The 54,836-nt window shown below is 71.3% G+C and carries 59 protein-coding genes (1 of these 59 running past the window's edge); 31 read left to right on the forward strand and 28 right to left on the reverse strand.

The features are described from left to right. Nucleotides 1-140 precede the first annotated feature (140 nt). From ACWGR4_RS44625 to ACWGR4_RS44640, 4 genes are all read right to left on the reverse strand, one after another. A complete protein-coding gene (locus ACWGR4_RS44625; protein WP_452132568.1) occupies nt 141-1,835 on the reverse strand; it encodes a phospho-sugar mutase in 1,695 nt (564 codons plus the stop codon). A gap of 70 nt (nt 1,836-1,905) precedes the next feature. Further along, nucleotides 1,906-2,715 carry a purine-nucleoside phosphorylase gene (locus tag ACWGR4_RS44630; RefSeq protein WP_380005141.1) on the reverse strand — a complete coding sequence of 270 codons (810 nt, stop codon included), beginning with the start codon at nt 2,713-2,715 and terminating at the stop codon, nt 1,906-1,908. A gap of 175 nt (nt 2,716-2,890) precedes the next feature. Next, nucleotides 2,891-3,334, reverse strand: coding sequence for a PH domain-containing protein (locus ACWGR4_RS44635; RefSeq protein ID WP_452132569.1), 444 nt, complete (start codon nt 3,332-3,334; stop codon nt 2,891-2,893). Between the two features lie 65 nt (nt 3,335-3,399). Continuing rightward, nucleotides 3,400-3,840 (reverse strand): gamma-glutamylcyclotransferase, encoded by a 441-nt coding sequence (locus ACWGR4_RS44640; protein ID WP_126637468.1) that lies wholly within the window; start codon nt 3,838-3,840, stop codon nt 3,400-3,402. 36 nt (nt 3,841-3,876) lie between these two features. On the opposite strand from ACWGR4_RS44640, the gene ACWGR4_RS44645 reads away from it, so the two are divergent. Then, the gene (locus ACWGR4_RS44645; protein WP_126637467.1) at nt 3,877-5,295 is read left to right on the forward strand and encodes an NAD(P)H-quinone dehydrogenase; all 1,419 of its coding nucleotides are present in this window, start codon (nt 3,877-3,879) and stop codon (nt 5,293-5,295) included. A 544-nt stretch (nt 5,296-5,839) separates the two neighbouring features. Continuing rightward, a complete protein-coding gene (locus ACWGR4_RS44650; RefSeq protein ID WP_020552647.1) occupies nt 5,840-6,658 on the forward strand; it encodes a DeoR/GlpR family DNA-binding transcription regulator in 819 nt (272 codons plus the stop codon). A gap of 359 nt (nt 6,659-7,017) precedes the next feature. Here the strand turns inward: ACWGR4_RS44650 and ACWGR4_RS44655 are convergent, their stop codons facing one another. Together ACWGR4_RS44655 and ACWGR4_RS44660 are read right to left on the reverse strand one after the other, a co-directional pair. After that, nucleotides 7,018-8,784 (reverse strand): acetyl/propionyl/methylcrotonyl-CoA carboxylase subunit alpha, encoded by a 1,767-nt coding sequence (locus ACWGR4_RS44655; protein ID WP_452132570.1) that lies wholly within the window; start codon nt 8,782-8,784, stop codon nt 7,018-7,020. Between the two features lie 214 nt (nt 8,785-8,998). After that, on the reverse strand, nt 8,999-9,211 hold the full coding sequence (locus ACWGR4_RS44660) for a hypothetical protein (RefSeq protein ID WP_452132571.1): 213 nt from the start codon (nt 9,209-9,211) through the stop codon (nt 8,999-9,001). 223 nt (nt 9,212-9,434) lie between these two features. Here ACWGR4_RS44660 and ACWGR4_RS44665 point away from each other — a divergent pair, with 223 nt between their 5' ends. Beyond that, a complete protein-coding gene (locus tag ACWGR4_RS44665; RefSeq protein WP_380005131.1) occupies nt 9,435-9,968 on the forward strand; it encodes a GNAT family N-acetyltransferase in 534 nt (177 codons plus the stop codon). 40 nt (nt 9,969-10,008) lie between these two features. On the opposite strand, the gene ACWGR4_RS44670 is transcribed toward ACWGR4_RS44665, so the two are convergent. Both ACWGR4_RS44670 and ACWGR4_RS44675 read right to left on the reverse strand, forming a co-directional pair. After that, nucleotides 10,009-10,845, reverse strand: a complete 837-nt coding sequence (locus tag ACWGR4_RS44670) for a helix-turn-helix domain-containing protein (RefSeq protein WP_380005129.1) — start codon at nt 10,843-10,845, stop codon at nt 10,009-10,011. Nucleotides 10,846-10,922: 77 nt separating this feature from the next. Further along, nucleotides 10,923-11,372: a hypothetical protein gene (locus ACWGR4_RS44675; RefSeq protein ID WP_452132572.1), complete on the reverse strand. Its 450-nt coding sequence runs from the start codon at nt 11,370-11,372 to the stop codon at nt 10,923-10,925. A 233-nt stretch (nt 11,373-11,605) separates the two neighbouring features. On the opposite strand from ACWGR4_RS44675, the gene ACWGR4_RS44680 reads away from it, so the two are divergent. Beyond that, nucleotides 11,606-13,384 (forward strand): hypothetical protein, encoded by a 1,779-nt coding sequence (locus tag ACWGR4_RS44680; protein ID WP_452132573.1) that lies wholly within the window; start codon nt 11,606-11,608, stop codon nt 13,382-13,384. A gap of 247 nt (nt 13,385-13,631) precedes the next feature. Here the strand turns inward: ACWGR4_RS44680 and ACWGR4_RS44685 are convergent, their stop codons facing one another. The 4 genes from ACWGR4_RS44685 to hutH form a co-directional block, all read right to left on the reverse strand. Further along, nucleotides 13,632-14,240 (reverse strand): Maf family protein, encoded by a 609-nt coding sequence (locus ACWGR4_RS44685; RefSeq protein WP_452132574.1) that lies wholly within the window; start codon nt 14,238-14,240, stop codon nt 13,632-13,634. 95 nt (nt 14,241-14,335) lie between these two features. Next, on the reverse strand, nt 14,336-14,452 hold the full coding sequence (gene mmpB, locus ACWGR4_RS44690; RefSeq protein WP_380005121.1) for a morphogenic membrane protein MmpB: 117 nt from the start codon (nt 14,450-14,452) through the stop codon (nt 14,336-14,338). A 114-nt stretch (nt 14,453-14,566) separates the two neighbouring features. After that, nucleotides 14,567-15,427 (reverse strand): MurR/RpiR family transcriptional regulator, encoded by an 861-nt coding sequence (locus tag ACWGR4_RS44695; RefSeq protein ID WP_380005119.1) that lies wholly within the window; start codon nt 15,425-15,427, stop codon nt 14,567-14,569. A gap of 146 nt (nt 15,428-15,573) precedes the next feature. Next, on the reverse strand, nt 15,574-17,109 hold the full coding sequence (hutH, locus tag ACWGR4_RS44700) for a histidine ammonia-lyase (protein ID WP_380005579.1): 1,536 nt from the start codon (nt 17,107-17,109) through the stop codon (nt 15,574-15,576). A gap of 197 nt (nt 17,110-17,306) precedes the next feature. On the opposite strand from hutH, the gene fdhD reads away from it, so the two are divergent. Continuing rightward, on the forward strand, nt 17,307-18,155 hold the full coding sequence (gene fdhD / locus ACWGR4_RS44705; RefSeq protein WP_380005117.1) for a formate dehydrogenase accessory sulfurtransferase FdhD: 849 nt from the start codon (nt 17,307-17,309) through the stop codon (nt 18,153-18,155). 52 nt (nt 18,156-18,207) lie between these two features. Here the strand turns inward: fdhD and ACWGR4_RS44710 are convergent, their stop codons facing one another. Next, nucleotides 18,208-19,923, reverse strand: a complete 1,716-nt coding sequence (locus ACWGR4_RS44710) for a sensor domain-containing diguanylate cyclase (protein ID WP_452132575.1) — start codon at nt 19,921-19,923, stop codon at nt 18,208-18,210. Nucleotides 19,924-20,389: 466 nt separating this feature from the next. Between ACWGR4_RS44710 and ACWGR4_RS44715 the strand changes: the two genes are divergently transcribed. Continuing rightward, nucleotides 20,390-20,785, forward strand: coding sequence for an SRPBCC family protein (locus tag ACWGR4_RS44715; RefSeq protein WP_395787533.1), 396 nt, complete (start codon nt 20,390-20,392; stop codon nt 20,783-20,785). A 100-nt stretch (nt 20,786-20,885) separates the two neighbouring features. Here the strand turns inward: ACWGR4_RS44715 and ACWGR4_RS44720 are convergent, their stop codons facing one another. Together ACWGR4_RS44720 and ACWGR4_RS44725 are read right to left on the reverse strand one after the other, a co-directional pair. Further along, the gene (locus tag ACWGR4_RS44720) at nt 20,886-21,956 is read right to left on the reverse strand and encodes an adenylate/guanylate cyclase domain-containing protein (protein ID WP_380005111.1); all 1,071 of its coding nucleotides are present in this window, start codon (nt 21,954-21,956) and stop codon (nt 20,886-20,888) included. Nucleotides 21,957-22,014: 58 nt separating this feature from the next. Beyond that, nucleotides 22,015-22,548, reverse strand: coding sequence for a PH domain-containing protein (locus ACWGR4_RS44725; RefSeq protein ID WP_380005109.1), 534 nt, complete (start codon nt 22,546-22,548; stop codon nt 22,015-22,017). Between the two features lie 120 nt (nt 22,549-22,668). Between ACWGR4_RS44725 and ACWGR4_RS44730 the strand changes: the two genes are divergently transcribed. Continuing rightward, a complete protein-coding gene (locus tag ACWGR4_RS44730; RefSeq protein ID WP_380005107.1) occupies nt 22,669-23,409 on the forward strand; it encodes a class I SAM-dependent DNA methyltransferase in 741 nt (246 codons plus the stop codon). Between the two features lie 195 nt (nt 23,410-23,604). Here ACWGR4_RS44730 and ACWGR4_RS44735 read toward each other — a convergent pair whose 3' ends face one another. After that, nucleotides 23,605-24,420 carry a biotin--[acetyl-CoA-carboxylase] ligase gene (locus ACWGR4_RS44735; RefSeq protein WP_380005105.1) on the reverse strand — a complete coding sequence of 272 codons (816 nt, stop codon included), beginning with the start codon at nt 24,418-24,420 and terminating at the stop codon, nt 23,605-23,607. Between the two features lie 103 nt (nt 24,421-24,523). Between ACWGR4_RS44735 and ACWGR4_RS44740 the strand changes: the two genes are divergently transcribed. Further along, the gene (locus tag ACWGR4_RS44740; RefSeq protein WP_452132576.1) at nt 24,524-26,110 is read left to right on the forward strand and encodes an acyl-CoA carboxylase subunit beta; all 1,587 of its coding nucleotides are present in this window, start codon (nt 24,524-24,526) and stop codon (nt 26,108-26,110) included. 24 nt (nt 26,111-26,134) lie between these two features. Next, nucleotides 26,135-26,335, forward strand: coding sequence for an acyl-CoA carboxylase subunit epsilon (locus tag ACWGR4_RS44745; RefSeq protein WP_078975586.1), 201 nt, complete (start codon nt 26,135-26,137; stop codon nt 26,333-26,335). A 104-nt stretch (nt 26,336-26,439) separates the two neighbouring features. Here ACWGR4_RS44745 and ACWGR4_RS44750 read toward each other — a convergent pair whose 3' ends face one another. Further along, entirely contained in the window at nt 26,440-26,772 is a 333-nt protein-coding gene (locus tag ACWGR4_RS44750) for a DUF397 domain-containing protein (protein ID WP_452132138.1), read from the reverse strand. On the opposite strand from ACWGR4_RS44750, the gene hisS reads away from it, so the two are divergent. Beyond that, nucleotides 26,653-27,963, forward strand: a complete 1,311-nt coding sequence (hisS, locus tag ACWGR4_RS44755; RefSeq protein WP_452132114.1) for a histidine--tRNA ligase — start codon at nt 26,653-26,655, stop codon at nt 27,961-27,963. The genes ACWGR4_RS44750 and hisS overlap by 120 nt on opposite strands. Before the next feature lie 63 nt (nt 27,964-28,026). Here the strand turns inward: hisS and ACWGR4_RS44760 are convergent, their stop codons facing one another. The 3 genes from ACWGR4_RS44760 to ACWGR4_RS44770 all read right to left on the reverse strand — a co-directional run bounded on the left by ACWGR4_RS44760 (nt 28,027) and on the right by ACWGR4_RS44770 (nt 29,692). After that, nucleotides 28,027-28,494, reverse strand: a complete 468-nt coding sequence (locus ACWGR4_RS44760) for a hypothetical protein (protein WP_452132115.1) — start codon at nt 28,492-28,494, stop codon at nt 28,027-28,029. Nucleotides 28,495-28,622: 128 nt separating this feature from the next. After that, nucleotides 28,623-28,841 carry a DUF397 domain-containing protein gene (locus ACWGR4_RS44765; protein WP_452132116.1) on the reverse strand — a complete coding sequence of 73 codons (219 nt, stop codon included), beginning with the start codon at nt 28,839-28,841 and terminating at the stop codon, nt 28,623-28,625. Further along, nucleotides 28,838-29,692 carry a helix-turn-helix domain-containing protein gene (locus tag ACWGR4_RS44770; RefSeq protein ID WP_452134329.1) on the reverse strand — a complete coding sequence of 285 codons (855 nt, stop codon included), beginning with the start codon at nt 29,690-29,692 and terminating at the stop codon, nt 28,838-28,840. Before ACWGR4_RS44770 ends, ACWGR4_RS44765 begins: the two co-directional genes overlap by 4 nt. Nucleotides 29,693-29,967: 275 nt before the next feature. Between ACWGR4_RS44770 and ACWGR4_RS44775 the strand changes: the two genes are divergently transcribed. Beyond that, nucleotides 29,968-30,387 (forward strand): ATP-binding protein, encoded by a 420-nt coding sequence (locus ACWGR4_RS44775; protein WP_452132118.1) that lies wholly within the window; start codon nt 29,968-29,970, stop codon nt 30,385-30,387. A 471-nt stretch (nt 30,388-30,858) separates the two neighbouring features. Here ACWGR4_RS44775 and ACWGR4_RS44780 read toward each other — a convergent pair whose 3' ends face one another. After that, nucleotides 30,859-31,467, reverse strand: a complete 609-nt coding sequence (locus ACWGR4_RS44780; protein WP_452132119.1) for a TetR/AcrR family transcriptional regulator — start codon at nt 31,465-31,467, stop codon at nt 30,859-30,861. Nucleotides 31,468-31,532: 65 nt separating this feature from the next. On the opposite strand from ACWGR4_RS44780, the gene ACWGR4_RS44785 reads away from it, so the two are divergent. Together ACWGR4_RS44785 and ACWGR4_RS44790 are read left to right on the forward strand one after the other, a co-directional pair. Continuing rightward, nucleotides 31,533-32,546 carry an ATP-binding cassette domain-containing protein gene (locus ACWGR4_RS44785; protein WP_452132120.1) on the forward strand — a complete coding sequence of 338 codons (1,014 nt, stop codon included), beginning with the start codon at nt 31,533-31,535 and terminating at the stop codon, nt 32,544-32,546. Continuing rightward, nucleotides 32,543-33,376, forward strand: a complete 834-nt coding sequence (locus ACWGR4_RS44790; RefSeq protein ID WP_452132121.1) for an ABC transporter permease — start codon at nt 32,543-32,545, stop codon at nt 33,374-33,376. Before ACWGR4_RS44785 ends, ACWGR4_RS44790 begins: the two co-directional genes overlap by 4 nt. Before the next feature lie 28 nt (nt 33,377-33,404). Here the strand turns inward: ACWGR4_RS44790 and ACWGR4_RS44795 are convergent, their stop codons facing one another. Continuing rightward, a complete protein-coding gene (locus tag ACWGR4_RS44795) occupies nt 33,405-33,725 on the reverse strand; it encodes a hypothetical protein (RefSeq protein ID WP_452132122.1) in 321 nt (106 codons plus the stop codon). A gap of 244 nt (nt 33,726-33,969) precedes the next feature. Here ACWGR4_RS44795 and hutU point away from each other — a divergent pair, with 244 nt between their 5' ends. The 7 genes from hutU (at nt 33,970) to ACWGR4_RS44830 (ending at nt 42,545) form a co-directional block, all read left to right on the forward strand. Next, the gene (hutU, locus tag ACWGR4_RS44800) at nt 33,970-35,643 is read left to right on the forward strand and encodes a urocanate hydratase (protein WP_380005087.1); all 1,674 of its coding nucleotides are present in this window, start codon (nt 33,970-33,972) and stop codon (nt 35,641-35,643) included. Nucleotides 35,644-35,660: 17 nt separating this feature from the next. Then, the gene (locus tag ACWGR4_RS44805) at nt 35,661-36,848 is read left to right on the forward strand and encodes an allantoate amidohydrolase (protein WP_452132139.1); all 1,188 of its coding nucleotides are present in this window, start codon (nt 35,661-35,663) and stop codon (nt 36,846-36,848) included. Further along, nucleotides 36,845-38,182 carry a formimidoylglutamate deiminase gene (locus ACWGR4_RS44810; RefSeq protein WP_452132123.1) on the forward strand — a complete coding sequence of 446 codons (1,338 nt, stop codon included), beginning with the start codon at nt 36,845-36,847 and terminating at the stop codon, nt 38,180-38,182. The genes ACWGR4_RS44805 and ACWGR4_RS44810 overlap by 4 nt, the downstream gene beginning before the upstream one ends. 96 nt (nt 38,183-38,278) lie before the next feature. After that, entirely contained in the window at nt 38,279-39,445 is a 1,167-nt protein-coding gene (gene hutI, locus ACWGR4_RS44815; RefSeq protein WP_452132124.1) for an imidazolonepropionase, read from the forward strand. A gap of 174 nt (nt 39,446-39,619) precedes the next feature. Beyond that, nucleotides 39,620-40,816 carry an acyl-CoA dehydrogenase family protein gene (locus tag ACWGR4_RS44820; protein WP_380005081.1) on the forward strand — a complete coding sequence of 399 codons (1,197 nt, stop codon included), beginning with the start codon at nt 39,620-39,622 and terminating at the stop codon, nt 40,814-40,816. A gap of 195 nt (nt 40,817-41,011) precedes the next feature. Next, nucleotides 41,012-41,893, forward strand: a complete 882-nt coding sequence (locus ACWGR4_RS44825; RefSeq protein ID WP_452132125.1) for an alpha/beta fold hydrolase — start codon at nt 41,012-41,014, stop codon at nt 41,891-41,893. 154 nt (nt 41,894-42,047) lie between these two features. Continuing rightward, on the forward strand, nt 42,048-42,545 hold the full coding sequence (locus ACWGR4_RS44830; RefSeq protein WP_395787564.1) for a general stress protein: 498 nt from the start codon (nt 42,048-42,050) through the stop codon (nt 42,543-42,545). A gap of 48 nt (nt 42,546-42,593) precedes the next feature. Here ACWGR4_RS44830 and corA read toward each other — a convergent pair whose 3' ends face one another. Next, nucleotides 42,594-43,670 carry a magnesium/cobalt transporter CorA gene (corA, locus tag ACWGR4_RS44835; RefSeq protein WP_452132126.1) on the reverse strand — a complete coding sequence of 359 codons (1,077 nt, stop codon included), beginning with the start codon at nt 43,668-43,670 and terminating at the stop codon, nt 42,594-42,596. Nucleotides 43,671-44,159: 489 nt separating this feature from the next. Between corA and ACWGR4_RS44840 the strand changes: the two genes are divergently transcribed. Next, the gene (locus ACWGR4_RS44840) at nt 44,160-44,768 is read left to right on the forward strand and encodes a suppressor of fused domain protein (RefSeq protein ID WP_380005071.1); all 609 of its coding nucleotides are present in this window, start codon (nt 44,160-44,162) and stop codon (nt 44,766-44,768) included. 480 nt (nt 44,769-45,248) lie between these two features. Here ACWGR4_RS44840 and ACWGR4_RS44845 read toward each other — a convergent pair whose 3' ends face one another. From ACWGR4_RS44845 to ACWGR4_RS44855, 3 genes are all read right to left on the reverse strand, one after another. After that, entirely contained in the window at nt 45,249-46,040 is a 792-nt protein-coding gene (locus ACWGR4_RS44845) for a phosphotransferase family protein (RefSeq protein ID WP_452132127.1), read from the reverse strand. Beyond that, nucleotides 46,037-46,294, reverse strand: a complete 258-nt coding sequence (locus tag ACWGR4_RS44850) for a hypothetical protein (protein ID WP_452132128.1) — start codon at nt 46,292-46,294, stop codon at nt 46,037-46,039. Before ACWGR4_RS44850 ends, ACWGR4_RS44845 begins: the two co-directional genes overlap by 4 nt. A 76-nt stretch (nt 46,295-46,370) precedes the next feature. Continuing rightward, nucleotides 46,371-47,033 (reverse strand): ATP-binding protein, encoded by a 663-nt coding sequence (locus ACWGR4_RS44855; protein ID WP_452132129.1) that lies wholly within the window; start codon nt 47,031-47,033, stop codon nt 46,371-46,373. A gap of 223 nt (nt 47,034-47,256) precedes the next feature. Here ACWGR4_RS44855 and ACWGR4_RS44860 point away from each other — a divergent pair, with 223 nt between their 5' ends. The 5 genes from ACWGR4_RS44860 (at nt 47,257) to ACWGR4_RS44880 (ending at nt 49,631) form a co-directional block, all read left to right on the forward strand. Next, a complete protein-coding gene (locus ACWGR4_RS44860; protein ID WP_452132130.1) occupies nt 47,257-48,099 on the forward strand; it encodes a helix-turn-helix domain-containing protein in 843 nt (280 codons plus the stop codon). After that, complete coding sequence (locus tag ACWGR4_RS44865) at nt 48,096-48,293, forward strand: DUF397 domain-containing protein (protein ID WP_452132131.1); 198 nt, start codon at nt 48,096-48,098, stop codon at nt 48,291-48,293. The genes ACWGR4_RS44860 and ACWGR4_RS44865 overlap by 4 nt, the downstream gene beginning before the upstream one ends. A gap of 166 nt (nt 48,294-48,459) precedes the next feature. Further along, the gene (locus ACWGR4_RS44870) at nt 48,460-48,657 is read left to right on the forward strand and encodes a hypothetical protein (RefSeq protein ID WP_452132132.1); all 198 of its coding nucleotides are present in this window, start codon (nt 48,460-48,462) and stop codon (nt 48,655-48,657) included. After that, nucleotides 48,654-48,848 (forward strand): DUF397 domain-containing protein, encoded by a 195-nt coding sequence (locus tag ACWGR4_RS44875; protein WP_452132133.1) that lies wholly within the window; start codon nt 48,654-48,656, stop codon nt 48,846-48,848. The genes ACWGR4_RS44870 and ACWGR4_RS44875 overlap by 4 nt, the downstream gene beginning before the upstream one ends. Before the next feature lie 276 nt (nt 48,849-49,124). Beyond that, nucleotides 49,125-49,631, forward strand: coding sequence for a MaoC family dehydratase (locus tag ACWGR4_RS44880; protein WP_020552598.1), 507 nt, complete (start codon nt 49,125-49,127; stop codon nt 49,629-49,631). 69 nt (nt 49,632-49,700) lie between these two features. Here the strand turns inward: ACWGR4_RS44880 and ACWGR4_RS44885 are convergent, their stop codons facing one another. After that, nucleotides 49,701-50,612, reverse strand: a complete 912-nt coding sequence (locus tag ACWGR4_RS44885; protein ID WP_452132134.1) for a ribokinase — start codon at nt 50,610-50,612, stop codon at nt 49,701-49,703. Continuing rightward, nucleotides 50,609-51,010: an NUDIX hydrolase gene (locus tag ACWGR4_RS44890; RefSeq protein WP_452132135.1), complete on the reverse strand. Its 402-nt coding sequence runs from the start codon at nt 51,008-51,010 to the stop codon at nt 50,609-50,611. The genes ACWGR4_RS44885 and ACWGR4_RS44890 overlap by 4 nt, the downstream gene beginning before the upstream one ends. A gap of 196 nt (nt 51,011-51,206) precedes the next feature. On the opposite strand from ACWGR4_RS44890, the gene ACWGR4_RS44895 reads away from it, so the two are divergent. The 5 genes from ACWGR4_RS44895 to ACWGR4_RS44915 form a co-directional block, all read left to right on the forward strand. Beyond that, nucleotides 51,207-51,842, forward strand: a complete 636-nt coding sequence (locus ACWGR4_RS44895) for a DUF6758 family protein (protein WP_380005054.1) — start codon at nt 51,207-51,209, stop codon at nt 51,840-51,842. An 84-nt stretch (nt 51,843-51,926) separates the two neighbouring features. Next, entirely contained in the window at nt 51,927-52,775 is an 849-nt protein-coding gene (locus tag ACWGR4_RS44900) for a PHP domain-containing protein (RefSeq protein WP_452132136.1), read from the forward strand. After that, nucleotides 52,772-53,386, forward strand: a complete 615-nt coding sequence (locus tag ACWGR4_RS44905) for a MarC family protein (RefSeq protein WP_452132137.1) — start codon at nt 52,772-52,774, stop codon at nt 53,384-53,386. The genes ACWGR4_RS44900 and ACWGR4_RS44905 overlap by 4 nt, the downstream gene beginning before the upstream one ends. A gap of 43 nt (nt 53,387-53,429) precedes the next feature. Further along, nucleotides 53,430-54,515: an S-(hydroxymethyl)mycothiol dehydrogenase gene (locus ACWGR4_RS44910; RefSeq protein ID WP_380005048.1), complete on the forward strand. Its 1,086-nt coding sequence runs from the start codon at nt 53,430-53,432 to the stop codon at nt 54,513-54,515. Beyond that, nucleotides 54,512-54,836, forward strand: partial view of an MBL fold metallo-hydrolase gene (locus ACWGR4_RS44915; RefSeq protein ID WP_452132140.1) — the 5' portion only. Its footprint extends 305 nt past the window's final position; the window shows 325 of its 630 coding nt (coding positions 1-325); the start codon lies at nt 54,512-54,514; its stop codon lies beyond the right edge, outside the window. The genes ACWGR4_RS44910 and ACWGR4_RS44915 overlap by 4 nt, the downstream gene beginning before the upstream one ends.

Genomic DNA, 54,836 nt, shown 5'->3' on the forward strand with positions numbered 1-54,836 from the left:
TTTCCCTCAAACCTATTTTTTTTTTTTTTTGTGGGGCTGTTTTTTTTTATTATTCGCCGGGGGGGGGCCCCCGGTGGGGCGCCCCCGCCCCACGCATGTCCACCGGCCCGTTCGCCGGTGGTTCGATCAAACGTCCGTGCTCAGATGCCCAGCGTCGTGGCCAAGTCCCGCTTCAGGGCCGCCAACGCCGCGTCCGCCGCCGCACGGGCGGCCGCCACGCCGATCGTGGCGATCCGCTTCGGGTCGACCACGACTTCGAGATACGCCTTGAGCTTGGGCTCGGTTCCGGACGGGCGGACCACCACCCGACCCGCGAGCAGGTCCGCACCGTCCCCGGCCAGCGTGTAGCGCAGGCCGTCGGTCGGCGGCAGGTCGGCTGCCGGCGGGTTCAGCAGGTCGTCGACGCCGACCACGGCGAGGCCGCCGAGCGTGTGCGGCGGCTCGGTACGCAGGCGTCGCATCGCGTCGGCGATCAGGTCGAGGCGATCCACCCGCACCGAATACTGGTCGGTCGCGTACAGGCCGTATCGGGTGGCGATCTCGTCCAGCACCGCGGGAAGCGTGCGGCCGTCCCGCTTGGCGCCGGCCGCGAGTTCGGCCAGCATCAGCGCGGCTGTGACGCCGTCCTTGTCGCACACCCCGGCCGGGTCGACGCAGTAGCCCAGCGCCTCCTCGTACGCGAACGCCAGGTTCGGCACCCGTGCCAGCCACTTGAAGCCGGTCAGCGTCTCGGTGTACCCGATGCCGTTGTCCCGGGCGATCGCGCCGAGCAGCGAGGAGGACACGATGGTCGTGGCCAGCACGCCGTCGGTTCCCCGGCGGGCCACCTCGGCGCCGAGCAGCGCGCCGACCTCGTCGCCGCGCAACATCCGCCAGCCGCCCGCCGCGGCCGGGTCCGGGACCGCCACCGCGCACCGGTCGGCGTCCGGGTCGTTGGCGATCACCAGGTCGGCGTCCTCGGCGAGCGCGGTGCGAAACGCCAGGTCCATCGCCCCGGGCTCCTCCGGGTTGGGGAACGCCACGGTCGGGAAGTCCGGGTCCGGGTCCGCCTGTTCGGGCACCGTTCGGACGTCGGCGAAGCCCGCGCGGTCGAACGCGCCGAGCATCACGGTGGTGCCCACGCCGTGCATCGCGGTGTGCACGATCCGCACGTCGCGCGGTCCGGCCGGGTCGACCACGGACACCGCGCGGTCGAGGTAGGAGTCGATCACCGCCTCGCTCAGCGTCTCCCACCCGTCCTCGGCGAGCGGTACATCGGCCAGGGAGCGCACGGCGGCGATGTGCGCGGCGATCTCCGCGTCGGCGGGCGGCACGATCTGCGACCCGTCGCCGAGGTAGACCTTGTAGCCGTTGTCGCGCGGCGGGTTGTGGCTCGCGGTGACCATCACCCCGGCGACGCAGCCCAGATGCCGGATCGCGTAGGCGAGCACCGGGGTGGGCAGCGGCCGGGGCAACAGCAGCGCGTGCAGCCCGGCGGCCTCCATGACGGCGGCGGTGTCCCGGGCGAACACGTCGGACTTGTGCCGCGCGTCGAACCCGATCACCACCGCGTTGCGGGTCGCGGCGGGCGCGGCGGTGTCGGTGACGTACACGCTCTTGAGGTAGCCGGCCAGGCCGGCCGCCGCGCGGATGACCACGGCACGGTTCATCCGGTTGGGCCCGGCGCCCAATTCGCCGCGCAGCCCGGCGGTGCCGAACTGGAGCAGGCCGGCGAAACGGTCGGCGAGAGCCTCCCGGTCGTCCGAATCGAGCAACGCTTCGAGTTCGGCCCGGGTGTCCGGGTCCGGGTCCTCGGCCAGCCAGGCGCGCGCGATCTCGATGACGTCGCTCAACACGGACTCCTCGGTGCGGAAGGGATCGGGAGGGGATCGGGAAGGGTCCGCACGGGCCGGCGGACCCACACGCTCAGATGCGCGGCAGGACCTGGGTGAGCAGGCGGCCCATACGCTCGGCGGACGCGCGTCCGGCGGCCAGGACCTCTTCGTGGTTGAGCGGTTCGCCGGTCATGCCGGCGGCCAGATTGGTGACCAGGGAGATGCCCAGGACCTCGGCGCCGGCCTCGCGCGCGGCGATCGCCTCGATCGTGGTGGACATGCCGACGAGGTGCCCGCCGATCGCCCGGACCATGCCGATCTCGGCCGGGGTCTCGTAGTGCGGGCCGGGGAACTGCACGTACACGCCCTCTTCGAGGTCGGGCTCGACCTCGCGACACAACGCGCGTAGCCGCGGCGAGTAGAGGTCCGTCAGATCGACGAAGTTGGCGCCGACGATGGGTGACGCGGCGGTGAGGTTGATGTGGTCGCTGATCAGTACGGGCTGACCGGGCACGAACGACGGGCGCAGGCCGCCGCAGCCGTTGGTCAGCACGACGGCCTTGCAGCCGGCGGCGACCGCGGTGCGCACGCCGTGGGCGACCGAGGCGACGCCCCGGCCCTCGTAGAGGTGGGTGCGGCCGAGGAACACCAGCGCGCGGCGGTCGCCGATGACCAGCGAGCGGACTGTGCCGGCGTGGCCCTCGACGGCGGGCGGCGGGAAGCCGGGCAGCGCGGTGACCGGGAACTCGTGTTCCGGGTCACCGAGCATGTCGGCGGCGGGCACCCAGCCAGAGCCCATGACGAGCGCGATGTCGTGCGTCGCGGCACCGGTGATCCGCTGCAGGCTTTCGGCGGCCTCGGCGGCGGCCGTGTACGGGTCGTGGCTATCCAATACGTTCACATCGATGAGCGTAAATGCTGCACCTGTGAACGGCGCGGCCGGGGTCTATGCGCGTAGAAGACTGTGATACGACCGCAATGACAGCGGGGGAGGAATCGCGCGGATACGAGCCGATACGTCCGTTCAGGTGGCGCGGCACGCGGTGGGCACGGTGACCCGGATCTTGCGCGGTGTTTCAGCCCCGATCGGCGACCGGACGCGGCTCGGCCGGGGGTAGCCCCAGTGCGGCGGTCCAAGCCGCCTTGATCGACGCCGCCTTCGCGTCGAAGTCCGGATCGTGCAGGATGCGACCGGTCCGGGGGGCGGGCAGGCGCACGGCACGCCCGTCGATCAGGAGCAGTCGCACCTCGCGCGAACCGCGGCAGCGCTCTTCGCGCACGGCCGTGATCTCGCGCCACGCGTATTGCGCGACGCCGACGCGGCGCACGTCCACGCCGTACGCGTCCACGGTGACCCGGCCCAGACCGCGCAGCAGCAGCCGGACACAGTAGTAGAGCGCGACCACGATCGTGATGCCCCACGCGGGCCGGAGGGCGAAGGCTATGGCGACGACCGCCAGGGCGCCGGCACCGAGCAACACGGAGGTGACCCGCTGCCGAGGACTCGGACCGATGCGCACGCTCGGGCTCCTTCGGGGCGGGCGGGTGACGGTCGGGCAAAGACGCGACAGCGCCCCGCCGCGGGCTACGAGCAGGGGCGGTTGCGGAGTTCCTTGACGTAGTCGTCGGGGGCGCCGGCCGACTCCGCGGACTCGGCGACCATGCCGAGGTAGCGCGCCGAGGGCAGGCCGCCCTCGTAGTCGTTGAGCACGTACAGCCAGGCGAGTTGTTCGCCGAACAGCGACTCCACCCGGACCCGGACCTTGCGGTACAGGCCGAGTGGCATGCCCTCCCAGCGGTCGAGGTCGGGCTCGTCCATCTCGGCCAGGTCGTAGAGCGCGACGAACACCTGGGACATCTCGTCCTCGACGACCGTGGCCAGCGATCCGTCCCACCCCAACTGCTCGCCGCCGAAGGTCAGCCGCCAGCCGGGCAGCCAACCGGTGTGGCGCAGAGGTGAGTGCGGGGCACGCCGGGCCATCTGCCGCGCGTCGAGGTTGCTTGCGTACGCGGCGTAGAGGGGCATGGCCGCAGCCTACGCGACGCGCGGTCATGGGAGAGAATGACACCCGTGACTCGGATTGTGATCGTAGGCGGAGGACCCGGCGGATACGAGGCGGCTTTGGTCGCGGCACAGCTCGGAGCCGAGGTGACGGTGGTAGAGCGGGAAGGCGTGGGTGGTGCGGCGGTACTGACGGACTGTGTCCCGTCCAAGACTCTGATCGCCACGGCCGAGGTCATGACGAACTTCGCCGACTCGCATCACGAGCTCGGCATCTATGTCGACGACGGCACCCCCGGCACGCTGGACCGCCCGATCGTGGGCGTGGATCTGGGCGTGGTCAACCGGCGGGTGTTGCAGCTGGCCAAGGCGCAGTCGAACGACATCGCGCAGGGCGTCACGCGCGCCGGAGTGCGGGTGCTGCGCGGCACCGCCCGCCTCGACGGGCCGCGCCGCGTGGTGGCCGACCTGGCCGACGGCGGCGAGCGCACGCTGGAGGCGGACGCGATCCTGATCGCCACCGGCGCCCACCCGCGCGAGATCCCGGGCGCCGAGCCGGACGGCGAGCGGATCCTGAACTGGAAGCAGATGTACGGCCTGTCGGAGCTGCCGCGCGAGCTGATCGTGGTCGGCTCCGGCGTCACCGGCGCCGAGTTCGCCGGCGCGTACCAGGCGCTGGGCTCCAAGGTGACCCTCGTCTCCAGCCGCGACCGGGTGCTCCCGGGCGAGGACCCGGACGCGGCCGAGGTGCTGGAGGGCGTGTTCCGCCGGCGCGGCATGCGGGTGATGTCCCGCTCGCGCGCGGAGAGCGTCAAGCGGGACGGGGACAGCGTCATCGTCACCCTGACCGACGGGCAGATCATCGAGGGCAGCCACTGCCTGGTCGCGGTCGGCGCGATCCCGAACACCGCGGGCATCGGTCTGGAGGAGGCCGGCGTCTTCCTCAAGGACACCGGACACGTGCGGGTCGACCGGGTCTCGCGGACCACGGCCAACGGGGTCTACTCGGCGGGCGACTGCACCGGTGTGTTCGCGCTCGCCTCGGTGGCCGCGATGCAGGGTCGGATCGCGATGTACCACATGCTGGGCGACGCGGTGGCCCCGCTGAACCTCAAGGCCGTGTCCTCGAACGTGTTCACCGACCCCGAGATCGCCACGGTCGGATACACCCAGGCCGCGATCGACGCGGGCGAGATGGACGCGCGCGGGGTGAAGCTGCCGCTGTCGCGCAACCCGCGCGCGAAGATGCAGGGCATCCACGACGGTTTCGTGAAGCTGTTCTGCCGCCCCGGTACCGGCATCGTGGTCGGCGGCGTGATCGTGGCGCCGCGCGCGAGCGAGTTGATCCACACCGTCGCGCTCGCGGTGGATCTGCACCTGACCGTCGACCAGATCGCCAGCGCATTCACCGTCTACCCGTCGCTTTCGGGTTCGATCGCCGAGGCCGCCCGGCAATTGCACCGGCGCGAGCGCTCCTGACCCGGTCTGCGCCGAATCCGCGAAACCCGCAAAATCTGTCGAACCGCCCCGAGAGGTCGGGCCGATCACTATCGGCGCCGTACTCGTCGGGTGGCCCCCGAGTTCAAGATCGGTAACTCGGGGGCGCGGCCTCCGGCGCACGGGGGGCGCGCGGAATTCGGATTCCACGCTCCCGTGTACTCCACTTACGGGTGGCTTTTCTCGAACATCCGATGTGCGCCGTGGTCGCCGCGCATACTCGAATCGGACCGGGTGTGATCGCCGCCTCGCGGTGTGTTCGCCATGCGTCGAGTCCGGCTGACGCACCGTCAAAATCTGTATGGAGCAGCAAAATCTCTGTACATCAGCGCTATCCGACACCCGGTGAACAGCGTTATGGTTGGCCCTCCCGAACGCTGTGGCTTCGCTGCGCCCGGAAACCGAAGCACTCTTATCACTTCGATGAACAAGTTCGGGTAAGAGTCGCAACCGGCTGATAAGAGCCGGTCGTTCGCGTTACCTTCGTCACGTGTTCGCAGCAGAGCGTCGTCAACTGATTCTTGAAATGGTGCGGGCCAACGGAGCGGTGTCCCTACGGGAACTCGCCCGGGTGGTCCAGACGTCCGAGGTGACGGTTCGGCGGGACGTGCGGGCCCTGGAAGCCGAAGGGCTCCTCGACCGTCGGCACGGTGGAGCGGTACTGCCCGGTGGGCTGTCCCGTGAGCCGAGCTATTCGCAAAAGACCCACCTCGCGGCGGCGGAGAAGGCGGCCATGGCCGACCTCGCGGTCTCCCTCGTCGACGAGGGGGACGCGATCGTCGTGGGCGCCGGCACCACCACGCAGGAGCTCGCCCGCAGGCTGGCCCGGATCCCCGGGCTGACCGTGGTCACCAACTCCCTCCTGGTCGCGCAGGTACTCGCCCACGCCAATCGGGTCGAGGTCGTGATGACCGGCGGCACGCTGCGCGGGTCGTCCTACGCGCTGGTCGGCAGCGGTGCCGAGCAGGCCCTCGCGGGTCTGCGCGTGCGTCGCGCGTTCGTGTCCGGCAACGGGCTCACCGCCGAGCGTGGCCTGTCCACCCCCAACATGTTGTCCGCGAGCGTGGACCGGGCCCTGATCCAGGCCGCGCACGAGGTCGTCGTCATGGTCGACCACACCAAGATCGGTGTGGACACCATGTTCCAGACGGTGGCCCCGGAGCGGATCACGCACCTCGTCACCGACGAGGACGCCCCCGGCCCGGAGAGCGAGGCGCTCGCCGAGCTGGGCGCGCAGGTGCACATCGCCCCCCTTCCGCAACGGGCCGTTCCCGGCGCCCGCGCGGAGTTCAACGGGGAGCGGATGCGCGACATGCGCGTCCCGGGGGTGATGCCCGACCAGTGAGCGAGCGATCCAAGACCACGTGCCGCCTCGCCCGGCGCCCCCCGGGCAGCACACCGCGGGTCGAGCCCGCGGCACCGACGGCACGGCGCGCAGCACGCGGGCCGACGGCCCGATCACCCCACGGACGCGATCGCCCCCGCGCCGAGGGTTTCGACACGGGGGCGATCGCGATGCGTGGGATCGGATGGGATCCCGACGGGTGTTCGATGGTGCTCGGTGTTCGGTCCCGCTCGACCCGGGCTCGGGCGCGATGCGGCTCGGGTCCGACCGGGGTCGGTGCTCGATCCGGCTCACTCGCCGATCCGGTTCGGTTCCCGATCCGGCTCGGTCCGTGACCCGGCTCGGGTCCCTGATTCGGTTCAGTCCTTGATCTCGCAGAGCACCGCGCCGGAGGTGACCGTCGCGCCGACCTCCGCGACCAGGCCCTTGACCGTGCCCGCGCGGTGCGCGTTGAGCGGCTGTTCCATCTTCATGGCCTCCAGGACGACGATCAGCTCGCCCTCGGCGACCTGCTGACCCTCCTCCACCGCGACCTTGACGATGGTGCCCTGCATCGGGCTGGCCAGCGCGTCGCCGCTCGCCGCGGCGCCGGCCTTCTTGGCGCCGCCGCGCTTGGGTGCCTTCTTCGCCGCGGCCGGGGCCGCGCCGGACGCGCCCAGACCCGCCGGGAGGGTGACCTCGAACCGTCGACCGTTGACCTCGACCACCACGGTCTCGCGCTCGGCGGCCTCCTCGGCCGCGCCCGCGCCGCCGCCGAACGGGGCGATGGTGTTCTCGAAGCCGGTCTCGATCCACCGGGTGTGTACGGTGAACGGCTCGGTCGAGCCGCCCAGCTCGGGCGCGAACGCCGGGTCCACCACCACCTCGCGGTGGAAGGTGAGCGCGGTCGCCATGCCGTCGACGACGAACTCGTCCAACGCGCGCTTGGCCCGCTGGAGCGCCTGCTTGCGATCGCGACCGGTGACGATCAGCTTGGCCAGGAGCGAGTCCCACGCGGGGCCGATCACCGAACCCTGCTCGACGCCCGAGTCCAGCCGCACGCCGGGACCGGACGGCGGCAGCCACGTGGTGACCTCGCCGGGGGCGGGCAGGAAGCCGCGACCCGGGTCCTCGCCGTTGATCCGGAACTCGAACGAGTGCCCGCGCAGCGGCGGGTCGTCGTAGCTCAGCTCCTCGCCGTCGGCGATCCGGAACATCTCGCGGACCAGGTCGATGCCGGTGACCTCCTCGGTGACCGGGTGCTCGACCTGGAGCCGGGTGTTGACCTCCAGGAAGGAGATCGTGCCGTCCTTGCCGACCAGGAACTCGCAGGTCCCGGCGCCGACGTAGCCGGCCTCCTTGAGGATGGCCTTGGACGCGCGGTACAGCTCGGCGTTCTGCTCGTCGGTCAGGAACGGCGCGGGCGCCTCCTCGACCAGCTTCTGGTGCCGGCGCTGGAGCGAGCAGTCGCGGGTGGACACGACCACGACGTTGCCGTGGGTGTCGGCCAGACACTGCGTCTCGACGTGCCGCGGCTGGTCCAGGTAGCGCTCGACGAAGCACTCGCCGCGGCCGAACGCGGCCACCGCCTCGCGCACCGCCGAGTCGTACAGCTCCGGGACCTCTTCGAGGGTGCGGGCCACCTTCAGCCCGCGCCCGCCACCGCCGAACGCGGCCTTGATGGCGATCGGCAGGCCGTTGGCCTTCGCGAACTCGACGACCTCGGCGGAGCCGGAGACCGGGTCCGGGGTGCCGGCGACCAGGGGCGCGCCGGCCCGCTGGGCGATGTGCCGGGCGGCCACCTTGTCGCCGAGATCGCGGATCGCCTGCGGCGGCGGCCCGATCCAGGTCAGGCCCGCGTCCAGCACGGCCTGGGCGAATTCCGCGTTCTCCGACAGGAATCCGTACCCGGGGTGGATGGCGTCCGCGCCGGAGTCCCGGGCGGCCCCCAACACCTTGGCCACGTCCAGGTAGCTCTCGGCCGGAGTGTTCCCGCCGAGCGCGTGGGCCTCGTCGGCCACCCGCACGTGCAGAGCATCCCGGTCCGGCTCGGCATAGACGGCCACACTGGCGATACCGGCATCCCGGCATGCTCGGGCGACGCGGACCGCGATTTCCCCACGGTTGGCGATGAGTACCTTGCGCACGATCTGGCTCCCTCCTCAACTGCGGAGAGTCTAGGGATTCGGGGGCGGGCACGATCCGCCGCCCCACGTCCTCATGGGTACGGCAACCCGCCGGCTGCATGGCCTGCGATGGAGCTGCCGGCCACGTTGCCGGTGGGGTCAACGTACTCCGGACCAGGCCGGTGCTCGTGCCCGGGTGTATCTGGAACGTGTTTCAGTTTAGGGGGCGGGTGGGTCAGCCGCCCAGACAGTCGCCGCCCGTGGATCGCCCGATGAGTCCGCTTTCGGGTACGTTTGCCCCCGCCATTTTTCCGCAGTGCTTGCACGCCTTGGCCCACGGATTGCCGGCCGGCCCGTCCGGGCCGTACTGGTACACCCATTCGTGGTCGTCGTGACCCTCGGCACACATGTCCCACGCGTTGCCCGGTTCCCGTACGTCTCGGCTCATCCGCCCTCTCCTCGCCGTCCCTCGTGCGCAGGCTACGAGTCCGGCCGGCTCGGGGCGGGCGAAACGGTGGAACCGGGGAAAAGGGGCGGACCGCCCGGCCGCGGACCGCAGGTGTGCGAACGACCCGGACGAGCGGGTTTTGCCGCACGGTGTTTCCCCCGAGCGGGGCAGGCTGCCACGATGTGAAGGTCCGAGGCATCCGATGCCTGGACGGGAGGTTGTGGTGGCAGAGGTGTTCTTGCGCCGGCTGACCCGTTGGCAGGCCGATCAGCAACGGGAAAGCGTCGCGGATACATACGTCAAGACCTACGGCGGGGATCCGTCGGGCCGCCCCGAATTCCTGCGGCGTTTCGCCGACCACATCCAACAACCCGGCTTCGAGATGGTCGTTGCGAACGGCGGGGGCGACGCGGCCGGTTGCACCTACGGGTTCCCGCCGCGCGCGGCGAGCGGCTGGTGGACCGGGTTGCACGGCGAACTGCCCGTGGACGTCGCGGAATCGGCCGCGGCCGGGAAGGTGTTCGTGATCGTCGACCTGATGGTCGTCCCGCAGCACCGCCGACAGGGCCTGGCCGGGCGCATGCGGGAGAGGTTGCTCGCCGGCACCGACGCCGGCTTCGCCGCGGTGCGGGTGCCGCGGGACAATTACGCCGCCCTGGCCGCGTTCCGCTCCTGGGACTGGTCGATGCTCGGCGAGTGGCGACCGGATCCGCAGACTCCCCCCGCCGACGTCTGGGGTTGCCGGCTCCGCCCGTGAGGCGCGCCGCGCGGACCCGGCCGAGTCCGGCGGGCCCGCGTCAGTCGCCGAACCACTCGCGCAGGAGCCGGCCGGTGTGCTTGTCCGCCGGATAGAACGACTCGATCGACAACTCGGCGACGGTGATGTCCACCGCGGTGCCGAACGTGGCCACCGTGCTGACGAAGGACAACACCTCCCCGCCGTGCCGGATGCCCATCGTGATGGCCGGCGCGCCCGGACCGGCCCCGGGCGGCGGCTCGTCGCCCTGGCCGCCGGGATAGCCGCTCACCTCGTCGTACAGCTCCCGGGTCAGCGGATCGCCGGTGATCGCGACCTGGCGTCGCAGTCGGTGCAGCAGGTGCGCGCGCCACTGGGGGAGGTTGACGATCCGCGGTGCCAGCCCCCGCGGGTGCAGGCTGATCCGGTAGGCGTTCAGCGGCTCGGTGAGCAGTTCGGGGGCGACGCCCTCGACGAACATCGCGATACTCGGCGTCGCGTCGACGATGTTCCACGCCCGGTCCACGATCACCGCCGGGTACGGGCCGTGCCCGACCAGGATCTGCCGCAGCACCGCCGGCATCGGGTCCAGCTCCGGCGCATCCAGGCGGCTCTCGTGGTACTCCGGCGCGTGCCCCGCGGCCAGCAGCATGCGGTTGCGTTCGCGCAGCGGCACGTCCAGATACTCGGCCAGTCGCAGCACCATGTCCCGGCTGGGCACCGCGCGACCGGTCTCGATGAAGCTCAGGTGGCGGGTGGACACCGCGACCTCCACGGACAGTTCCAACTGACTCAGACGCCGGTGCCGGCGCCAGTGCCGGATCAGCTCGCCGCCGGTACGCCGGGCGGCGGGGCCGGCGGAGCGATCGCCGGCGACGGTCGTGGATCCCGAACTCATGGGACCCGACCGTACGCGGTGGGCCGCGAGTTCGGCGCGACGTGTCCGGTTCGGCCCGCCGGCCCCGCGCACTTCCCTCACCGGAGCGACGTGCGGGCCTTGCGCAGGCCCAGGATCTGCAGGTCGGCGAAGCCCAGGACGGCGACGGCCTGGAGCACGATCAGCGTGGTGCCGAGGGTGGTCGGGTCCAACCAGCCGGCGATCGCCATCGCCACGCTGTCCGCGAACCACACCAGGTTGAGGCCGATCACCGCACGTACGGCGGTGCGGTGCGGCGTGTCGGAGCCGCCGATCAGCCAGACGCCCACCGCGTACAGGACCAGGAAGGCGCCGAGGCCGGCCAGGAACGCGGTGGGCAGACCGAGGGCGCCGTCGAGGAAGGCGCAGCCGGCCAGCGCGGCGAGTCCGACCGCGCCGGTGGCGATCGCGTCGAGCCGCAGCGCGAGCCGCAACAGGTTGGTGTCACCGCGGACACGGTCGCCGGGCCCGCCGGTCGCGAACGTGGGGTTCAGGGACTGCGTGCTCATCGGGTCCTCCAGGGTCGTGTGCCGACACCGACGACTGTGCCGGGCGCGGAGAGGGCGGTCGATTCCCTCGGAGGTAATGGCCGAGGGTCCACGGGCGCGGCGCGGGTCGTGGGGGCGGGTGGTCCGAGGGATTTCCGGCGGATTCGAAAAGCGGGGTTCGGGGTGTCCGCTTCGGGAGCGGGCGGGGTCGCTTCTTCCCTAAGCTGCACCCACACGACCAGGGGGAGACGGCCATGGCCGGCGGGGTGGTACGCAAGGCCTACGAGGCCGGCGCCGGATTCGCGGAGGGCCGCGCGCGGCGCCCGGAACCGGTGGGTCGACTGTCGCTGGAGTGGGTGCCGGGCGCGCTGCTCGTGGTGCTCGCCACCACCGGTGCGCTGGTGCTGCTCCGGGCGGGGTTGGATCCGGCGACGCCCGCCGCGCCCGCCGCGGATCCGGCCGCCTACGGCGCGGCGCCGACGCCGATGGACGCCGGCGGCGGGTCGTGGTCGGTATGGGACCTGGTCGCGGTGTTGTTGCCGTGGGCCGTACCGCTGGTGATCGGCGGGATCGGGCTCACCGACAGTGTGTTCACCCACCGCCGGGGCGCGGTCGGCGGCGTGTTGACGATCGGCCTGGCCGGCGCCGCGCTGACCACCGCGCTCGACCCGATCGCGGCCCACTACGACGGTTCGCACGCGCGCTGGCTGGGCTTCGTGTATCTGCTGCGGTTCGGCTTCGCGGTCCAGGTGCTGGTCGGGGTGGTGTTGTGGATCCACCTCGCGGTCCCGCGCCATCAGGCGCCGCTGAACGCCGCGTTCGCGGGGACCCTCGCGGCGGCGGTGCCGCTGCTGTTCGTGCTCGGCGGGCGCGACGTGCTGGAGCCGATGTGGGAGTCGGGGGCCGGCCTGCAGACCTGGTTGCCGCTCGCCGCGTTCGCCTGGTTGCTGATCCTGTTGCCCACCGGCCGGGTCCTGGTGCCGCCCGGGCGGGGCTGGCAGGAGTCCGAGGGCGGGGCCCAGGGCGGGGTGTTCCTGCTCGGCCTGGCCGGGGTCGGGGTGGCCGCGGCGACCGTGGTGATGGGTGACGACAAGCCCAGGGTGCTCGGCCTGTGGCCGGTGGTCGCGCTGGCCGGCTGCCTGGTCGCGGCGGTGCTGACCTATCGGGTGGACGGCGTGCGCTCGGTGGCGGGCGCGCTGCTCGCGATGGCGGTCGGTCTTGCCGCCTTCCCGGCCGCGCTGTTCGCGTGGGACCGCACGCAGGCCAATCCGGGCCTGGGCCTGGACGGACCGGGCGAATACGTGCCGTGGCTGCTCGGCCTCGTGGTCGCCGGTGTCGTGGGGGCGGTGGCGGCGCGGTTGTTCGGGGCGTACGCGATCGGCCTCGCGGCGCTTGCCCTCGTCCTCGCCGAGTTCATCGGCCCGGCGGCCGGGTCCGGACACCAGCTCGCGGTGCGCTGTGCGGGTGCGGCGGCGATCGGCGTGGTGATCGGCGGTCTGCGGCCGGAGGCGGCGATCGCGGCGTTCGGGCTCGGCGCCGCGTGCGGGCCGGTGTGGCCGGATCTCCAGGCCGCGTCGGCGGACTACGGCTGGGTGGAGTGGCTGACGAAGAAGCCCGGCGGGGTACCGCTGCCGCTCCTGGTGCTCGCCGCGATCGCGCTGCCGCTCGCGATGTTCGCCGGGATGCGCGGCACCCCCGCGCCGCCTCCGCCGCGCCGTCCCGGTCCCGGTCCCGGCCCGGTGGGCGCGCCGGTGGGCGGCGGCGGCCCGTGGGCGCCGAACGCCTATGCCGAATCGGCCCCGCAGCCGTATCTGCCGCAACAGCCGGGCGGCTACGGCCAACCGCACGCGTTGCACCAGCCGGGCGGCTATGACCAACCGGCCGGGCCGACCCCGCAGTCGGGCGCCGACGGGTATCTCCCGCAGCAGCCCGGCGCCGGCACCCCGCACCACCCGCAGTCGCCCGGCCTGCCGAACCTGGGCCCGGGCCCGGTCCGCCGCGACCTGAACCGAACCGACGGGCCGGACACCTGACGAAGGCGGGGCCGGGGATCGGCGGGTCGGCCCGGGCGGTCACGCACGAGCGGGTGCCCGGAAGTGGGCCGGTTCCGGCGGTCGGGCACATGCGGCGCTTGTCGGGCGGGCCGGCTCCGGCGGTCGTCCCGGTGCGGTGGCCGGCTTGGCGGATGGTTCCCGATGCGGTGCCCGCGGTCGGGTCGGCCCGGGCGGCCGTCCGCGTGCGGAGGCCGTCGGGTGGGTCGTCCCGGGGCGCCGTCGAGGGTCAGCTCCAGAGGTCGACGATTCGTACGCCCACGTCGTTCAGGAGGCGGCGCAGCAGTGGCAGCGAGAGGCCGATCACGTTGCCCGGGTCGCCGTCGATGCCGTCCACGAACGGCGACGCGTAGCCGTCGAGGGTGAACGCGCCGGCGACATGCAGCGGCTCGCCGGTCGCGATGTAGGCGGCCACCTCCGCGTCGGAGGGGGTGCCGAAGCGCACCGTGGTGGCCGCCACCTCGGACACCCGCAGGCCGGTGCGGCGGTCGATCACGCAGTGCCCGGTGAGCAGTACACCCGCGCGTCCGCGCATGGACCGCCAGCGCACCAGCGCCTCGGCCGCGTCGGCGGGCTTGCCCAGCGCCTTGCCGTCGAGTTCGAGCACCGAGTCGCAGCCGACGACCAGTTCGTCGCCGGTCAGCGCGGCGGTGACCGCGTCGGCCTTGGCCTCGGCGAGCAGCAGCGCGAGTTCGCGCGGGGAATCGGCGGTGAGGGCGTCCTCGTCGACGCCGCTGACCACGACCTTGGGGTCGAGCCCGGCGTCGCGCAGCAGCTTCAGGCGCGCGGGGGAGGCCGAGGCGAGCACGAGGGAGCGGGAGGGGGAGCGGTCGGTCATGGCGCCAACGTACCGGGCGCCGAAGCGGCGGATGGCAGGTATCGGGCGGCAGGTGTCCGGCGGCTGTGATCGGGCGGTGCCTGCCGCCGCCCGACTCACAGCGCGAGCAGGGCCAGGCCGAGGATCAGCACCAGGGGCAGGACCCACAAGGCGCGCCGCAGCTGGGCCACGGCGCGCCGGGTTTCCTCGGAGAACTCGTCACGGTTACGCATTTGTCCATCGTGGGGCGCCGCCCCGGTTCGATCCTGAGTACGAGTACTCAAGTCGGGTCGTGCGATTGTCCGCCTGCACGTCGCGAATGGAACAACGCGTATGCGTTGCGCCGCTCACGTCGCGAACAGGCCCCGTTCGCCGGCTTGGCGTTCGAAGTCTTCGAGTCTGGCCTGGGTTCGGGTGGGTTCGATGTCGCACATGGCCTGCAGGAGGATCTGGCCCATCAGGATCGGGGCGCCGTACGAGTCGAAGACCAGTTGCGAGCCGACACCCGCGATCAGGACCGCGTCGGACAGCGCCGCCGCCGGGGCGAACGGGCTGTCGGTGACCGTCACGATGCTCAGGCCGAGGTCGCGCGCGACCCGCAGGCCCTCGCCCAACTCCCTCGGGTAGCGCGGCAGCGCGAAGCACAGCAGGCCCGTGGCGCCCGCCGCGCGGGCCTGGTCGAGCCGGTCCACGAGCAGCGAGCCGCCCTCGTCCAGGACCCGGACCTCGGGCAGCACCTTGGCGGCGAAGTAGCCGAAGCCGCGCGCGGGCGCCATCCCGGTACGCAGCCCGAGCACCACCAACGGACGCGAGGGCGCGAGCAGTTCGGCCGCGCGCGCGATCGGGCCCGGGTCGGCGAGTTGATCCGCGAGCCGGGCCAGGTTGGCGATCTCGGCGTGCACGGCGCCGACGTACTCGTTGCGGTCCACCTCGGTGGCCGACTCGGGCGTGGTCGGCAGGCCCAACTCGCGCAGGTGCCGGCGCAGCGCCGGGTATCCGTCGAAGCCGAGCGCGACCGCGAACCGGGTCACCGAGGGCTGGCTGACCCCGGCGAGTTGGGCCACCTCGACGCTGGAGAGGAACACCGCCTCGCCCGCGTGCCGGACCAGGCAGTGCGCGATCCGGCGCTGGGTGGGGGTGAGCCGGTGGCGCTCGAACAGGGCGAGCAGGCGGGCGGAAGGGCTCGCGTCGTCGTCGGCCACCGGCATGTCTCCTCGCTGTTCGGACGTCGCCCGGGTACCGCCGCGGACCCGGGCCGGCGCGGGCCGATCGCGGTCCGCGCCGATGCCGCGGCCGGGGACCTGCGTCGGTCCCGGCCGCGGTATCAGGTCATCCTGCCTGATCTGACAGGGAATCAGTTCAGCTCGCCGGCCACCGAGCGGGCGGCCTCGATCACACCGCCGGCGCGGACGAAAGCGTCGGCGGCCTCCAGATCCGGTGCCAGGAAGCGGTCCGGGCCCACTCCCTCGCCGCCGCTCGCCCGCAGCGCGGCCACCACCGCGGCGGTCGCGGGCGCGGGCGCACCGGCCCCGGCGGCCACCCGCATGTCCAGCGCCCGGGCGGCGGTGGTCAGCTCGATCGCCAGAACGCGATTCAGGTTGTCGATCGCGCGGCGCAGCTTGCGGGCCGCGCTCCAGCCCATCGAGACGTGGTCCTCCTGCATCGCCGAGCTGGGGATGGAGTCGGCGGAGGCGGGCACCGCCAGGCGCTTGCACTCGGAGACCAGCGCGGCCTGGGTGTACTGCGCGATCATCAGGCCGGAGTCGACGCCCGGGTCGTCGGCGAGGAACGCGGGCAGACCGTGCGAGCGGGACGGGTCGAGCAGCCGGTCGGTGCGGCGCTCGGCGATCGAGCCGAGGTCGGCGACCGCGACGGCGAGGAAGTCGAGCACGTAGCCGACCGGGGCGCCGTGGAAGTTGCCGTTGGACTCGATCCGGCCGTCCGCCAGGATCACCGGGTTGTCCACGGCGGCGGCCAGTTCGCGGTCGGCGACGAGCAGCGCGTGGGCCAGGGTGTCCCGGCCGGCGCCGGCCACCTGCGGGGCACAGCGCACCGAGTAGGCGTCCTGCACGCGCGGCGCGGCGTCCTGGTGGTGCCCGGTCAGCGCCGAGCCCTGGAGCACCCGCAGCATGTTGGCCGCGCTGGCCGCTTGGCCCGGGTGCGGGCGGATGGCGTGCAGCGCCGGGTCGAGCACGCGCGAGGTGCCGAGCAGCGCCTCCATCGTCATCGCGGCGGTGATGTCGGCGGTGGTGAACAGTCGGGCGAGGTCGGCGCCGGCCATCAACAACATGCCGAGCATGCCGTCGGTGCCGTTGATCAGCGCCAGACCCTCCTTCTCCTTGAGCTCGATCGGCTCGATCCCGGCGGCGGCGAGCAGCTCGGCGGCGGGACGCACCTCGCCGTCGGGGCCGGCCGCCTCGCCCTCGCCGGTGAGCACGAGGGCGCAGTGCGCGAGCGGAGCCAGGTCCCCGCTGCACCCGAGCGAGCCGAATTCGCGCACCACCGGCGTGATGCCGGCGTTCAGCAGCGCGGCCATGGTGCGCGCGACGACCGGCCGCACGCCCGTACGACCCGAGCACAGCGTCTTCAGCCGGAGCAGCATCAGCGCGCGGACCACCTCGTCCTCGACGCGCGGGCCCATCCCGGCGGCGTGCGAGCGGACCAGCGAGTGCTGCAGGCGCGTACGCAGTTCGGGGCTGATGTGCCGGACGGCGAGCGCGCCGAAGCCGGTGGACACCCCGTAGACGGGTTCGGTGCGCGCGGCGAGTCCTTCGACGACGGCCCGGGAGCCGGTCATCGCCTTGATCGCGCTTTCGGCGAGTTCGACGCGTGCGCCGGCGCGGGCGACCGCGAGGACGTCCCTCGGGGACATCCCGGCCTCGCCGATCAGGACGGTGGCGGGAGCTGCTTCGGGGGCGCTGTGCAGATCGTTATTCACTCGAACATTATGTGCATGGATCGCGACAACACCAGGGCGGCTACCGTGCCTGAAGGAGTTCGTACGTTCGCGCGGGGCATCCGATCCGGATCGAAGCGCGCGAGCGTCGGGGAAACACCGTCGGGAACGCACCAGGGAAAGGCAGTGTCGTGGGTCGGGTCACCTCTCGCCACAAGGTCGTACGGCTGGGCGGCGACGCGCCCCCCGTACCGCGGATCGACACGCTCGTCGCCGAGGAGCCGCTCGACATCCGGCTCGGCGGGCGCACCGTCACGGTGACGATGCGCACCCCCGGCGACGACTTCGACCTGGTCGCCGGGTTCCTGGCGGCCGAGGGGGTGGTCGGCGCGGCCGAGGACCTGGCCGCGATGCGCTACTGCGCGGGCACCGACGACGAGGGCCGCAACACGTACAACGTGGTGGACGCGGTGCTCGCGCCGCACGTGCCGGCCCCGGATCCGGGCCTGATGCGCGGGGTGTGGACGTCGAGCGCGTGCGGGATCTGCGGCAGCACCGGCATCGAGGGGCTGCGCCGGATGTCGCGCTTCGACGTGCGCGCGGACGAGGTGCGGGTGGACGCGGAGGTGCTGTACACGCTGCCCGACCGGCTGCGCGCGGCGCAGAAGGTGTTCGCCAGTACCGGCGGCCTGCACGCGGCGGGGCTGTTCACCGCCGCCGGCGAGATGGTGTGCGTGCGCGAGGACGTGGGTCGGCACAACGCGGTGGACAAGGTGGTGGGGTGGGCGCTGCGCGAGGGGCGGCTGCCGCTGGCCGGGCATGTGTTGATGGTCAGCGGGCGGGCTTCGTTCGAGCTGACCCAAAAGGCCGCGATGGCGGGGGTGCCGGTGATGGCCGCGGTGTCCGCGCCGTCCGGTCTGGCGGTGGACCTGGCCGCGGACGCGGGTGTGACCCTGGTCGGCTTCCTGCGCGGCCGCTCGGCGAATGTGTACAGCCTCCCGGATCGGATCACGGTGTCCGAGCCCGCCACGACCGCCTGAGCACTCCCGAACCACTCCCGAGCGCTCGCGCGCACCCCGGTCCGCCCCGGCGTCAGTCCGGCAGCGACGCGCCGCCGGTCAGCGCCACCGCGACCAGCGCGCGCAGCACCGGGGCGAGCCCGGTCACGCTCAGGCTCAGGTCGTCGGCGTAGATCTCCACCAGCCAGCCGCCCGCCGCATTGCTCCCGCCGGCTGCGACCATCGCCTTGTAGCCGCCGACCAGGAGCAGGTCCTCCTCGGCCGGGTCGGTGCCCGGATCGCCGAGTTCGGCGACGAAGCCGCCGCCCTGGACCGCGTCGGCGGTGGCCGGATAGTGCGCCAGGTCGTATTCGGCGGTCACCGCGTCGTAGCGCGACCCGGACTCGCTCTGCACACCGGTCAGCCGGTGGATCGAATAGCGCACCGTGCGCAACACCCGGCCGCCGGGCGGCAGGTACGACACCCACCACGCCACCCCGTCCAGCATCCGGGCGAAGGTGTCCGCGACGATCTCCAGGCGGCCCAGCGTGTCCGCCCGGTGCACGCTCTTGGGTTCGCGCTCGTCCAGGACCGCGAGTACCGCGGCCAGCAGCCGGCCCGGCTCGGCGTTGTGCAGCGCGCCGCGGAACCGGCGGCGGTCACGGTGCGGGCCGGGGCCCTCGGCCTCCGCCTCGTCCTGCGCCTCGCGGGCCAGGGACAGGGTCAGGTCGGGCTGTTGGCCGCGCCCGGCGACCACCGGGCGGGTCGAGCGCGAGCCCTTGGCCCGGTACTGCGCCGCGTCGGCGAGTCGGAAGAGCCGGTCCGCGCTGGTCACCGGGCCCACCGGGTCGCCGGTGGAGGCGACGCCGCAGGCCACGCCCTCGCCGTTGTGCATGCGCAGCGCCCGGCGGCACAGTTCCTCGGCGACCGCGACCACGTCGTCGGGCGGGTAGCCCTCGACCAGTACGCAGAACTCGTCGCCGCCGAGCCGGGCGGCGGTCGCCCCCGGCAACATCGCGCCGCACGCGGAGAGTTGGTCGGCGAAACGCTCCAGGAGGCGGTCGCCGACATCGTGCCCGCGTTCGTCGTTGAGCCGCTTGAGGCCGTTGACGTCGCAGACGATCAGGCTGACCACGACGCCGTCCCGGTAGTGCCGGGCCATCGCCTCGTCCAGCCGGGCGTCGATTGCGCGACGGTTGGCCAGACCGGTCAGCGGGTCGGTGAAGGCCAGCTTCTCGATCCGCTCGAAGTGTTCCGCCTGGGCCAGGCCGGCCGAGATCTGCGCGGCCAGCACACCCGCGAACTCGGCGTCCACCGGCTCGAAGCGCGGCTGGTCGGCCCGCCGGGCCAGATACAGCTCGCCCCACACCCGGCCCTCGACCATGATCGGCGCGACCATGCAGTCGTGCCGCCCCCGGCGCAACATCGCCGCGACCCGCTCGGGGTCGCGTGTGTGCTCCGGGTCGTCCACGCACCGCGACCACGTGGTGGGCCAGCCCTCCGACTCGATGATGTCGGGGAAGTCGGTGACCGGATACGTCTCCGCGGCCGGCAGCGGCTCCTCGCCCTCGGCCAGCTCGCCGTCGTTGACCAGCACCCGCAGTTGGCCGCTGTCCCGCTCCCAGACCGAGATGGAGGCGTGCGCGGCGCCCATCGCCAGGCGTGCCTGGGCCGCCGAGACGCGGACCACCTCGGAGAAGTGGTGGGTCGTGGCGAGCGTCTTGGCCAGGTGGATGATCGCGTGCAGTCGACGGGCGGCGTCGGGTCCCTCGACCAGGGCGGCGGGTTCCGGACACGTGTCGCCGGGCATACCGGGCAGGTCGTCGGCAGGGCCGCCCGAACCGTCGGTTCCGGGAGTGCTCGAATCGGGTCGCGAAGCTACGGTTCTCACCCCCAATCCGCCGGTACCGAGACCAGAGGATATGTCATATATTGCCCGATTAACGGCAATGTGCACCCGCGTCATGCCGTCACCTCGACGGGTCGCTGTTCGCGTGCGTTCCTGATTGGGCCCCAGACAGCTCCCGTGCGTCCGCCGAGCGCCCGCGCGCGAGCCGGGCTCGCGCCGGTCCGAGCGAAGCGCTTGTATACCCCGGCTTCGCGTCCTGCGCACATTACTCCTGTGGCCCGGCTCCGCAACGCCCCGTGTCCGGCCCGTGTCCGGGCTGTGGCCAACCGCGGTGCGCGAGGGCGCCAGGTTGTGAAGAGAACGTGGAAGGCTCCCGCGATCTCGACCGAAAGGGTACGGTCGCGGGCACAGTCCGAAGGAGCCACGCGTGCCCACGCTTTCCGTCATCGCCGCGATCGACGTACCGGCCGCCCGGATCTGGGAGGCGGTAGGAGACTTCGAGGACCCGTCCGCATGGCATCCGTGGCCGGTCGAGGAACACTCCGGGGACGAGCGGCGGCTGCGTACGCCCGACGGTACGACCGTCCGCGAACGGCTGGTCGAGCACGACGCGGCGGGGCACTCCTACCGCTATCGCACTCTCGACGGCCTGCCGCTGTCCGGCCGGCTCGCGCTCGAATCGATCGCCGGCGGCACGATGTGCCTGGTCGTCTGGTCGGTCCGGTTCGAGAGCACACCCGCCGAACAACTTCCGCTGCTGCGCGAACTCGAACACGCGGTGCTGCGCCCCGGGCTGCGATCGTTGCGCGAGGCGTTCGGCTGACCCGCCGAGCCGCCGGCGCGCACGCCGGGCGGGTCGAGCGGGTCCGGGGTCCCTGCGGTACGGGAATCACTGCGGTACCGGAGTCACTGCGGTACGCGAGTCACTGCGGTATCGGCGCCCCCGGGCGGCACACCGTCCAGGGTTCGACCAGCCCCAGACCGCGGACCGGACGCCGCCACATCGGATGCAGCTCGTAGCGGGTGTCCCCTTCGAGGGCTGCGGCCAGCTCCCGGTCGACCACCACCGCGTCCTTGGGACTGAGCGCGGTCAGCCGGCTGGCCAGGTTCACCGTGGTCCCGAACACGTCGCCCATCCGGGACAACACGTGGCCGTACGCGATGCCCACCCGCAGCGCGGGCAGGATCTCCTCCTCGGCCATCGCCTCGACCAGCCGCAGCCCGAGCTCCACCGCCGAGTCCGGCGAGAAGGTCACGAACAACACCTCGTCGCCCAGCGTCTTGACCAGGCGCCCGCCCTGCTCGGCGATCACGTCGACGGCGGTGTCCTCGAAGGTCTGGACGAGGCGGCCCAGCTCGGCCTCCTCCAGGTTGCGCGACAACCGGGTGAAGCCGACCAGGTCGGCGAACCCGACGGCGAGCGACTGGCCGACCGTCTGCTGGTCGGTGAGCCCCTGCATGGCCCGCGAACTGGCCGCGGCCAGGTGCCGGCGCCAGGCGTAGATGACCAGCGGTTCGAGTTCGAGCATCACGTCGCCGGCGGTGGTGACCACCTGCTCGGAACGGCTGCCGGTCAGCTCGTTGCCGATGTATTCCACCCACGCCTCGGTCTGCCATTCGGCGAACCGGGCCATGGTCTGGCCCACGGAGCGGACGAACTGCGCCGCGACGGTGGCCGGCAGCAGCCCCGACTCGGTCAGCTCGCGCAGGTGCTTGAGGGCCGCGACGTCGGCGTCGGTGAACGCGCGGGCCGGGCCGAAGTCGGCGAAGCCCAGGCCGCGCCACAAGCGGCGGGCCTCGTCGAGGGGCACGCCGACCAGGTCGGCGACCTGACCGGAGGTGTAGCGCCTGGGCGCGCCCAGGACGACCTGTTCGACGTCGGCGATCGTGTTGTTGACCGCCTCGATGTCGGACAGGTCGGGCAGGGCGGGTTGATCGACCGCGTCGGCCCCGGCGCCCGCGCCGGGCTCCACGCGGGTCCGTTCCTCGGGCATGTGGCTCCACCGGGTGTGCGAAGGATGGTCTCGTCGGAGCCACACTACGTGTCGGGGGTCACAAAGGTTCGGGGTCGGGCGGTCCCACGTGCTTCTTCCGCCCGGCGGCGGCCCGCTCGACGAGGACGAGCAGCTCGCTCTGCAGGCGCACCACGTGCGGCAGAGCGGGCAGTTCCAGGCGTTCCCGGTCGTCGTCGACGGGCACCAGGGCGATGGTGCCGGCGCCGAGCATCCGGTCCACGAACGACTCGTGCTCGATCAGCACGTCGGCCACCCGCGCGAACGGCACCACCCGGATCTCCCGGGTCAGCGCGCCGGTGCGCACGGTCAGTCGGTCGGCGGCGACCGAGTACATGGTGCCCAGCCAGGCCAGCCACGGCGCGACGCTCCAGCGCACCAGGACCGCCAGGCCGGCCAGGAGCACGGCGGGCTGGATCCAGCCGCCCGCCGAGGTCGGGGGCGTGAGCGCGGCGAGGAAGCCGGTGACGGCGACCGTGCCGAACAGGGCCAGGGCGGGACGGACGAGGTGCATCCAGTGCGGGCGCACGACGAAGAGGATGTCGTCGTCGACCTCGGCTGTGGTTGTGAACACCGGGCCTCCTGGGGGTCACCCACGATTGTGCGGTTCTCCCGGGCGAGAGGGGCGGAGGCATGCCGTTCATCGCCATAAATGCGTCGACAGCCCGCTCGGCGCCGCCCAGAGTGGCCGTCCATGACGAGCAGTGAGCTGTGGAGCCGGGCGACCGCCGAGCGCTACGACGCCGAGGAGGCCGAGATGGCGTCGGCCGCCGTTCTCGAACCGACCCTCGCCTTCCTCGCCGAACTCGCCGGAGCCGGCCCGGCCCTGGAGTTCGCCATCGGAACCGGGCGCGTGGGCGTCCCGCTGCAAGAACGCGGCGTCCCGGTGGTGGGCATCGAACTGTCCGAGCACATGGCGGCGGTCCTGCGGCGCAAGATCGACGAGGACACGCTCCCGGTGGTCATCGGGGACATGGCCGGCACCGTCGTCCCCGGCGAGTTCACCCTGGTCTACCTCGTCTACAACACCATCACGAACCTGCTCACCCAGGACGAGCAGGTCGAGTGTTTCCGCAACGCCGCGCGCCACCTGCGGCCCGGCGGCCGATTCGTCATCGAGCTGGGCATACCGCCGCTGCGCTTCCTGCCGCCCGGCCAGGTCGCGGTGCCGTTCGACGTCTCCGAGCGGCACCTCGGCTTCGACACCTTCGACCTGGTCGAGCAGATCCTCGTCTCACACCACTTCACCCGCGACGGCGACGACGGCCGCTACCGCCGAGGCCACTCCCGGCACCGATACGCCTGGCCGGCGGAACTCGACCTGATGGCCCGCATCGCCGGCCTCACCCTGGAGCGCCGCGTCGCCGACTGGCACGGAGCTCCTTTCACCCAGGACTCCACCAAACACGTCTCCGTATGGCGCAAACCGACCTGAGCCCGCTCCCCGGCCGCCGCAAGCCGTGCCAGTCGTGCGCCTTTCTTGGGAAGTCCCGACACCGCCGGAAACCGAGACCAGAGCCGCGCGGCAGCCGGAGCACTCGGCCGCGAGGCCACGCGGGGCTCGCCCCCGGCAGTAAATCCGCAGCCTTTCCCGCATGACGCAACGGGTGGGCGGGTGGGAGCAAAACCCTCACGCCGCAGGCCGAACGTGCACCACGTCCCCCGCGCCCACCGCCACCTGCCCCTCCGGCCCGGTGACCAAAAGCCGACCTTCGTCGTCGATCCCCGTCGCCGGCCCCTCCAGTGTCGGCTTCGCCGGCAACTCGACCCGGACCCGCCGCCCGATGGTGGCGCACGCGTCGGTGTACGCGGCCGCCAACCCACACGCCCGCGCATCGCCCTCCGCGAGCCGCCACCGCGTGTACCACTCCTCCACCTCGCGCAGCAGCGCCCGCAGGATCGGGTCCCGGTCGGTGCTCTCGGCGCCGGCGAGAAGCAGCGAGGTCGCGGTCGGTACCGGCAGTTCGTCCTCGTGCAGCGAAACGTTCAGCCCGATGCCCAGGACCACGCTCGACCCGGCCCGCTCGGCCAGGATCCCGGCCAGCTTGCGCTCGCCCACCAGCAGGTCGTTCGGCCACTTCAGCCGCACGTCGACCCCGGCCACCCGGGACACCGCCGACGCCGCGGCCACTCCGGCGAGCAGCGGGAGCCAGCCCCAGCGCGCGACCGGGACCTCGTTCGGCGCCAGCGTCATCGACACCGCCAGGCCCGAGCGCGGCGGCGCGGTCCACCGCCGATCCAGCCGACCCCGGCCCGCCACCTGCGATTCGGCGACCAGTACCAGCCCCTCGGCCTCGTCGGCCCGGTTGGCCAGGTCGGCGTTGGTCGAGCCGGTCTCGGGCAGCACGTCCAGCTCGCGCCACAGGCCGCCCGGCACCAACAGGGCCCGACGCAGGGCCGCCTCACGCAGCGGAGGGCGGTCGAGATCCTTGTAAGGAGAGTCCATTCGATCACCCTAGAAGGCACTGCGGGGCAGGGCGGTGATGGTCGCCGGCGTGGCGCGGCTACGCTACCGATCGCCGCCGTTCGACGTGACAGGAGTCAGCACGATGGACCCAGTACAGGGCGATCCCGACATCCACACCACCGCCGGAAAGCTGGCCGATCTCGAGCGCCGGATCGACGAGGCGGTGCACGCGGGAAGCGCCCGAGCGGTCGAGAAGCAGCACGCCAAGGGCAAGATGACCGCCCGCGAGCGGATCGAATACCTGCTCGACGAGGGCTCCTTCGTCGAGCTCGACGAGTTCGCGCGGCACCGCTCCACCAACTTCGGCCTGGAGGCCAACCGCCCCTACGGCGACGGCGTGGTGACCGGCTCCGGCACCGTCGACGGCCGCCAGGTGTGCGTGTTCTCCCAGGACGTCACCGTCTTCGGCGGCAGCCTCGGCGAGGTGTACGGCGAGAAGATCGTCAAGGTCCAGGACCTCGCGATCAAGACCGGCGTCCCGCTGGTGGGCATCAACGAGGGCGGCGGCGCGCGCATCCAGGAGGGTGTGGTCTCGCTCGGCCTGTACGGCGAGATCTTCCGGCGCAACGTGATCGCCTCCGGGGTGATCCCGCAGATCTCGCTGATCATGGGCGCCGCCGCGGGCGGCCACGTGTACTCCCCCGCGCTCACCGACTTCGTGGTGATGGTCGACCAGACCTCGCAGATGTTCATCACCGGCCCCGACGTGATCAAGACGGTCACCGGCGAGGACGTCACGATGGAGGATTTGGGCGGCGCGCGCACGCACAACAGCAAGTCGGGCAACGCGCACTACATGGGCGCCGACGAGAAGGACGCGCTCGACTACGTCAAGGGCCTGCTGTCCTACCTGCCGAGCAACAACCTGGAGCCGGCCCCGTCCTTCGACGAGGAGGCCGACCTCGAGACCACGGACTACGACCGTGACCTCGACACGCTGATCCCGGACTCGGCGAACCAGCCGTACGACATCCACACGGTGATCGAGCACGTCCTGGACGACGCGGACTTCCTGGAGATCCAGCCGCTGTTCGCGCCCAACATCGTGGTCGGCTTCGGCCGGGTCGAGGGCCGCTCCGTGGGCATCGTGGCCAACCAGCCGATGCAGTTCGCCGGCACGCTCGACATCGACGCGTCGGAGAAGGCCGCCCGGTTCGTGCGCACCTGCGACGCGTTCAACATCCCGGTGCTCACCTTCGTCGACGTCCCGGGCTTCCTGCCGGGCACCGACCAGGAGTGGAACGGCATCATCCGCCGCGGCGCGAAGCTGATCTACGCCTACGCCGAGGCCACCGTGCCGCTGGTCACGATCATCACCCGCAAGGCGTACGGCGGCGCGTACGACGTGATGGGCTCCAAGCACCTGGGCGCCGACGTCAACCTGGCCTGGCCGACCGCGCAGATCGCGGTGATGGGCGCGCAGGGCGCGGCCAACATCCTGCACCGGCGCACGATCGCCGCCGCGGACGACCCCGAGGCGACCCGCGCGCGGCTGATCCAGGAGTACGAGGACACGCTGTGCAACCCGTACGTGGCCGCCGAGCGCGGCTACGTGGACGCGGTCATCCGCCCGTCGTCCACCCGGGCCCACGTGGTCAAGGCGCTGCGGGCACTGCGCGGCAAGCGCGAGACGCTGCCGCCGAAGAAGCACGGCAACATCCCGCTCTAGCCCGGCCAGGACCCGGAGGTCCCCATGATCAAGGTGGTGCGGGGTGAACCCACCCCGGAGGAGTTGGCGGTGATCGTCACCGTCGTGGCGGCCAAGGCGAGCGGCGGCGGCGCACCCGCGCCGGCGCCGGCGGCCCCGTCGCAGTGGAACGACCCGGCGCGCCTGGTACGCCGACCATTGCGGCCGGGCCCGGGCGCCTGGCAGGCGAGCGCCTGGCCGTCCTGACCGACCGAGCGCCCGGACCGCGCGCCGCCGAGGACGCACCGGCGATCGGCCGTCGGCAAAAAGCGAAAGCCCCTCCACGAGAGGGGCTTTCGCCGTCCCGAAGGTCAGCGAACCGCGGAGACGAACGACATCCAGGAGGCGGACCGAACGGCGAACGCCGGTCCCGTCGGCTTCTTGCTGTCCCGAACAGCGGTCTGGGCGTTCGTAGCGCACTCGTTGCCGGTGCCGTCGTCCCCGTCGCCACCTTCGGCTGCGACCGCTCGGACGGCGGCCCGAGAGCGACGGACGCCTGCTCGACATGCGGAATCATTCGTCCCATGGCAACCGAAAGCTTCCTTCCCCCGTCCGGCACCAGGGATTTTCTCGCGGCCGAATCCGAAGCCCGCGAACGGGCGTTCGCCACGGTTCGAGACGTCTTTGCGCGGTATGGCTTCCAGCCCCTGCAGACTCCCGCGTTCGAACGGCTCGAAGTTCTGACGGGCAAGTACGGCGACGAAGGCGACAAGCTTGTTTTCAAGATTCTTCGGCGTGGGGAGCACGAAGCGACCGGGGAAGCGGATCTGGCGCTGCGCTATGACCACACGGTCCCTCTCGCGCGGGTCGTGGCAGCGTACGGGAGCCGGCTTCCGACGCCGTACAAGCGGTACGCACTGGCGCCTGTATGGCGCGCCGACCGCCCGGGCAAGGGTCGGTTTCGGGAGTTTGTGCAATGTGACCTGGACGTTGTGGGTACCGCGTCCCCACTGGCCGACGCCGAGGTCGTGTCCGCTCTGTATGAAGCGCTGGACGCACTCGGCGTTCCCGAGTTCCGATTCATGGTCAACAGTCGCAAGGTCCTCATGGGGCTGTTGGAGGTGTACGGGGTGCCGGCCAACGCTGGCGGAGGCGTGCTGATCACGCTGGACAAACTCGACAAGCTCCGCCCGGAAGCGGTCGTACGGGAACTGGTCGAAGGCCGCGGCCAGTTCGAAGCAACCGCGAGCAGCCTGGTTGCCGACCTCACGGCGACGGACTCGATTACACGCATTCGCAAGGAGTTGACGAACAGCCCCATCGGACAAGAAGGGTTGGCCGAGATCGATCGGCTGCTGGATCTGCTGTCCGCCACCGTCCCGCGCGAGCGCATCGCCTTTGTGCCGAGCCTGGTTCGGGGCCTCGACTACTACACGGGTGTCATCTACGAGGTGACGGCGCCGGGCATGCCCGGGTCGATCGCCTCCGGCGGACGATACGACGGCCTCATCGGGCGCATGTCCGGCGGTGCCGAAACCCCCGCTTGTGGTGGGTCGTTGGGAATCGAACGCATCCTTCCGCTGCTGACATCGGCCGGCGAGAAGCCTGCTTCTGTGCTGGACGTCGCGGTAACCGTGCTCGGAGACGACCACGCCGACGAAGCGTTTCGGATGGCTGCCGCAGTCCGTCGTGCCGGGCTGCGTACGGGCGTCTACATGGGTTCGAGTAGCAAGCTCGCCCGGCAGTTGAAGTGGGCGGCGGCCGAAGGCGCGCGGTTCTGTCTGATTTACGGCGACCGCGAACGAGCGGCCGGTGAGGTGATCGTTCGCGACATGACGTCCGGCGAGCAAACCGCGCACCCGGTCGACCAGGTCGCCGAGTCTTTCGCCGAATAGTCGAACACGGCACAGCCGCGCCCGCGTTCTCCGAGGGCGCGGCTGCCGACTGTTGAGCGCCTGTCAGTCGTCCAGGTACAGAACTGCGGTGATGGTCTTCTTGCAGGCGTCGCAGTGCATTGGCGCTTCGATCGATGCCAAGTCACATTCGATTGTCGTCAGGCGGTTTACCGTGCCGGTTGTGCGCTCAGCGAGCCAGGCTGCTTCCCACCGTTCGCTGTTGGCGATCAGCGCCGCGACGTAGCCCGAGGTCATCTCGTAGAAGCCTCGAACACCGTGCTTCTTCATGTAGCGCCAGTTGAATCGCAACGATTCGACCACGATCGGGAAGGGGTGCAGGCCGACAGCGGCTTGCCAATTCTCGGTGATGTCCTCGATGTCCAGCCGGCCGGCCTTCTCGTCCAGGCGCGCCCACTCGCCCGATTTGTCGTAGTCCGTCGGCTCGCAACTGGTCTTCGGCTCGTACGGCGCCCCGATCTTGGCCCGATTGGAAGACTTCGAACGCCAAGCCGGCGACCGCGGCCTGTTCACCACCTGAGCCGCGGGCGCCCGTAGCTTCCGTGCAACACCATTCGAGGTTGTAAGGAAGGCTTCGGTTGGAAGACGGATCGACCGAAACGCAAAGAGCCCCTCCGGGGAGGGGCTCTCGTCGCCGTCGACTATCCCAGATCGAGGTCCGAGAGGAATGCCGCCCAGGCCGTGTGAGGCACGGCGAACGCGGGCCCGTCCGGACGCTTGCTGTCCCGGACCGCAGTGCGCGTGTCGGTGTGGGCGATGGATACGCAACCGTTCTGGTTTCCGCTGCGACGGCTCTTGAACCAGTGCAGAGTGCCGTATTCGGATGCGCGCGCGACGACAGGGGGAAGCTGGTGGGTCACTTGAGTTCTTCCAGTCGCTTCGTGATGGTCTCTCGGGTGGCTGCCGTGTCGAGTGCTACGGCCCGCAGATGCTCGAAGAACCTGATGTACCGTCGCAACTCCCTTGCATTATCCCGCATCTGGCTCAGCGTCACAGTGTCCAGCAGCGCCACGGAAGGGTCTTGCTTCTCAGCGAAGTGCAGCAGGGTCAATCCGCCGGTGTATCCACCGCTGCTCACGTGGTACGGGATGATGTGCAAGGTGATGTGCGGCAGTTCGGTCAGCTTGAGCAGGTGCGCGAGCTGAGCTCGGAGAACTGCTCGACCGCCATGCTCGTACATGAGCGCGGCCATGGTGATCACACCGGCATATTCCAGCGGATCGTCCTGCGTCAGGATCCGCTGCCTGCGTGAACGAACGTCCACAAGCGTTTCGATGTCGTCGGGATCCTGGACGAACGGACCCGAACTGATCACCGCGCGGGCGTAGTCGGCTGTCTGGAGCATGCCCGGGATCAGCAGCGGCTGGTACTCCCACTCGGTCGCGGCTTCGGCCTCCAAGCCGATTTGCTCCTGGTAATCGCTGGTCAGCACATCCGAGTAGGGAGCCACGGCCCACCACGAGCGTTCCCGCCCGTCCGCGACCAGCGCCTCGCACTTTTCCCGGCCGTCCGAGTCGACCTCATATAGCTCCATCAGTTTGTACAGGTCGCGTCGCGTGATGCCCGACTGTGCGTTCTCGATCCGCGACACCTTGGACTTGTGCCACCCGAGTTGCGCCCCCACCTCCTCGACCGTGAGTCGTCGCAGGTCTCGCAACGTGCGGAGTTCGTTGCCGAGCCTCCGCCGAGCCAACATCGGTGTTGTGGGCATCCGTTGTCCCTCCCTGGTCGGCGCATCAGTGAAGCGCACGTACATACGAGCACGCCAAATTTTGCCTGCGCTTGACTGATGCGTGTTGCAAATAGAAGTTGCAGTCGCGACTCTAATGCAACCAGCACTACGTGTAGTGATCACTACCATGCGGACGGCGACGGGCGCAGGAGATCTTCATGCCTGCTCGGCGGTGCCCGCATGTGCCCCTTTGGAGGCGTCTGGTCATGCTTCGGCACCAGCTATCGACGGAACCGCCGCACATCGTCGCGGCCTTGCCCGCAACAGCCGGAGGGCGCATCGAACGCGGCCACATCGAGGTGGAGTTCGAGCCGCATCCCCGGCGGGTGGAACAGATGCGCCGGTTTACCCGCTCGCAGCTTCGCCATTGCGGTCACCGGGACTCCGACGCCATCCACATGGCCGGCGTGGTGGTCAGCGAACTCGTCACGAACGCGATCGAGCACGCGGAGTCGGACACCGTCACCTTCATGCTCGCCTGCGACGAGTCCGGCGCGATTCGCATCGAAGTCGACGACCACGCCGACGGACGGCTCGACATCCGGCCCTTCGACGAGGACGCGGAAGACGGTCGTGGGCTGATGATCGTTCAGGCGCTGACCGGTGCCTGGGGGCGCGATGGCTCGTGTACGTGGTGCACGATCCCGGCGGCGGGCGACGAGGGTGCCCGATGAAGCCGTGCATTGCGCTGGGCGAGTGGTGGGACGTGCGCGTGCGCTATCGCGAGCTTCATCGCGTACTTGATTCGTGCCGCGCCGGGCTGCTCGGCCACCTCGGCTCGGATGCGGAGGAGGGCGTTCGGGACTCCGGGCGCGAACGCATGGGCGACGAAGGGGCACCGATGCGGAGTCCGGCGGTCCGGGACAGTGGAGGAGCGACGATCCGTATGGGTTCGCGGGTCCGGCACGTCGATGGCCACGCGGAGCTTCCGAGCGGCACCGTCGTGGCGCTCCCTCCGGCGTCGGAGCGGGTCGCCGTCGTGCAGCCGCACGCGGCCGGACAGTCGCCCTACCTGTGTCCGATCGGGCACCTGGTGGCAATCGACCTCGACGCGGAACTGCTTGAGGCGGTACGGCGGTTGATGCGGTTGGACCATCGCGGGCGCTGCGTGGGCACGGTGGCTTTGCCGGTGAAATCGGTTGGAATCAGCGATGATCCGGGTTGGCGCCGCACAGGCGGAGGGTGCTTTGTAGGCACAGGGTTTGTGCCTCCGCTCTGGTGAGGCGGCCGGTGGTGGTTTCGGCCACTGCCGCGTGTTGGAGGGCGAAGATGGCGGGGGCCAGCCAGGCGGCCGGGGGCGTGGGGGCGAAGTCGCCTGCATCTTGGCCGCGTTGTAGGAGGCGTTTCAGGCGCGGTGGGGCGAAGTCGTGGGGGTCGTCGATCGGGCGGGGGATTCGGGGGGCGCCGGCGTTGACGAGCAGGGGGTAGCGGTCCAGGAAGCGCCAGCCGGCGTCGAGGAATCGGGTCAGGGCTTCCACCGGCGGGGCCGTGTCGAGGTCCGCCTCGTCGAGCAGGCCGGCGTATTCGGCGGCTGCGGACTCGACCAGCCCGGCCACCAGCGCGTCCCGGGACGGGAAGTGCGCGTAGACGGTCTGGCGCGTGACGCCCGCCGCGCCGGCGATGTCCTCCATGCTCGCGTCGGGCCGTTCGCCGAGCACCACCCGGGCCGCGTCGAGGATGGCGCCGATGCTGCGTCGGGCGTCGGCGCGGCGGCGGCGAGCCGGCGGCGGAGCGGTGGCGGGCGGGTCGACCATGTCCGGAATCTATGGCTCCCGCCATAACCTTGACAAGCTGCAAGAGTTCGCTCAACTCTTACGTCATGTCAAAGAAAAGCTCGGGTGGCGATCACCCGGCGATCGAGGCACGCGGTCTGGTCAAGGTCTTCGGCGGCAATCGCGCGCTGGACGGCATCGACCTCACCATCGGGCGGGGACAGGTGTTCGGGTTCGTCGGCCCCAACGGGGCGGGCAAGACCACCACGATCCGCATCCTGGCCACGCTGACCCGGCCGGACGGCGGCACCGCCCGCGTGCTCGGCCACGACGTAACGACCGAGGCACACGCGATCCGCGCCCGGGTGGCGGTGACCGGCCAGTACGCCTCCCTCGACGAGGACCTGACCGGCCGCGAGAACCTGCTGATCCTGGGCCGACTGCACGGCCTGACCCGGGCCGTCGCCGCCCGGCGCGCCGACGACCTGCTCGCCGCGTTCGATCTCACCCGCGCGGCCGGCCGCCCGGTGAGCGGCTACTCGGGAGGCATGCGCCGCCGGCTCGACATCGGCGCGGGCCTGATCACGACCCCCGACGTGCTCTTCCTCGACGAGCCGACCACCGGCCTCGACCCGCACAGCCGCAACCGGGTGTGGGAGCTGGTCCGCCGGATCGCCGCGACGGGCACCACCGTGCTGCTCACCACCCAGTACCTGGAGGAGGCCGACCGGCTCGCCGAGCGCATCGCGGTCATCGACGACGGCCGGATCGTGGCCGAGGGCACCGGTGCCCAGCTCAAGTCCCGCGTCGGCGCGGGCACGCTGCACCTGCGACTGCTCGACGGCGAGCACCGCCCCCGGGCGCTCCGCATCCTGGCCGACGTCCCGGGCTCGGTCCGGCTCGCCGACGACCCGCTCGCCCTGTCCGTGGCGCTCGCCGGCGGATCCGACTCGGCGGACGTCGGCCGACTGGTCGGGCACACGATGACCCGGTTGGCCGACGCCGGGGTGGGCATCGCCGAGTTCTCCCTCGGCCGGCCCAGCCTCGACGAGGCATTCCTTGCCTTGACCGGCCGGCGGACCGCTCCGGCCGGCGCCGACCACGAGGAGTCGCAGGCATGAAGACCCGGGCCGCCGCGGCGCACGCCGACCCGATCGACGCCCTGCTCGCCGCCGGGCGGGTCCGTCACCGCGCCGGGGCACTCGCCGCCTCGGCCGCCTTCGGCCGGCGCGCCATGCTCAAGATCAGGCACGACCCCAAACAACTCGTGGACTCCGCCGCCATCCCGATCCTGTTCACCGTGCTGTTCACCTACCTGTTCGGCGGCGCGCTCGGCGGATCGACCGGCGACTACCTCACGACCCTCCTGCCCGGCGTGCTCGGCATGAGCATTGCGATCGTCACGATGTACGGCGGGGCCCGACTCGCGCAGGACGTGCGCAGCGGGGCCTTCGACCGCTTCCGCGGCCTGCCCGTGTGGCGCGGCGCGTTCATCCTCGGCGGCCTGCTCAGCGACGCCGCCCGCTACCTGTTCGCCTCAACCATCGTGGTGGGCCTCGGCCTGGCCATGGGCTACCGCCCCGCCGGCGGCGCGCCGGGGGTGCTCGCTGCGGTGGCCCTGGCGGTCGTGTTCGGACTCGCGTTGTCCCTGCTCTGGGCCGCGGTCGCCCTGGTCGTGCGCGACCCGGCCGTCGTGCTGAGCATCGCGAACGCCGTACTGATCCCGCTCTCCTTCGCCGGCAACATCTTCGTGCGGCCCGACACCATGCCCGGCTGGCTCCGGGCCTTCGTCGACGTCAACCCGCTCAGCCGGCTCGCGACCGCGTCCCGGGACCTGATGAACGACACCGGCGCCGCCGGCGGCGCGGTCGCCTGGTCCCTCGCCACGACCGCCGGCATCGCCCTCGTGTGCGCCCCGATCGCGCTCCGCCTCTACGGCAGGCAGGGCTGAGCGGAACCGAGAGGAAACAGCACCCGCCTCAACCGCGCCGCCTGGGGTCCTTCTCCAACGTCACCCCGCGCGGCCCCTCACCCGCCCCCCGGTGCGCCGGCATCAGCGTGATCGCCGCGAGCATGGCCAGTACACCCACCGCCGCCGATCCGCCCGCGATCAGCGCGGTGTCCCGATAGCGCGGAACGCTGAGCAGGAAGCCGCCGGTGCACAGCAGCGCGCCCGTCATCACCACCAGGGCCACCACGCCCGGCTCCCGCCCGCGCCCGCCCAGCAGCATCACCAGGCCCGCGAACGCCACGAACGCACCCAGGGCGGTGATCGCCCACAGCACCTCCTGCAGATCCATGCGGTCGGGCTACCCGGCGCCGGTCCCGGCCGATCACCGGGCATCGGAAATGGCACCGGATGGGTCAAATCCCTTGTTGTCGCGGTCCGCGTGCGGTCCACTCGGCCGGCTCTCTTGGCGCCACCTCATCGAACAGATAGATTCACTCCGAAAGCGACTGAATGTTTTCATACAGATGCCCGAACAGATCCGCATCCGGTTCCGCACACGGACCGATGCACGCCGAAGCAGAAGGGGCGCCGCCATGTCGGACCACACCGCAGGACCGCGCGAGGTGCGCGCACCGCGCGGCAGCACGCTCACCACTCGGGGCTGGCAGCAGGAGGGCGCCCTGCGGATGCTGCTCAACAACCTCGACCCCGAGGTCGCCGAGCACCCGGACAAGCTGGTCGTCTACGGCGGCACCGGCAAGGCCGCCCGCGACTGGCGCTCCTTCGAGGCGATCACCCGCACGCTGACCACGCTGAAGCAGGACGAGACACTGCTCGTGCAGTCGGGCCGTCCGGTCGGCGTGATGCAGACCCACGAGTGGGCGCCGCGCGTACTGATCGCCAACTCCAACCTGGTGCCCGACTGGGCCAACTGGGAGGAGTTCCGCCGGCTGGAGTCGGCCGGGCTGACCATGTACGGCCAGATGACCGCCGGTTCGTGGATCTACATCGGCACCCAGGGCATCCTCCAGGGCACCTACGAGACCTTCGCCGCGGTCGCCGCCAAGCGCTTCGGCGGCAGCCTGGAGGGCACCATCACCCTCACCGCCGGGCTCGGCGGCATGGGCGGCGCGCAACCGCTGGCCGTCACCATGAACGGCGGCGTGGTCATCTGTATCGACTGCGACCCCTCGCGCATCGACCGGCGCATCGAACACGGCTACTGCGACACCCGGGTCGAGACGCTGGACGCCGCGCTGCAACTCGCCGTCGAGGCGCGCGACGCCCGCCGGCCGCTGTCCATCGGCCTGCTCGGCAACGCCGCCGAACTGGTCCCGCAGCTGCTCGCGATGGACGCCCCGATCGACATCGTCACCGACCAGACCTCGGCCCACGACCCGCTCGCCTACCTGCCGGTCGGCGTCGCGTTCGAGGACATGGCCGAATACGCGCGGACCAAGCCCGCCGAGTTCACCGACCGCGCGCGCGAGTCGATGGCCAGGCACGTCGAAGCCATGGTCGGCTTCCAGGACAAGGGCGCCGAGGTCTTCGACTACGGCAACTCGATCCGCGGCGAGGCGCAACTCGCGGGCTACACGCGGGCGTTCGACTTCCCGGGCTTTGTCCCGGCGTACATCCGGCCACTGTTCTGCGAGGGCAAGGGCCCGTTCCGCTGGGCCGCGCTCTCCGGCGACGCGCGCGACATCGCCAAGACCGACAAGGCCGTGCTCGACCTGTTCCCGGAGAACGAGTCGCTGGCCCGCTGGATCAAGCTGGCCCAGGAGAAGGTGCACTTCCAGGGGCTGCCCGCGCGGATCTGCTGGCTCGGCTACGGCGAGCGGGACCGGGCCGGCGAGCGGTTCAACGACATGGTCGCCTCGGGCGAGTTGGCCGCGCCGATCGTGATCGGCCGCGACCACCTCGACTGCGGCTCGGTGGCCAGCCCGTACCGCGAGACCGAGGGCATGCTCGACGGCTCCGACGCGATCGCCGACTGGCCGCTGCTCAACGCGATGGTCAACGTGGCCTCCGGCGCCTCGTGGGTGTCCATCCACCACGGCGGCGGGGTCGGCATCGGCCGCTCGATCCACGCGGGCCAGGTCACCGTCGCCGACGGCACGCCGCTGGCCGGCGAGAAGATCCGCCGCGTGCTCACCAACGACCCCGGCATGGGGGTGATCCGCCACGTCGACGCGGGCTACGACCTGGCCGGCGAGGTCGCGGACGAGCGTGGTGTGCGAGTGCCGATGCGAGAAGGCGACGCGTGAGCACCGGCTTCGAGGCGATGTGGCGCGACCTGCTCCCGGTGGGTCGCGCTGCGTCCGGCGGTTATCGCCGCTTCGCGTGGACCGGGGCCGACGCCGAGTGCCGCGCGTGGTTTCGCGAGCAGGCGCGGAGTCGGGGACTGCTGTACGAGGAGGACCGCAACGGCAACCAGTGGGCGTGGACCGCGACCGGCCCCGACGCGGTCGTGATCGGCAGCCACCTCGACTCGGTGCCCGACGGCGGCGCCTACGACGGACCGCTGGGCGTGGTCTCCTCCTTCGCCGCGCTCGACCTGCTGCGCGAGCGCGGCGAGGAGCCGACCCGCCCGCTGGGCATCGTCAACTTCGGCGACGAGGAGGGCGCCCGGTTCAACGTGGCCTGCGTCGGATCGCGGTTGTCCGCAGGGGTACTGACCCCGGAGCAGGCGCGGGCGCTGAAGGACGCCGACGGGGTGTTCCTGGGCGACGCGATGGAGCGCGCCGGATTCGACCCGGCCGCGATCGGGCCCGACCCCGAACGGCTCGGTCGCATCGCCGCGTTCGTCGAACTGCACGTGGAGCAGGGCCGCGACCTGGTGCACCGGGACCGCGCGGTGGGCGTCGCCTCGGCGATCTGGCCGCACGGGCGCTGGCGCTTCGACTTCCGGGGCGAGGCCAACCACGCGGGCACCACCCGTCTGGAGGACCGGCGCGACCCGATGCTCACCTACGCCAACACCGTGCTCGCGGCCCGCAAGAAGGCCCATCTCGCCGGTGCCCTGGCCACCTTCGGCAAGGTCGACGCGCGCCCCGGCGCGGCCAACGCGATCGCGTCCGAGGTGCACGGCTGGCTCGACGCGCGCGCCGCCGACGAGCAGACCCTGGACGAGGTGGTCGGCGAGATCATCCGCACCGCCACCGAGCGCGGCGAGCGCGACGCGGTCTGTGTCCAGGTCGCCCGCGAGTCGTACACGCCGATCGTCGAGTTCGCCGCACCGCTGCGCGACCGCATCGCCAAGCGGCTCGGCGGCGCACCGATCCTGCCCACCGGCGCCGGCCACGACGCGGGCATCCTGTCCGCGCACGTGCCCACCGCGATGGTGTTCGTCCGCAACCCCACCGGCGTGTCGCACTCGCCGGCGGAGAGCGCGGAGATGGTGGACTGCCTCGCGGGTGTGGCGGCGCTGGCCGACGTGGTGACGGACCTGACGAGCGAGGACGCGGTGTGAGCGAATACTGGTGTGAACTGGTGTGGACCCGCACCGGGATCGAGCGCGACGTGGTGCTCTCGATCGCCGACGGCCGCATCACCTCGGTCACCCCCGACCGCCCGGTGCCGGCCGGCGCCTCGGTGTTGCCCGGGTTGACCCTGCCGGGCCTGGCCAACGCCCACTCGCACGCCTTCCACCGGGCGCTGCGCGGGCGCACCCAGTCCGGCACCGGCACCTTCTGGACCTGGCGCGACCAGATGTACCAGGCGGCCGGCAGGCTCGACCCGGACACCTACCTCGCGCTCGCGCGGGCGGTGTACGCCGAGATGGCGCTGGCCGGGATCACCTCCGTGGGCGAGTTCCACTACCTGCACCACGGCCCGGACGGCACGCCGTACGACGACCCGAACGCGATGGGCCACGCGCTGATCGAGGCGGCCCGGCAGGCCGGCGTGCGGCTCACCCTGCTCGACACCTGCTACCTGCACGGCGGCCTCACCGCCGACGGCCACCAGCCGTTGGCGGGCGTGCAGCGCCGCTTCGGCGACGGCGACTCCGACGCCTGGTACGAGCGCTGGAGTGCGCTGCGCGGCGACGCCAACACCCGGATCGGGGCGGCCATCCACTCCGTGCGGGCGTTCGCCAAGGAGGACGACTACGCCGGCTGGGCGGCGCGGACCGAGGGTGTGCCGGTACACGTGCACCTGTCCGAGCAGCCCGCCGAGAACGCGGCGTGCGTCGCGCACTACGGGTCGACCCCCACCGCGCTGCTCGACGCGCACGGGTTCTGGAGCCCGAACGCGACGGCGGTACACGCCACCCACCTCACCGACGCCGACATCGCCGCACTGGCCCGGTCCGGGGCGGGGGTGTGCTTCTGCCCGACCACCGAGCGCGATCTCGCCGACGGCATCGGCCCGGCCGGCGACCTGGTCCGGGCCGGGGTGCCGCTGTCCCTGGGCAGCGACAGCCAGGCGGTGATCGACCTGTTCGAGGAGGCCCGCGCGGTCGAACTCGACGAACGCCTGCGCACCGGGCGACGCGGCCACTTCACCTCGGCCGCGCTGCTCGCGTACGCCACGACCGTCGGCCACCGGGCCCTCGGGTGGCCGGACGCGGGCCGGATCGAGGCGGGCGCCCTGGCCGACCTCACCACGATCGGTCTGGACTCGGTGCGGCTGGCCGGGACCATGCCCCGGCTGGCGGGCGAGGCGGCCGTGTTCGCCGCCGCCGCGGGCGACGTCACCCACGTGCTGGTCGACGGCCGGGTGGTCGTCCGCGACGGCGTGCACCAGCTCGTGGAGGCGGTCCCGCAGGCGCTGACCACGGCAATTCACGAGCTGTTCCGCTGATCCACGGCCGCTCCCCTGCGGAGCGGCCGTCTCCCTCGCACCCCGGCCGCTCCGCCGCGAACGGCCACCACCCCGGACCGAAGGGACCACTCGCGCGTGGCCACCACCCTGATCACCAACATCGGCTCGCTGGTCACCAACGACCCCGAACTCGGCGCCGGCCCCCTCGGCCTGCTCCGGGACGCGGCCCTCGTGCTCGACGGCGACCGCATCGTATGGGTGGGGGCCGCCGCGAGCGCCCCGGACGCGGACACCCGGCACGACGCCGAGGGCCGCGCGGTCCAGCCCGGCTTCGTCGACTCGCACTCGCACCTGGTCTTCGCCGGGGACCGCACCGCCGAGTTCGACGCGCGGATGTCCGGCCAGGCGTACCGGGCCGGCGGGATCCGTACCACGGTGGCCGCGACCCGGGCCGCGAGCGAGCAGCAACTGGCCGCCAACGCCGGCCGGCTGGTCGGCGAGGCGGCGCGGCAGGGCACCACCACGATCGAGATCAAGTCCGGCTACGGCCTCACCGTCGCCGACGAGGAACGCGCGCTGCGCATCGCGTCGGCGTTCACCGCCGAGACCACCTATCTCGGCGCGCACATCGTCGCGCCGGAATACGCCGAGGACCCGGCCGGCTACGTCGACCTGGTCACCGGCCCGATGCTGGACGCCTGCGCGCCGCACGCCCGCTGGGTGGACGTCTTCTGCGAGCGCGGCGCGTTCGACGGCGACCAGGCGCGAGCGATCCTGACCGCCGGCAAGGCGAAGGGCCTGATCCCGCGCGTCCACGCCAACCAGCTCGGGCACGGGCCCGGCGTACGACTGGCCGTCGAGCTGGGCGCGGCCTCGGCCGACCACTGCACCCACCTCGCCGACGCCGACGTGGACGCGCTCGCGGCCGGCGACACGGTGGCCACGCTGCTCCCCGGCGCGGAGTTCTCCACCCGCGCGGTCTACCCCGACGCCCGCCGACTGCTCGCCGCCGGCGTCGAGGTGGCGCTGTCCACCGACTGCAACCCCGGCTCCAGCTTCACCACGTCGATGCCGTTCTGCATCGCGCTCGCGGTGCGCGACATGGGCATGACGCCCGACGAGGCGCTGTACGCGGCGACCGCCGGCGGTGCGCGCGCGCTGCGTCGCTCGGACGTGGGCGTGCTGCGGCCGGGGGCGCGCGCCGACGTGGTCGAGCTGGACGCGCCCTCGCACGTCCACCTCGCCTACCGGCCCGGTGTACCGCTGGTGCGCGCGGTGTGGCGGGCGGGCGTGGCGGTCTGAGCGAGGTCGAGTGACCGACAGATCGTTCGAAATCGGGGTGCCCGCGTTACGGACCCCCTCTGTCGCGACCCGGCGCGCTCGTGGATACTCCCCGGTAACTCTCTAAGCCAGAAGCGTGGCCGGGACCCCGAGGGTGTGGGGCCCGGACATGCGCAGACGGAAGGAGCGCCGCCCATGGGCCGCCTCGCACAGACCGACGGACTCACCGAAGTCCAGCGGGAGATCCTCGCCACCGTCCGCACGTTCGTGGACAAGGAGATCATTCCGGTCGCGACCGAGCTGGAGCACCGGGACGAGTACCCGGCGGAGATCGTCGAGGGCATGAAGGCCATGGGCCTGTTCGGCCTGATGATCCCGGAGGAGTACGGCGGCCTCGGCGAGTCGCTGCTGACCTACGCGCTGGTGGTCGAGGAGATCGCGCGCGGCTGGATGAGCGTGTCCGGCATCATCAACACGCACTTCATCGTCGCGTACATGATCAAGCAGCACGGCACCGACGAGCAGAAGGCGTACTACCTGCCGAAGATGGCCGAGGGCGAGATCCGCGGCGCGTTCTCGATGTCGGAGCCGCACTGCGGGTCGGACGTGTCGGCGATCCGCACCAAGGCGGTGCCGGACGGCGAGTTCTACGTCCTCAACGGCCAGAAGATGTGGCTCACCAACGGCGGCAGCGCCAACCTGGTCGCGGTGCTGACCAAGACCGAGCTGGGCGAGGACTCGGTCTACCGGAACATGACCACGTTCCTGATCGACAAGGAGTCCGGCTTCGGCGAGACGCGCCCGGGCCTGACCATCCCCGGCAAGATCGACAAGATGGGCTACAAGGGCGTCGACACCACCGAGATGGTGCTCGACAACTGCCGGGTGCCGGCCGATCGAATTCTGGGCGGGGTGCCCGGCAAGGGCTTCTACCAGATGATGGACGGCGTCGAGGTGGGCCGGGTGAACGTGGCCGCGCGCGGCTGCGGGGTCGCGCAGCGCGCGTTCGAGCTGGGCATCCGCTACGCGCAGCAGCGGGAGACCTTCGGCAAGCCGCTGACCGGGCACCAGGCGATCCAGTTCAAGCTCGCCGAGATGGCCACCAAGGTCGAGGCCGCGCACGCGATGATGGTCAACGCGGCGCGCAAGAAGGACGCGGGCGAGCGCAACGACCTCGAAGCGGGGATGGCCAAGTACCTGGCCTCCGAATACTGCAAGGAGGTCGTCGAGGACGCGTTCCGGATCCACGGCGGGTACGGGTTCTCGAAGGAGTTCGAGATCGAGCGCCTGTACCGCGAGGCGCCCATGCTGCTGATCGGCGAGGGCACCGCCGAGATCCAGAAGATGATCATCGGGCGGCGGTTGCTGGAGGACTACAAGCTGCGCGGCTGATCGGGGCTCGTTGGGGTGTGCGGCGGAACGGGCCGTACACCCCTCGCGTGTGCGGTATCCGAGCACGCGGCCGAGGCGGCCAAGCGGGTCTGGTATGCGTCCGGTTGCCGCGGTCGGCCGCGTCGCTGCGCGTCCGGACCGAAAGCGCGACCGATGATGGCGACACGCGCAACCTCGAGTGACGGGGAGCCCACCATGATCGCGAGACACCCGGTACCGGTACCGCCCGGGGATTTCGTCCGGATCGACGGGACCGCGCTGCACGTGGTCCGCGAGGGTGCCGGGCCCGTGGTGATCGCCACCAGCGGGCTCGGCGGCGCGTGGTTCGACTGGGATCCGGTGGTGCCGCTGCTCACCGCCGACTGCACGGTGGTGCGCTTCGACCGTCCCGGCCTGGGCTACTCGCAGCCCGACCCGCGGGCGCCCACGCTGGCCCACGAGGCCGACCGCATCGCCGCGTTGGCCGACGCGCTCGCGTTGCCCGGCCCGTACATCCTGCTCGCCCACTCGCTCGGCGCGTTCCACGTCGAGGGCTTCGCCCGGATGTACCCCGAGCGCACGGCGGGCCTGGTCCTGGTCGACCCGAGCAACGAGGAGAAGCCGCGCCCGCGACCGGCCCGGCAGGCCCGGATCCGGGCGGCCAGGGCGCTGGGCGGGGCGATGCGGGCCACCGGCGTGAGTCGGGCGATCGGGCCCGCGGCGCGACGGTCGATCCTGTTCACCCAGTCGCGTCGGCACCGGGACGTGGCGGACGCGCGCTGGGTGCGCGGGTCGTACGGCTCGGGGCGGTTCTTCGCGGCGGCGCTCACCGAGAACGCCACGTACTTCGACGTGGCCGCCGAACTCGCCGACCTGCGCCGGGTCGCACCGCTGCCGGACGTGCCGCTGCGGGTGCTGGCCGCCGCCGGGGGCTACGAGAGCCTGGCCGCCCGGGCCCGCTGGGTCCGGGCCCTGCGCACCCTGGCGAACCTGTCCCCGCAGGGCCGCTGCGAGGTGCTGGACGACTCCGCCCACTTCGTCATGCTGGACCGCCCGGACGCGGTGGGGACCGCAGTGCGCGAGGCCTTGGCGGGGTAGGGCGCCGGCCGGCCGCCGCCGGCCGCCGCACACCTGGGCGCTGCCGGCCATTCGGCCCATTGGTCGCGTGTTGTCACGGATCCTGTCGGGTACAGGCTCCCGGTCGAACGACCATAGGGCCGGGATTGGGCCGGCATTCAGGCGAGGCGGCAGCATGTTCGGTCAGAACCTTCCTCCCGGCGCGGGTGCGCCCGGGCCCGACCTGGCGAATACCGGCCAGGTCATCGCGTCCTACACGAACTACGCGGGTGCCCAGCGGGCGGTCGACTATCTGTCGGACCACGAGTTCCCGGTGGAGAACACCGCGATCGTCGGTGCCGACCTGCGCATGGTCGAGAACGTGCTGGGTCGGCTCACCGCCGGCAAGGCGGCGGCGTCCGGCGCGGCGAGCGGTGCGTGGTTCGGGTTGATGATCGGCCTGTTCCTGGGCATCTTCGCGGTGCGCGCGCACGGGTGGCTCTGGCTGGTGCTGATGGGCCTGATCTGGGGCATCGCCGCGGGTGCCCTGTTCGGCTGGTTGGGGTACAAGGCGCTGGGCGGACGCCGGGACTTCGTGTCGACCAGCCAGATCGTGGCCTCGCGCTACGACGTGGTGGTGCGGCCCGACCTGGCCGAGCGGGCGCGCAACCTGGTGGGCCGACTGGAGTTGTAGGCGGGCCGGCGCCCCGGGGTCGACCCGCCCCGAGGCCCGCCGCGCCCGCTACAACCAGCCGTTGCGGCGGAAGCCCCGGTGCATCAGCGTGCACACGACCACGATCACCGACAACGTCATCGGGTAGCCGTACCGCCACTTCAGCTCGGGCATGTGCTCGAAGTTCATCCCGTACACCCCGGCGAGCATCGTGGGCACGGCGAAGATCGCCACCCAGGCCGAGATCTTGCGCATGTCCTCGTTCTGCGCGACCGTCACCTGCGCGAGGTTGGCCTGCAGGATCGAGGTCAGCAACTCGTCGAACGACGCCACCTGTTCGCCGACCCGGGACAGGTGGTCCTCGACGTCGCGGAAGTACTCGCGGATGTCGGGGTGCACCTGGCGCATCGGCCGCTCGGCGAGCGCGTGCAGCGGGCGGGCGAGCGGGGCGACCGCGCGCTTGAGTTCGAGCAGTTCGCGCTTGAGCTGGTAGATCCGGCCCGCGTCGCCCGCGCCACCGCCGCCGAACACGTCGTTCTCGACCTGGTCGATGTCGTCCTGGATGAGCTGGGCGACGTCGAGGTAGGTGTCCACCACCCGGTCGGCGACCGCGTGCAGCACCGCCGAGGGGCCCGCGGCGAGCAGTTCGGCGCCGTCCTCCAGGCGACAGCGCAGATCGCCGAGCGCGCCGTGCCGGCCGTGCCGCACGGTGACCACGAAGTCGTTGCCGAGGAAGACCATGATCTCGCCGGTCTCGACGATCTCGCTGGTCGCGGAGAGCTGTTCGTGCTCGACGTAGGTGACCGTCTTGAACACCGCGAACAGGGTGTCGTCGTAGCGCTCCAGCTTGGGCCGCTGATGCGCGTGTACGGCGTCCTCCACGGCGAGCGGGTGCAGGCCGAACCGTTCGGCGATACCGGACAGTTCGAGCGCGCTGGGCTCGTGCAGGCCGATCCAGACGAAGCCGCCGCCCCGGCGCACCTCGTGGATCGCCGAGTCGGGGTTCGCGTAGCCGTCCAGGCGATGGCCGTCGCGATACACGGCACAGTCCACCACACAGTTCCCGGTCGCCACGGGCGTGCTCGACGGCAGCGGGGTGCGGCGGTGCGGGCGGACTGCGGCGCGGAGGTCGCGGATCATCGACATGACGGGCTCCTGGGATGACCGGCACACGCCGACGCCGAACCACCGCGGCGGGCAGGCCGAGGGGAGCGTCGACACGTGCAAGCGGAACGAATCACCGAAAGAACGGCAAAAGATCCTGACGCCCCGTCACGGAGGACATTCGGAGAACGGGAACCGGGCCGCCACGAGCGGGCGGTCGGAATCCGGGGAAGGTCTCGGAAACCCTCAGAAAGGGCGGGGCGTGCGACTGGATCGGGGAAGATCGGGTGAGCCGCCGGTACTGCACGGTGTGCTGGTATGCACCACGATCACCTCCCACGGCCGGTCCCCGCTGGGGGAAGTCCTCGGGCGCCGACCGGGCTGGTCGGGCGAGGACGCATCCGTCATCCGATGGCGCGCGGACGTCGTACGTCCTGCGGGCCGACTATGCAGAGTACACCAGAGTGCCCCCGCCCACGGCCGCGACGGCCTTGGCTCGTGCGGCTCCTGACGGCGAATTAGCATGCGGGCATGTTCGACTTCACGCCGGGACCCGAGCCGATCGACCCCACTTCGCAGGTCGAGGCGCATCTGACGGCGGCCTTCGGCGAGCCGACCGGCCGGGCCGGGGTCACCTTCGTGGGGGCCGATCGCATCGAGGTGTTGCGCTTCGGTCCCGACGCCGAGGGTGTGCTCCGGTACGCCACGGTGGGCATGTCCCGGGCGCCGATGGCCGATCCGGCGGCGGTGCTCGCCGATCCGGTCGCGGGCCCGCGGGCGGAACTGGTGCTCTCGGTGCGCGGCGGCCACGACTCGGTGCTGCGCCCGCTGGCCGTGCTCGGCGCGACCCCGCAGGTGGAGGGCCTGGTGATCGCTCCCGGCGCGTCGCTCGACCTGGGCGGCCCGTTGTGGGAGGGCGGCGCGTTCCACGCGGTCCTGGTCGCCGAACCCGGCGGCCTGGTCGCCGACCTGCCGCTGCCGCCCCCCGCCGACCCGGTCCGCTTCTTCCCCCTGCTCCCGATGACCCCCGCCGAGGCCGCCTGGAAACGAGCCCAGGGCGCGGAGGCCCTCCAGGAGAAATGGCTCCACCACGCCACCGACCTCCGCGACCCCAACCGCCGCGCGGTGCCGCTGGGTTGAGGGCGCGCGGGAGTCGGGCGCCCGATCCCGATCCCGGACGTGATGGAACCGCACGCCGGGCGCGACCGGGACGGCCGGCCGCCGCGCCGGCCGCCGGTGAACGGGAGCCAGGCGCACGACCGGCCGCCGTGCGGCGTCGATCGGAACACGGTCGCCCCCGATGGGCACGGCCTCGCGCTTCCGATTTACGCCGCGTGCCACCGGCCGGGCCACAACGCGCGAAGCCGTGCCGGCAACCGCCACGACCGGCGCGGTCGCGTGGACGAGGGCGCCGGAGGTGTTTCGGCGTTCGGCATCGGACCGTCGACCCACTCCCGGACCAACCGGCTCAGCCGCTCGTCCTGGGCGCGATCGGCGGTGTGCGAGTTCGGCGGAGCGCCGCGTGTCCACCCGAATTGGTATGTCATCGTGCGCACGTCTCCTCTCCGTCGGGTTCCCCTCACACCGGCGGAGGGCGTACCGGGTCGGCACCGTTCGCGATCACCGGTTCGCCTCGTCGGTTCGGGACGGGGCGTCGGCCAGTGCCGACAACCAGGACGCTTCGCCGCCCGAGCGCACCACCAACGTCTCTCCGAGGACACGGCGCGCGCGGTGTGGGGTACGGCGCCATTCCGGGAAGTGCCACATCCACCGGCGTACCTCGTCGAGGTCGTGACCCTCGCGTACCAGGTTCATGCCGAGGAAGGCGATCTCCGCCCAGCGAGGCCCGATCGCCACCCGGCCCCAGTCCACCACCGCCAGGCGTCCGTCTTGCCGAACGATCATGTTCGCGGACGTCAGATCGGTATGCAGCAACCGGTCCCCACGCAACGCCCCGTCCCGCCCGGGTGGGATGTACTCACGCAGCCTTCCCACCAAGGTCGGCAGCCCCGCACTGCGACCCGGTCGGATCCGCCCGATTCGATCCACCGCACCGACCACCTGGGCCAGATCCGGCGAATCGAGGGACAAGCGCACCGGACGGCCCTCGATGTATTCGAAGACGAGTACGCGCCATCCGTCGACTACGCCGTGTCCCAGCATCCTCGGCGACATCACCCCGGTCACCGCACTGGCCGCGATCTCGCTGGTCTGCGCCCGAGCCGACCACTGTGCGGTGGCCTCCTCTGCGGCCTTGACGAAGACCGGATCCCCGGTCGTGACCACCTTTGCCGCGAAGGAACTCGCATACGGATTCCGCACCGGCACCACCGACTCGACAGGCCCCACCAGCGACGCCACGAACTGCCGCACTCGCACCGGCAGTTGCGACCATTCACCAGGCCGGTTCATGCCGCCACCCGCAGCGACACGCCCCCGACGGTGGGCGGTGCACAGTCCGCCCCGACCGGCAACGACACCACCTCCGATTCCTGCCCGAGGTGATCCACCCGCCGCAACTGCCGGACCGTCATGACCGGTTCCACCACCACGGGATGCCCCACCGGGCACACGTACGGCGACCGCCCGCCCGAATCCGGCCGCGCCACGCCCACCGCCTCGGCAGCCGGCGAGGGCGTGGCGATGCTTCCCTCCGGCAGATCCACAGGCCGAACCCGACAACCCACAACAACCGACGATCCATCGCCGCCGGCCCGATAATCTCGACTCTCCATCACTGCCTCACCGTGGTAGATGGACAGCGGCCGGGCTCACGCGTCCAATCGAGACGCCCGGCCGCTGCCGGTTGAAGAAGCGACGACCCTCGGCCGCCACTTCGGTGCTTGTTGGCGTTGCTTCGCGACTGCCTTCCGCTCCCCCTGTCTGGCCGGGGGTGGGGTGGCGCTGGTCGCGGGTGTGAAAGCGGCCCGATGCGATGCCGAGTTGCGCAACCTCGACTCGGCGGAGCGAGATCGCGAACCAAACGACCTTTCCGACCCCGTGCATCACGTAGCCACAGGCGTCGGACAGAGTTTCGACGATGTGTAGCCCACGCCCGCCCTCGTCTTCGGCGTCATTGGCGAAGCGTCGGATGGGCGCGGCCGGGCTGCTGTCGCCCACTGCAATCAGCGCCCGGCTTGTGGTCGGGAGACGCCAGACCTGGGCGGAGATGGGCCCGGCCTGGGTGTGTCGTATTGCGTTGCCATGGACCTCGGCCATGCAGCGCAACGCGTCGTCGATGGCGGTGGGGGTGGCGCCCATGCGGCCCATGGCACTCGCGACCAGTAGGCGGGCCGAGCGTGGATCGCTTCGTTCGTTCAACGAGGCGACCAACTCGGGGGCTGTTCGTTCGCTCGAAGTTCGACCGAGCATCGAGCATGTTGAGGCAGATCTGAGCGTGGCCATACGTCACTCCTGGCGGGAGGCAGTACAGCCACGGCGCGCACGGTGAGATGGACCCACAGTGCGTGTGTGGCTGCCGATAGTGACGATAGAGTGCGCGCACTAGTGCGCGCCACTTTTTCATCGAAAGAGCGCGCAGGGATCCGCCGACCTGGAGAAGCTCCGGAAGCGGGTGTGACGTGCACCAGAGAGCCGGCGCACACTATGACCAAGTGAAGGGGGTTCGATGGTCGTTCAGGCCAGCCATGCGCGACGGCGGCTGGGCGCGGAGTTGCGGCAACTGCGCGAGAAGGCCGGGCTGACGGTTGATCAGGTCGTCCAGGCAAACGAATGGAGTCGTACCAAGCTGATTCGCATCGAGGCCGCGAAGGTCTCACTGACCAGGCATGACCTCTTGAAGCTCTGCAATCTTTACGACGCGACGGACGCTGAGACTCGCCACGTCGAGAACTGGCTGGAGGAGACCAACAGCTTCCGCTGGTGGCAGGACTACGGGCATGTCATGGGTGCGCAACTCGAAGAGTTCGTGGCCTTGGAGTCGCGGGCGTCCAACATCTTCACGGCGCAGTCGGGTCTGCTACCCGGACTGGTTCAGTCGCGCGGATATATGGATGCGGTTTTCCGTTCTCAGCCGCACGTGCCGGATCCGGACGTGGCGGACACGCTCGCCGAACTACGGGTTCGTCGTCAGAAAATCCTCGACGAGGACGACGTGGAGCTGACGAGCGTCTTCGCCGCAGCTCTGTTGCACGCGGAGCTTGGCGGGCGCGAAGTGCTGCGTGAGCAGATTCGGCACCTACTCGACCTCGCGGAACGGCCGAACGTCGACATCCGCGTGATCCCCTTCAGCGCACAACGGGCCGTGCTGACGGGCGGAATAACCCTCTTCGACTTTCCCGACCAGGCGGACCCGAGCGTCGTGTACCTGGAGTATGAAGCTGGTATGCACTCCAAGGACTCCGAGTTGGATGTTCGCCGGTTCAGGCGTCTCCTGAATCATCTGCGAGACGCCACCCTGTCCGCGGAGGACACGAAGAAGATGCTCGCTACGAGGTTGGAAGACTTGTGAATCAGCAGATACCACCAGCGGCCTGGCGTAAGTCCTCGTACTCCGGAGGCTCCCAGAACTCCGATTGCGTCGAGATCGCGCCGCTTTCTCCGCAGACTGCCGGAGTTCGCGACAGCAAGGACCGCAACCGAGGTCACCTCGCAATTCCCGCCGGATCGTGGAACAGCCTGGTACTCGGCATCCAAGATCACTGAACCACGCGCAGAGGCGTCGGCCGTCCCACATGTCCCGACTGACGACAGGGCGTGAGAAGTCTCGGGACCCTGACTCGCCGATCGGAGTCAGGGTCTCGGGTGGCCCTCAGGCGAGAACCTGCCCGGGGCGATCACGCGTGATCAGTGCCAACGACTGCTTGACCTGATGCAACGCCCGAACGTCGACGTCCAGGTTATGTCGTTGGACGCAACTCCACATCCAGGCACCAGCGGCCTGACGACCCGTCTGTACAACGAAGACGTCGAGCCATACCGGGATGCGTTCCAGCGCCTTCAAGCAGCGGCTCTGCCCTTCGAGGTATCCACGCAGCGCATCACCGAACTCAAGGAGGGTCATCGGTGACCCATGCTCTCGACGCCACAACCGCGCACTGGCGGAAGTCCACGTATAGCGGCGGAAACTCCGACTGTGTTGAAGCGGCCGGACTGCTCGATCAGGTCGGCGTCCGTGACACCAAGGACCGCAGGATAGGTCACCTCGCGATCCCCGCCGGATCGTGGAACAGCCTGGTGCTCGGCATCCAAGAACACTGAACCGCACCCGCCACGCGCAGAGGCGTTGGTCCGCCGCCGAGGTCCGGCGGCGGACTCCTCCTACGCCCATCCATCCCATTCGTCCATGACCCACGTCACCGGGCGCCCCCTACTGCGTCGAGCGGTCGGCTCCCTATTCTCGAACCCATCCGCCGACGCGCTCGTCGCCTCGCAGTCGCCACCCGACCCCCAGGGGCGGGTACCCGAATCGGGGTCGAACAGCGTCGGAACGTGATGCGTCCTGTTCGATGTGTTACCAGGTGAGAGGGGACCGAGATGCAGTTCGGCCGCTACTACGAGGAGTTCGAGGTCGGTGCGATCTACAAGCACTGGCCCGGGAAGACCGTGACCGAGTACGACGACCACCTGTTCTGTCTGCTCACGATGAACCACCACCCGCTGCACATGGATGCCAACTACGCCGAGAACACCACCGATTTCGGCAAGAACGTCGTGGTGGGCAACTACATCTACTCGCTCCTGCTCGGCATGTCCGTCCCGGACGTCTCGGGCAAGGCAATCGCCAACCTGGAGATCGAGTCGCTGCGACACGTGGCACCCACGTTCCACGGCGACACCATCTACGGCCAGACCCTCGTGCTGGACAAGTGGGAGTCGAAGTCCAAGGACGACCGGGGTGTCGTCTACGTGGAGACCAAGGGCTACAAGCAGGACGGCACGCTCGTGTGTGTGTTCAAGCGCAAGGTCATGGTGCCCAAGGAGAGCTACGGGGAGAAGCGCGGCGGTGAGCAGCCCGGTCGCCCGGAGCTGATCGAGGGCTGACGCGCCACGCCGTCACCCACACGGGCGGGTCGTCCGGAAACGGCGCGACCCGCCCACGGGACGTCCGCCCTACGGCAACTCGTCCACCGTCGGGTACGACGACTGCGCCCCCGCCCGCCGCACCGCCGCCGCGCCCACCCGGACCGCGTACCGGGTCGCGGCGGGCAGGTCGTCGCCGGCGGCCAGGCGCCAGGCCAGTGCGCCGGTGAAGGCGTCGCCCGCGCCCGTGGTGTCGACGGCGGTCACCGCCGGCGCGGCGATGTGCAGCGGTTCCGCGCCGGCCTCGGTGATCAGCGCGCCGGCGGGGCCCAGGGTCAGGACGATCGAGCGTGGGCTCGGGTCGAGTGCCCGCAACACCTTCAGCGCGTCGCGGGTGTTGCCCTCGCCCGCGATCGTGGTCGCCTCGTGCTCGTTGAGGACCAGCGGGTCGCAGGCCCCGAGCAGCGCCCCGGAGGTCAGCACGTGCCTCGATACGGCCGGCGACGGGTTCAGCACCACCCGGGTGTGCGCCGCCGCGCAACGTTCGATCACCGCCCGGACCGTGTCGAGGGGGATCTCCAGTTGCAGGGAGACCACCGCGGCGGCCTCGATCGCCGGGACCAGGTCGGCCACATCCGTCGGCCCGAAGCGGGCGTTGGCTCCGGGGGCCACGGTGATGGCGTTCTCCCCCGCGTCGTCGACCGTGATCAGCGCGACGCCCGAGGCGCCGGGCGAGGTGCGCATCGCCTCGGTACGCACGCCCTCCCGGCGCAGCGTCGCGAGCAACATGCGGCCGTGGTCGTCGTCGCCCACCCGGCCGGCCAGCGCCACGTCGGCGCCCAGCCGCGCCGCCGCCACCGCCTGATTGGCGCCCTTGCCGCCCGGGTGCACCGCCAGGTCGCCGCCGAGGACCGTCTCGCCCGGGCGGGGGTGCGCCGGCACCCGGACCACCAGGTCGGCGTTGATCGAGCCGACCACCAGCAAGCGTGCGGGGCCGCTCATGCCACCCCCGGGACGTTCCACTCGCGCAGCGCGTCGAGGAGGCCGTCGACCAGGTCGAGTCGGCCCAGTTCGCCGGCGGCGATCCAGCGCACCGCGTCGGCGTCGTCGCCTGCGCGCAGGGTGCCGCCGTGGGGTGTACAGGCGTAGTCGCGGATCTCGTAGGTGCCGCCGTCGGGCGCCGGTCGCAACACCGAGCCGACCAGCGGTCCCACGGTCACCTCGAGCCCGGTCTCCTCGACCATCTCCCGGGCCAGCGCGACCGCGTCGGTCTCACCCTCCTCGACCCGCCCGCCGGGCAGCGACCACTGTCCCTCGCCCGGCATTTTCGCGCGTCGCACCAGGAGCACCCGTCCCTCCGAGTCCAGGACGATCGCACCGACGCAGGAAATGAGCCGCATGCCTCCCGAGCCTAGTCCCCGTCCCACGGATCCCGACGGGGCGCGCCGCCGGATTCTGCGTCGAGCGGCGCGCGGGCGCGCGCGGGCGTGCCCATCCGGCGCGCGGTGGGCGGTCGTACGCCGGTCGGTGGTCCGGACGCACCGAAGGAGTGATCGTCCTTGACGCGAAGCCTCGGGCAGTGGACCGTCTTGTCCTATGAAGGGCGAGCCGAGCTGCCCCCGCTGCGGCGGCCGGGTCCGCGCTCCGGGTCTGTTCTCGGAGACGTGGGAATGCGAGATCCATGGCGCCGTGCCTCCGCTGCAACCCGTCGTGCCGCCCAGTGTCGAGGCGTTGGACGCGGTGGTGCGCCGCTCCCGGGTGCCGGTCTGGTTGCCCTGGCCGCTGCCGGTCGGCTGGCTCTACACCGGCGTCGCCCACGCCGGTGACGATCGCGGCGGCTCGCGGGCGGTCGCGGTCGCCTGTACCGGTCCCGCGCCGCTGGGCGGACGCGGCGAACTGGTGCTCGTGGCCGAGGAGCTGGGGGTCGGACTCGGCGCCCGCTACGCCGGGTTGCCCGGTCACGACCCGGGCGGCGACTTCGTCAAGTCCGCGCCCGCGAAGGTGATGGCGGCCGGTCGGCCGACCCCGCTGTGGTGCGTGATCGATGCGCCGGCCGACCGCGCGGTGTACGCGGGCGAGGCGATGGGCCTGTGGTTGTGGGCGATCCTGTGGCCGGGCAAGGCGGGGCATCTGGTCTACGACGACGTCGTGCTCACCGATCTGCGCGACGCGGGGGCCGAGTTGCAGCTGTTGCCGTGCGGGGCGCTGTCCCCGCAACTGCTCGACTGCTGACCCGCGGGGGGACCCGGTCCGAAGCGGTACAGGCACGCCCTAGGGTCGGGAGCGTCCATCGACCCTCCCGCAGACGAGGTCCGCGTGCGTATCGACCTGCACACCCACAGCACCGCTTCCGACGGCACCGACGCGCCCGCCGACCTGGTCCGCAAGGCCCGGGCGGCCGGCCTCGACGTGGTCGCGCTCACCGACCACGACACCACCGCGGGCTGGGCGGAGGCGGCCGCGGCCCTGCCCGACGGGCTGACTCTGGTGCGCGGCGCGGAGATCTCCTGTGTGGCCGAGGGCGGGATCAGTCTGCACATGCTGGGCTACCTGTTCGACCCCGCCGAGCCGGAGTTCGCCCGGGCGCGCGAGCTGGTGCGCACCGACCGGGTCCGCCGGGCCGAGGCGATGGTGGCGCGCTGCCGGGAGTTGGGCGCGCCGATCACCTGGGAGCGGGTGCGGGAGATCGCGGGCGGCGGCGCGGTGGGCCGGCCGCACGTGGCCACCGCCCTGGTCGAGGCGGGCGTGGTCGCGGACGTGTCCGCCGCGTTCACTCCCGAGTGGCTGCGCGACGGCGGACGGGCGTTCGTGGGCAAGTACGAGATCGAAGCCGCCGACGCGGTACGGCTGATCACCGGCGCGGGCGGGGCCGCGGTGTTCGCCCACCCGGGCGCGGTCACGCGCGGGCGCACCGTCTCCGACGCCACGATCGCCGAGCTGGCCGAGGCGGGTCTGGCCGGGATCGAGGTGGACCACATGGACCACGACGACACGATGCGGGCACACCTGCGCGGTCTCGCGAGCGAGCTGCGGCTGATCACCACCGGTTCGAGTGACTACCATGGCACCCGCAAAACGATCAATCTCGGAGAAAACACTACAGATCCAGAGTCGTACGGGGCGATCGCGGAACTGGCGACAGGAGCAAGACCCCTCTCCCCATGAACTGGTTCGACGTCACTGTCTTCGGCTCGTCCTTCGTCACCCTCTTCGTGATCATGGATCCGCCGGGCATCATCCCGCTGTACCTGAGCTTCACCGGTGGCCGACCGCAGGCCGTGCGCAAGCGCATGGCCTGGCAGGCGGCCACCGTCGCGTTCTGCGTGATCTCCGTCTTCGGGCTGTTCGGTCGGAAGATCCTCGACTATCTGCACGTGTCGATCCCGGCGCTCAAGGTGTCCGGAGGTCTGCTCCTGCTTTTGGTGGCACTGTCGTTGCTCACCGGCAAGGCCGAGGAGCCGACCGAGAACAAGGACGTCAACGTCGCCCTGGTGCCCCTCGGCACCCCCCTCCTGGCCGGCCCCGGTGCGATCGTGGCCGCGATCGTCAGCGTGCAGAAGGCGCACGGCGCCGGTCAGTACCTCGGGGTGTGGATCGCGATCGTGGCGATTCACGTGGTCCTGTGGCTGACCATGCGCTTCTCGCTCGGCATCATCAAGATCATCAAGGAGAGCGGTGTGGTCCTGGTGACCCGGCTTTCGGGCCTGCTGCTCTCGGCGATCGCGGTACAGCTGTGCGCGGACGGGGTCCGGGGCTTCATCGAGGCGAAGCCATAGGGTGCGAAAAGCAGCAGTCGGTGGTTGGGGAGAGGCGGAGGACATGAGCAAGTCGGTACGCGGCGTCGTCGCACGCGCCAAGGGCGCACCGGTCTCGATCGAGACCATCGTGGTGCCGGACCCGGGTCCGGGCGAGGCGCGGGTGAAGGTGCAGGCGTGCGGCGTGTGCCACACGGACCTGCACTATCGCGAGGGCGGCATCGGTGACGACTACCCGTACCTGCTCGGCCACGAGGCCGCCGGCATCGTCGAGTCGGTCGGCGAGGGCGTCACGGAGGTGGCCGTCGGCGACTTCGTGATCCTGAACTGGCGTGCGGTGTGCGGCGATTGCCGCGCGTGTCGGCGCGGCCGTCCGCAGTACTGCTTCGCCACGCACAACGCCAAGCAGAAGATGACCCTGGAGGACGGCACCGAGCTGAGCCCCGCGCTGGGGATCGGCGCGTTCGCCGAACTGACCCTGGTCGCCGCCGGACAGTGCACCAAGGTCGACCCCGAGGCGGACCCCGCCGCGGCCGGCCTGCTCGGCTGCGGCGTGATGGCGGGCCTGGGCGCGGCGGTGAACACCGGCAATGTCGGCCGCGGCGACACGGTCGCGGTGATCGGCTGCGGCGGGGTCGGCGACGCGGCCATCGCCGGTGCCCGGCTCGCCGGCGCGGCGCGGATCATCGCCGTCGACCTCGACGACCGCAAGTTGGAGTGGGCCCGCCGGGCCGGCGCCACGCACACGGTGAACTCGAAGGCGGGCGACCCGGTCGAGGCGATCCGCGAACTCACCGGCGGTTTCGGCGCCGACGTGGTGATCGACGCGGTCGGCCGCCCCGAGACCTACAAGCAGGCGTTCTACGCCCGCGACCTGGCCGGCACCGTGGTCCTGGTCGGCGTGCCCACCCCGGACATGACGCTCGAACTGCCCCTGCTCGACGTGTTCGGCCGCGGCGGCGCGCTCAAGTCGTCCTGGTACGGCGACTGCCTGCCCTCGCGCGACTTCCCGATGCTGATCGACCTGTACCGCCAGGGTCGTTTCGACCTGGACGCGTTCGTCAGCGAGCGCATCACCCTGGCCGACGTCGAGGCCGCGTTCGAGAAGATGCACCACGGCGACGTGCTGCGCTCGGTGGTGATCCTCTGATGGCCGGCATCGACCACGTGGTCACCTCGGGCGTGTTCTCGCTCGACGGCCAGGACTTCGACGTGGACAACAACGTGTGGATCGTCGGCGACGACCGCGAGGTGGTGGTGATCGACGCCGCACACGACGCGGCGGCCATTGCGGCGCGCGTGGGCGATCGTACGGTGACCGGCATCGTGCTCACCCACGGCCACAACGATCACATCAACGCCGCCGCCGAGTTGGCCGAGCGCACCGGCGCGCCGATCCATCTGCACCCGAGCGACCGCATGTTGTGGGACGCGGTCTATCCCGACCGCGCGCCGGACGTCGACCTGGCCG

The organism is Embleya sp. NPDC055664 (assembly GCF_053618075.1).

Bases quoted from the DNA above. Each gene is read 5' to 3' on its own strand.
- ACWGR4_RS44640 (WP_126637468.1), bottom strand. From the start codon at position 3,840: ATGCCCCTCTACGCCGCGTACGCAAGCAACCTCGACGCGCGGCAGATG.
- ACWGR4_RS44645 (WP_126637467.1), top strand. From the start codon at position 3,877: ATGACACCCGTGACTCGGATTGTGATCGTAGGCGGAGGACCCGGCGGA.
- ACWGR4_RS44650 (WP_020552647.1), top strand. From the start codon at position 5,840: ATGGTGCGGGCCAACGGAGCGGTGTCCCTACGGGAACTCGCCCGGGTG.
- ACWGR4_RS44660 (WP_452132571.1), bottom strand. From the start codon at position 9,211: ATGAGCCGAGACGTACGGGAACCGGGCAACGCGTGGGACATGTGTGCC.
- ACWGR4_RS44670 (WP_380005129.1), bottom strand. From the start codon at position 10,845: ATGAGTTCGGGATCCACGACCGTCGCCGGCGATCGCTCCGCCGGCCCC.
- ACWGR4_RS44675 (WP_452132572.1), bottom strand. From the start codon at position 11,372: ATGAGCACGCAGTCCCTGAACCCCACGTTCGCGACCGGCGGGCCCGGC.
- ACWGR4_RS44680 (WP_452132573.1), top strand. From the start codon at position 11,606: ATGGCCGGCGGGGTGGTACGCAAGGCCTACGAGGCCGGCGCCGGATTC.
- ACWGR4_RS44685 (WP_452132574.1), bottom strand. From the start codon at position 14,240: ATGACCGACCGCTCCCCCTCCCGCTCCCTCGTGCTCGCCTCGGCCTCC.
- mmpB (WP_380005121.1), bottom strand. From the start codon at position 14,452: ATGCGTAACCGTGACGAGTTCTCCGAGGAAACCCGGCGCGCCGTGGCC.
- ACWGR4_RS44695 (WP_380005119.1), bottom strand. From the start codon at position 15,427: ATGCCGGTGGCCGACGACGACGCGAGCCCTTCCGCCCGCCTGCTCGCC.
- ACWGR4_RS44710 (WP_452132575.1), bottom strand. From the start codon at position 19,923: ATGCCCGGCGACACGTGTCCGGAACCCGCCGCCCTGGTCGAGGGACCC.
- ACWGR4_RS44720 (WP_380005111.1), bottom strand. From the start codon at position 21,956: ATGCCCGAGGAACGGACCCGCGTGGAGCCCGGCGCGGGCGCCGGGGCC.
- ACWGR4_RS44730 (WP_380005107.1), top strand. From the start codon at position 22,669: ATGACGAGCAGTGAGCTGTGGAGCCGGGCGACCGCCGAGCGCTACGAC.
- ACWGR4_RS44735 (WP_380005105.1), bottom strand. From the start codon at position 24,420: ATGGACTCTCCTTACAAGGATCTCGACCGCCCTCCGCTGCGTGAGGCG.
- ACWGR4_RS44740 (WP_452132576.1), top strand. From the start codon at position 24,524: ATGGACCCAGTACAGGGCGATCCCGACATCCACACCACCGCCGGAAAG.
- ACWGR4_RS44745 (WP_078975586.1), top strand. From the start codon at position 26,135: ATGATCAAGGTGGTGCGGGGTGAACCCACCCCGGAGGAGTTGGCGGTG.
- hisS (WP_452132114.1), top strand. From the start codon at position 26,653: ATGGCAACCGAAAGCTTCCTTCCCCCGTCCGGCACCAGGGATTTTCTC.
- ACWGR4_RS44770 (WP_452134329.1), bottom strand. From the start codon at position 29,692: ATGCCCACAACACCGATGTTGGCTCGGCGGAGGCTCGGCAACGAACTC.
- ACWGR4_RS44780 (WP_452132119.1), bottom strand. From the start codon at position 31,467: ATGGTCGACCCGCCCGCCACCGCTCCGCCGCCGGCTCGCCGCCGCCGC.
- ACWGR4_RS44785 (WP_452132120.1), top strand. From the start codon at position 31,533: ATGTCAAAGAAAAGCTCGGGTGGCGATCACCCGGCGATCGAGGCACGC.
- ACWGR4_RS44790 (WP_452132121.1), top strand. From the start codon at position 32,543: ATGAAGACCCGGGCCGCCGCGGCGCACGCCGACCCGATCGACGCCCTG.
- ACWGR4_RS44795 (WP_452132122.1), bottom strand. From the start codon at position 33,725: ATGGATCTGCAGGAGGTGCTGTGGGCGATCACCGCCCTGGGTGCGTTC.
- hutU (WP_380005087.1), top strand. From the start codon at position 33,970: ATGTCGGACCACACCGCAGGACCGCGCGAGGTGCGCGCACCGCGCGGC.
- ACWGR4_RS44805 (WP_452132139.1), top strand. From the start codon at position 35,661: ATGTGGCGCGACCTGCTCCCGGTGGGTCGCGCTGCGTCCGGCGGTTAT.
- ACWGR4_RS44820 (WP_380005081.1), top strand. From the start codon at position 39,620: ATGGGCCGCCTCGCACAGACCGACGGACTCACCGAAGTCCAGCGGGAG.
- ACWGR4_RS44825 (WP_452132125.1), top strand. From the start codon at position 41,012: ATGATCGCGAGACACCCGGTACCGGTACCGCCCGGGGATTTCGTCCGG.
- ACWGR4_RS44830 (WP_395787564.1), top strand. From the start codon at position 42,048: ATGTTCGGTCAGAACCTTCCTCCCGGCGCGGGTGCGCCCGGGCCCGAC.
- corA (WP_452132126.1), bottom strand. From the start codon at position 43,670: ATGTCGATGATCCGCGACCTCCGCGCCGCAGTCCGCCCGCACCGCCGC.
- ACWGR4_RS44840 (WP_380005071.1), top strand. From the start codon at position 44,160: ATGTTCGACTTCACGCCGGGACCCGAGCCGATCGACCCCACTTCGCAG.
- ACWGR4_RS44845 (WP_452132127.1), bottom strand. From the start codon at position 46,040: ATGAACCGGCCTGGTGAATGGTCGCAACTGCCGGTGCGAGTGCGGCAG.
- ACWGR4_RS44855 (WP_452132129.1), bottom strand. From the start codon at position 47,033: ATGGCCACGCTCAGATCTGCCTCAACATGCTCGATGCTCGGTCGAACT.
- ACWGR4_RS44860 (WP_452132130.1), top strand. From the start codon at position 47,257: ATGGTCGTTCAGGCCAGCCATGCGCGACGGCGGCTGGGCGCGGAGTTG.
- ACWGR4_RS44870 (WP_452132132.1), top strand. From the start codon at position 48,460: ATGCAACGCCCGAACGTCGACGTCCAGGTTATGTCGTTGGACGCAACT.
- ACWGR4_RS44880 (WP_020552598.1), top strand. From the start codon at position 49,125: ATGCAGTTCGGCCGCTACTACGAGGAGTTCGAGGTCGGTGCGATCTAC.
- ACWGR4_RS44885 (WP_452132134.1), bottom strand. From the start codon at position 50,612: ATGAGCGGCCCCGCACGCTTGCTGGTGGTCGGCTCGATCAACGCCGAC.
- ACWGR4_RS44890 (WP_452132135.1), bottom strand. From the start codon at position 51,010: ATGCGGCTCATTTCCTGCGTCGGTGCGATCGTCCTGGACTCGGAGGGA.
- ACWGR4_RS44895 (WP_380005054.1), top strand. From the start codon at position 51,207: ATGAAGGGCGAGCCGAGCTGCCCCCGCTGCGGCGGCCGGGTCCGCGCT.
- ACWGR4_RS44905 (WP_452132137.1), top strand. From the start codon at position 52,772: ATGAACTGGTTCGACGTCACTGTCTTCGGCTCGTCCTTCGTCACCCTC.
- ACWGR4_RS44910 (WP_380005048.1), top strand. From the start codon at position 53,430: ATGAGCAAGTCGGTACGCGGCGTCGTCGCACGCGCCAAGGGCGCACCG.